The following is a 57,671-nucleotide window of genomic DNA, read 5'->3' as shown; positions in this document are numbered from 1 at the left end:
AAAACCTCTGTACTCGCAAGTTCACTCGTTCGCATTCCATATGCGCAACAAAGTACTTGATTTGAGTACAGAGGTTCTTCCTCTTCCGTATTCAACATTTTCAATTATTCGCGAACCTCATCCATAACTGATTCAGCTGGCGGATGATAATGCTGCAGCTGGCGGAACACAATTCCTTTGTGCTCCATCATCGCCGCCACCTTATCACTGTCCTTCTTATAAGGGCGATGATATACGATCTCCACAACGCCGCTGTTCGCAAGCATATTTGCACATGTCCAGCATGGCTGATCCGTCACATATACCGTAGAACCTTCCCGATCATTCCGATCTGTGAACAGGAGCAAATTTTGTTCGGCGTGGATCGTACGTATGCAGCGCTGCTTCTTGACCATCTGCTCCGAACCGTCTACGATAACCTTCTCATACTGTTCTGCGATCATGCAGCCAGCCTCACTGCAGTCAGGAACCCCCATCGGAGCGCCGTTATAAGCAGTACCCAACAGCTTCTTACCCTGTACAAGCAACGCGCCAACATGCCTTCTAGGGCATCGTGAGCGTGTAGACACCATATAGGCAATATCCATAAAATATGTATCCCAGTCTTTGCGCATAGTCGTTGTCATAACTCCAGTCCCCATTCTTCTGCCTTTGTCTATGATGTGTATATTATCCTTATTGTAAGCAGGGTTGTGCATTCGTGCAACAAAAGACGTCACATTCTACACATTTCCTTCTTTACTCAATACGGACTTTATCCCGGATTTTAGCCATTAGCTTTTTTCCGATTCCCTTCACCTTCATCAAATCGTCAATTCGACGGAAGGCGCCCATCTTGTCACGATATTCAACAATTGCCTTCGCTTTACTTGGACCAATACCTGGAAGCGTCATTAACGCTGAGGCATCAGCCGTATTAATGTTAATTAGCTGAGATGGAGTTTCTTTTTCTCCTGAAACATTTGCTTGCTCCTTAATATCTTTTTTGATCTGTTGTTCATCAGCTGCCACTAAAGGAGGGGAAGTTGCAGATGTTGCAGAAGTTTCTGAGCTTCCAGAGTTGTCCGGCTGCCCAGTATCAATACCGCTGTTCTTCTTCACGTCAGCTTGTATAGCAGGTTGCTGCTTATATCCCCAATCTTCCCCTTTACCCCCTTTCAATGGCATAGTATTGTCATTCAGCAGAGCTGGCTTTCCATCAGCGGCAATCAAAGACTCAATTTCTTCATTCAGATCTGTCCATGTGCCTGCATCCAATACTGCTTGCGGCTTCACCCATACCCACATGCAAATCGCAACACCAATCACGGCCAAGCCCATAGCTAGCAGCCAGCGCATTGGTAGTGCTTTAGCTTCCCTATTTCCTTGCTTCATGTCCCCACACCCTTCGTCAGCGAATGACGGCATAATGGTCAACCATGTCATCATATGGATCAATAAGCTTGATAATCTTGCGTTCGTAGAAATTGAATACGAAGAGAACATAATCACGACGTGTGCAGAATAGGCAGAGGCAAAGGGAGGGAACGTACTTGAAAGTCGGATTTATTGGTACGGGAAGCATGGGGTCTACGATAATTGAGGCACTACTTCAATCTGGAGCATTAGAATCATCTCAACTTATCGCAAGCAATCGTTCAAAACATAAAATTCAGCAACTTGCTGCACAATATCCCGGGTTTCAACTGGCCAGCAGCAATGTAGAAACTGTACAGGAAAGCGATATTGTCTTTATATGCGTAAAGCCTTTGGAGTTTAAAACGGTTCTGGATGAAATAGCGCCATTTGTCAGACCTGAACTTATCGCTGTATCGATAACAAGCCCTGTGTTGATCAGCCATTTAGAACAGCAGCTGACTTGTAAAATAGCGAAAATTATCCCGAGTATCACGAATTATGTATGGAGCGGAGCATCCTTATGTATGTATGGCAGCAGAATCCTTACAGAAGACAGGCTGCTATTGGAACAACTGATGATGTCAATTAGCCGACCTGTTCAGGTTCCCGAGCAGTTCACCCGCATCACTTCGGATATATCAAGCTGCGGCCCTGCATTCATTGCCTTCTTTGTCCAAAAATGGGTAGACGCTGCTGTTGAAGTAACAGGAATCGAAAGAAAAGACGCCGAACGTCTAGCTAGCGAAATGCTGCTTGGAACTGGCAAGCTGCTTACCGAGGGCGGTTTCACCCTTGAGCATCTGAAACAGCGGGTAGCCGTCCCCGGCGGCATAACCGCCGAGGCGCTCCGACTGTTGGATGATGAGCTCGAAGGAGTATTCCAGCAGCTCATTCAAGTCACCCATGCCAAATACGAGGAGGACCTGCATAAGGTCGAATTCCAGTTATTCGGCGAAGAACTTAACCGACCACAATGTTGACGAGTCGACCTTTGACCGCGATGACTTTGCGAACCGTCTTGCCAGCAATGGCTTCCTGAACGTTCGCAAGGGACATCGCTTTTTGCTGCATCGCCTCTTCGTCAGCATCAGCCGCTACATTTGAACGGCATACAATCTTACCATTCACTTGGATTACAATCTCAACTTCTGCGTCAACGGTAAGAGCTTCCTCATAAGTCGGCCATGCAACATACGTAATCGACTCTTGATGGCCAAGACGCTGCCACAATTCCTCTGCAATATGAGGCGCAAGCGGCGACAGCAATTGAACGAAGTTCTCCATCGCTTGGCGCGGAAGAACATCTGTCTTGTAAGCTTCATTGATGAAAATCATCAATTGGCTGATTGCCGTATTGAAGCGGAAGCCTTCAATGTCTTCCTTTACCTTCTTAATCGTCTTGTGCCATGTACGGATGAAGGCTTGGTCTGCGCCATCCGTTCCGTCAACGATTTTGCTGTTCAGTGCTCCTGTTTCCTCGTTAATGAACAGGCGCCAGATGCGGTTCAAGAAGCGGAAGCTGCCTTCTACCCCGTTCGTATTCCAAGGCTTTGTTGCCTCCAATGGACCCATGAACATTTCATAGATGCGAAGTGTATCGCCGCCGAACTCGTTCACAATATCATCTGGATTGATTACATTGCCGCGAGACTTGGACATCTTCTCACCATTCGTACCAAGGATCATCCCTTGGTTAACGAGCTTCTGGAATGGCTCCTTCGTATCTACAACGCCAAGGTCGAACAATACCTTATGCCAGAAGCGTGCATACAGCAAGTGAAGAACCGCGTGCTCTACGCCTCCAATGTACAGGTCGACCGGAAGCCATTTCTTTTGCTTCTCTTTAGAGCAGATTTCATCGTTATTGTGCGGATCGATGTAGCGCAGGTAGTACCAGCTGCTTCCCGCCCATTGCGGCATTGTGTTCGTTTCACGGCGAGCCTTCATGCCTGTCTCTGGATCAACTGTGTTCACCCATTCGTCTACATTCGCAAGCGGAGATTCTCCAGTACCCGATGGACGAATCTGGTCTACATCCGGCAGGGTAAGTGGAAGCTCGGATTCTGGCACAGGCTTCATCGTACCGTCTTCAAGATGCAAAATCGGAATCGGCTCTCCCCAATAACGTTGACGGCTGAACAGCCAGTCACGCAGGCGGTACGTCACTTTGCCCTCGCCTTTGCCTTCTGCTTCAAGCCACTCAATCATGCGCGCCATTGCAGTTGCATTATCCATTCCATTCAGGAATTCCGAATTTACATGCTCTCCGTCTCCGGAATATGCTTCTTCCTGTACATTGCCGCCATTAATCACTTCAATAATTGGCAGGTCGAACTGCTTGGCAAATTCCCAGTCGCGCTGATCATGACCTGGGACAGCCATAATTGCCCCTGTACCGTATCCAGCAAGTACATAATCCGCAATCCAGATTGGAAGCTTCGTCCCATTCGCCGGGTTCACTGCATAGCTGCCTGTGAATACACCCGTTTTGTCCTTCGCCAAATCTGTACGCTCCAGATCACTCTTACGTGCTGCTTGCTCTTGGTATGCCTTCACGGCAGCCTGCTGTTCAGCAGTTGTAATGCGATCAACAAGCTCATGCTCCGGCGCGACAACACAGTAAGTTGCACCGAACAGCGTATCTGGACGAGTCGTGAATACAACCAATTCCTCATCGTGACCATCGATTGCAAAGCGAACTTCAGCACCCTTGGACTTGCCAATCCAGTTGCGCTGCATGTCTTTCAAGCTTTCCGGCCAATCAAGATCATCCAAATCTTGCAGCAGGCGCTCTGCGTACTCGGTAATCTTCAATACCCACTGGCGCATTGGCTTTCGTATAACTGGATGGTTACCGCGCTCCGAGCGGCCATCGATAACTTCCTCGTTGGCAAGAACCGTGCCAAGTGCTGGACACCAGTTAACCGGTACCTCAGCTACATATGCCAGGCCTCTCTTGTACAACTGGATGAAAATCCACTGTGTCCACTTGTAATATTCCGGATCAGTCGTGCTGAACTCACGATCCCAGTCATATGAAAAGCCGAGAGACTTAATCTGACGACGGAAGTTGTCAATATTCTTCACCGTAAATTCACGCGGATGCTGTCCTGTATCAATGGCATACTGCTCAGCTGGAAGGCCGAATGCATCCCATGCCATTGGATGAAGGACGTTATATCCCTGCATACGCTTGTAACGGGACATGATGTCGGTTGCCGTATAACCTTCCGGATGCCCTACATGAAGACCCGCTCCAGATGGATAAGGGAACATATCCAACGCATAGAAATTAGGCTTGCTTTCGTCTTCTGTCGTTGCGAATGTCTTATGTTCATCCCAATAGGATTGCCATTTCGGCTCAATCTGCTGTGGCGCGTAGCCATGCGGCTGCTTCACTTCTTGACTCATAATTAATCCTCCTACGATGCCTTAACGGCTGCTCGCGCATGTCCGTCCTGCTTGCGGCAATGAATAAATGTGATTAAAAAAGCCTCTCATCCTTAGCGAATATCGCTAGGGACGAGAGGCATTATTCCCGTGGTACCACCCTAGTTAGCGGACAGCATGCTTTGCTATCCACTCCCTTTACACCATTAACGCTGGTGAAACGTCGCAGCTTAACGTTCCCGATTCTGCTGCGCGACTCTGAGGTGAGTTCGCTTCTACTCCATTACCGGCTTGCACCAACCGCCAGCTCTCTGAAGATGGATCGTAAGGTACTATTCCTCTTCGAAGTCTTTCCATTCTACCTATTCAGCTTCAATGTGATTATTGTGCACCAAATAGGTGCAAGTAGCTATATCATAATGAAAAATTTACTTATTGTCAATGATCGCCAAGCAACTCCAAAACTTTCTTGTTTGTTCGCCTTATAATGAAAACGTATCACCAGATTTCACATGCTACGACAGACATAAACAGACATAATGATGTAACATCGCATCAGGATTATGTACAACCATTATTTATTTAAGGCTTCACAGCGATCATAAATATTCGCCGTGACTCGTCGTCTGGAGACTGCCATGCAAAATCCGCAAATTGCTCGACACGGTCAAAGCCGACTTCCTTCAGCATAACTTCCAGCCAACTCGGATCGTAAGCTCGCTCTACATGTATCTCGTCAATCCGTTCATACAGTTCTCCGCCCTGCTGGCGAACGAATAAAGTTAATTGATGTTCAATCTCTTGGCGTTCTTCGTCATAATCCGAGAACCAGAGGTATGAAACATCTTCATCATCATATGCAAACGGCTGCGTCTCGGCATACTCCTCAAACTGACGAGCATGCAGTACATCGAACAAGAACAAGCCGCCAGATTTCAAATTATTGAACGTAGCTTGAAATGCACGCTTCACGTCTTCCTCTTCAGTCACATAGTTCAAACTATCGCAAAAAGAAACGACCGCATCTGCCTCATCAGGCATTGTCCACGCGCACATATCCTGATGAGCCCAGCGAACACTTCCTAAAATCGGCCCCGTCTCCAACAACTTGTTATTTGCAATAGACAGCATAGATTCAGAAATGTCGATGCCGATAACATCATAACCTAACTTGGCTAACGGTATAGCCGTACTCCCTGTTCCGCAGCCAAGGTCAACGATTGAACGCACCTCTCCGCTCCCGAAGCGCTCCCAAGCTTGGTTGGCAAAGGAGACCCATTGCTCGTACGGCATATCTCCCATTAATCGATCATAGACCTCAGCTATACGTCCATAAGAAATCATCCATCTTCACTTCCCCTGCTGGAGCTGCTCTAATCTCCCATCATCCACATTGGCTGATGGCGAACAACCTATCGTGCATTGTCGCTGCCGCGAGAGCGCATCTTATGCGCCTCCCGTGCCTCGGCTTGTGCAGCCTCGAGAGCCTTGTGAAGCTGCTCCTTATCCATCGCAGAAGCGGCTTCCGTCAGTTCCGTCCAGTTCCCCTTCTGACGAATGATTCCTGCCTTCATCAAACGTCCAATGGCACGCTTGAATGCAGATTTGCTAATCCCGAAGCGCTGCTTCACAATATCAGCCGGCGTTTCATCAGAATAAGGCATTGTACCATTCGGACGCTCCTTCAAGAAGGTGAACAAGCGTTCCGCATCTTGATCCATGCCCACTTCCTTGCGCTCCGCCATCGTAACATTGACTCGACCATCCTCACGAACATGCGTAATACGAACACGGACTGCTTCTCCTAAACGAAGCAGACGCGGACGCAGGGATTCATGCAGAAATCCGATCACGCCTTCTCCAACTGGCGCACCGTCCACAACAACGAAGGTTCCCATCTTGAGCGGACGGTATACTACCGCGTCGCGCCATGTATTGTTCCATGACTCCGGCGCCTTGAACATAGAAGGAACCAAATCATCTTCACGGGCTGGAAGTGCAATAAGACGGCCGTACCGATCCTGTTCCATGCGCACGTACACCTCGTCCCCAACCTGGGGATGAAGCGGTTCGAACTCAGGAAGCTCGCCCTTCGGGAGCAGCAACTGACGCCCAATGCCCATCTCTAGGAAGCAGCCATACTTTTTATGAATATCAGCAACCTTAAGCTTCGCAACTTCCCCTAATGTCAAAAGAGGACGCTTCATTGTCGCAGCGATACGATCTTCCGTGTCATAGTACAAGAACACTTCCACGTGATCGCCTGGCTTTACTTTGTCCGTAAGCTCTGTATAATGCAGAAGCACATCCTGCTCTCCGTTCGTCAGAAAATATCCGTACGGAGAAACTTCACGTGCAACTTCTAAACGTTGAATTGTACCTGCTTCCCAAATCATGCAAACTCCACTACTTTCGCGTCAGACCACAGTTTTTCAATGTTGTAGTATTCACGTTCTTCGCGGTGGAACACATGAACGATGACGTCGCCCAGATCGATGAGCACCCAACGTGCAGAATCAAAACCTTCCGTACCGCGTACTTGTCCGCCCGCTTCATGCACACGCTTGCGAATTTCGTTCGTAATCGCTTGAACCTGAGTGTCCGAGTTCCCGTGGCAGATTACAAAATAATCTGCAATAAGAGAAATACCTTGCAAATCTAGCGCAATAAGATCCATCGCTTTTTTATCTTCTGCCGCGTTTACGGCGATATCGAGCAATTGTTTTGTGTTGATTGCCATTCAATTACCTCCACATTAGGTTTGAACCTTGTATTCATAAGTGCTACAAAATCCTTAATCCGCTTGCTGTTCCAATTCTGCTTCCAGCTCTGCAAGTAGACCGTTGCGGGCACTGATCGTAAGCGGGAAAATTCGCCGCCGGCGCTCAATGAGGAACGATATCGTGGAATCAAAGCCAGCGATAAGCGCCGCATTCAGATTCTGCTCAGCCAGTACACGGATATGCTCTACTCCCGGGAAATCCCGGCCTGGCTCGATATAGTCGGCCAGACATACAACCTTATCCAGAAGTGTCATCTTCTCGCGACCAGAAGTATGGTATCTGATTGCATCCAGTATTTCTACATCCTCAATCCCGTATTCATGCTCCGCCACATACGCGCCTACGGGCGCATGCCATAATTGCTTGTCATGCTCCAGCAATTCAGACGGCATATGATGTTCACGGATCATGCGCTCCATCCGATCAGTCTGCCAATATTTTGCAACATCATGCAGAATCGCTGCAAGATCAGCCTTGTCCGGGTCTGCACCGTACTTTTTCGCCAATTGAACAGCTGTCGTCATTACCCCTTGCGTGTGCTGCCAACGTGCAGCGGGCATTTGCATTTGAACTGCCTCAATCAGTTGTTCGCGTGTCCGATTCATATAGACCCCACCTCGCTATATACTGTTGAACCTGATCCGGTACAATGTACGCAATCGATCTTCCTTCGGCGATACGCTGACGAATATCAGTCGATGAGATATCCATCTGCGGCATCTGGCTTTCGATGAGGCGGGAAGCCCACGAAGCAGGAATCTTAGAAGTATCCCAATTCGACCCCGGTCGGTGCAGTCCAATGAACCGAATTTGTTCCATCAACTCGTCAATGTGATGCCATTGAGGCAAATAGGCAACCATATCACCACCGATAATCCATGCCCACTCGGTATCCGGATACTCCTCGCGCAGCCCTTTGACGGTGTCCAGCGTGTAGGATACGCCTCCATGTCTAATTTCCCAATCACAGACTCGAAAGTGCGGATTCCCTTGTACCGCCAGCTTCGCCATTTCCAGCCGCTGCTCCGCAGAAGCTGACGGACGATGCGATTTATGCGGAGGGACATGTGCCGGCATAAACCATACCTCGTCCAAAGAAGCCGTTTCTCGGGCACATTCCGCCGCCACTAGATGTCCGAGATGAATCGGGTCGAAAGTGCCGCCCATGATCCCTACGAACTTCATGTCGGTAACCTCCAGTGATCGTTATGGCAGTTCAATCTGTTTGTGATCAGTCGATTCCTTGTACAATACGATTGTTTTGCCAATGACTTGAACAAGCTCAGAGCCAGAACGTGATGCGAGCTCTTCTCCGATTTCACGCGGATCCTCCAAGCAGTTGTTCAATACAGAAACCTTCATTAATTCACGCTTCTCAATTGCATCTTCCACGTGACGAACAAGCTGATCATTCATACCGCCCTTGCCTACTTGGAAAATAGGCTGTAAATGATGTGCAAGAGAGCGGAGATAGCGTTTTTGTTTACCCGTTAGCATATAAGTTTAACCTGCCTTATCTATTCATAAATTATGTGATTGCGTATCGTCTGCCCACTGATGGCAAGACTCACACCATTGATCTGAAATTACTACTATATCACGATTTCCACTTCACTGCTTACAATTCAGCGTCTCCAGAACCTTCTGCCGCATCAATTCTGTCGGAGCCTTCATCCCTGTCCACAGCTCAAATGCAATGGCCCCTTGATGCACGAACATACCAAGGCCATTGTGAATACGGCATCCTTGTGCCTTGGCAGCTTGCAGCAGCGCTGTTTCCAGTGGATTATAGATGATGTCACTGACAAGCATATGAGATTGAAGCCATTCCTTGGCTACAGGCATCTCATCGATATGCGGGTGCATGCCGACCGAGGTCGTTTGAATCACAATATCGACGTCTTGCGGTGGAATAGCTGGTGTATCGTTTAGCATAACCGACCTTACCTTGCCGAATCCAGACAAGTCCTCCGCAAGCGCATGCGCGCGTTCTACTGTACGATTGGCGATGGTAAGCTCTTTACAGCCTTCTGCGAGAAGCGCATACGCGATACCACGAGCTGCGCCACCCGCCCCTATGATTACAATCCGGGAGGATGGAATATCTGCTTGCATCTCTTCCTGCAAGGAACGCACATATCCTAAACCATCCGTATTATACCCATATAGCTTGCCTTCACAGTGAACTATCGTATTGACTGCCCCAATGACTCGGGCGCTTTCATCAATCTCGTCCAAATATGCCATTACCTGCTCCTTATGCGGAATCGTAACGTTGACACCTCCGAATCCAAGCGCACGGATGCCAGCTACTGCATGCTCTAACTGCTCCGGCTTTACATGAAAAGCAGTATATACCCCGTTCACTTCCATCTCCTGCAAGGCTGCATTATGCATAAGCGGAGATTTGGAATGCGCAATCGGATCACCGATTACCGCATAAACCTTGGAGCTTGTATCCAAGTTCCGTACGATATTGTTCGAGTATGCTGCACCCTTAGCTGCCATCAAGCCCATCCCCCTACCTGTTGACGTTCTCTTCTCCCAAATTGCTAAATTAAGGAGTGGCGAGCAAGCACCTTGACTCCCTTAGGCGCATGAACTTCCACCAATGCGCCGGTTGTACCATTGCACTTAATCCAGCCTAAGCCGGAAATGAATACATCTGTCGCTCCTCCGCGTCCAATGCGGAACTGGTGCTTCGTCCATGCTGGAAGCTCGTCAATTCGTTCACGCGTCGGTGGAGCGAGCAATTCACCACGATGATCGCGGTAGAGCTCGTCCGCACGTTCAAGCTTCGTCCGATGGATCGGAAGATCATTGGACAAATAGCATGTGAAGGATTGACGTTCCCCTTCTACAAAGTCAAAACGAGCAAAAGCGCCAAAGAACAGCGTTTGCCCTTCATTCAATTGATATACGGCCGGCTTCAAAGATTTGTCCGGCAGCAGAGCAGACAAGTCCTCACGGCTAGCCAGCTCTGTTAAACGGCTCTTATAAACAATCCCCGGCGTATCAATAATATGCTTGCCGTCATCGAGTGGAATATGAATCATATCCAGGGTTGTACCCGGATAGCGCGAAGTGGTAAGCTCCCCGTCCAAATCACTATAGTCCCGAATCAAGCGATTAATTAACGTTGACTTCCCTACATTTGTAGCCCCAACGACATAAACATCGCGATCGCCGCGCCAATCAGCAACCTGTTCGATCAGACGATCGAAGCCAAGATTGCGCTTTGCGCTCACAAGTGCAATGTCCACGATCCGAATGCCGTGCTCCTTCGCTTGGCGCTGCACCCAATTGATCATGCGGTTCCAATTCGTTACCTTCGGCAGCAAATCGATCTTATTCACGACGAGCAATACTGGGTTATTCCCGACAAATCGCTGCAAACCGGAAATAATACTGCCGTCAAAGTCGAATAAATCGACGATATGAATAACGAGTGCGTCTTCTTCACCGATACGGCCTAACAAGCGAAGAAATTCATCTTGATCGAATGCGACGGATATTGCTTCATTGTAATTTTTTATTCGAAAGCAGCGCTGGCAAATTACAGGCGTCCGTTCCAACGCTTTTGCCGGCACGTAGCCGGATGCTTCCGGATTCTCAATTTGCAGTTCCGCACCGCAGCCGCTGCACTTCCGTGCCATTTGTTCTTCTGTCAATGTCGTTCCTCCTCGTGCCACAGTCCTTTTTTTCGTAATCGTTTCGTTACGATGCGTTCGACTCGCCGATTAATGCGCGTCATCCAACCTTCATCTTGAATCGCGATCGGATCAACTAATATCGTAAACATACCGATGCGGTTGCCTCCGAGCACATCGGTCAACATTTGATCTCCTACCACCACCGCTTGCTCAGGTGTCAGCCCCATCAGCTTCAATGCTTGATGAAAGGCCCGTTGCGAAGGCTTCCGTGCTGAATTCACAAACGGAATATTGAGCGGTGTTGCAAAACGGGAAACTCGCGGATGATCGTTATTTGACACGATCACCACTTGAAAACCCATTTGCTGGGCCTGTTCGAGCCAAGCCGATAATTCAGGCGTTGCCAAAGGTTCCTTCGCGCCGACAAGCGTATTATCCAAGTCTGTAATAATCCCCTTGTAACCTTGATTCTGTAGCTCTACAAGGTTAATGTCGTACACAGTACGAACCCGAAGACGGGGAATAAGCCTTTCCAACAAAGCGGTCACCTCGTTTTCATACGAAAAACTATACCATATTCTTTGTTTTTCGTGCAAAAAAAAGCCGTTCCTATGCGGAACGACTTTCATTTGTCACATATACTGGCATAATCTGAACATTTGAACGAACTTCCTAGTTAGCCGGAACGTTTATATGCGCGGATTGCGTCTTTCAGTTGTTGGACATCTGACTCGCTTACAGGTTGTCCGCCATACTTCGCCTGTTCGAACTTATTGACGATTATAGCAGCTGAGGGTCCTCTCTCCTCTTGCTGTTCCGACCATCTTCGTGCAGCTTCGCGCACCGTCTCGTGCGGCGCCTTGCGCATTCCCTTCCATCTGCAATAACTGAGCCACAGATCCGTATGCAAAATGATCTGTTCCTTATACGAAAGATTGCGCTTAAGCAGCCCGAAGAATCGAAGGGAGAAGCCTATCGTTCTCCATTTCCACAATAATAGTAGTAAAACTACCGCCGCCATGACGATAACGACCCACTTTGCCCCCTGAACAAGCCATACCGGAAGTGGAGCATCATGCTCCTCCTTCTTCATATCTGGCTTCTTCTCCTTTGGCGTCTCTTCCGGCTTCTCTTCTTCCTTCTTCTCTGGCTCAGGCATCTTCTCTTCCTGCTGTTGATAGCGCGGATAACTGAAGCCCGGTGTCGGCTCGAATGAAATCCAGCCGTATTCACCCATGTACACTTCCACCCAAGAATGAGCCTCTGCATTCGTCACCTTGTAAGTGCCGGCTCCGTTGTCATCCGATTGTTCCATCAGCTCATGGTTGGACACATTCTCGATCTGCCGAGTTCCTGGTGCATATCCCTTTACCCAGCGTGTAGGTATACCAACCGATCGAAGGAGAACCGCCATCGAGGTGGAAAAGTGATCGCAATATCCTTCCCTGATTTCGAACAGGAAGGCGTCAACAAAGTCCTCACTCTTGCGCAGCGATAAATTCGGTGCATTCGTATACAAGTACTGCTTGCGCAAATAGTCCTCTATCTTTTTCACCTTGTCAAAGTAATTCGTCTGACCCTCCGTTAAAGTCCGCGCCAAATCCTTTACACGCTGTGGAAGCGTGTCAGGGATCTGTAAATACTTTTGAAATCTTTCTTCTTGTACAGTGCCAAACAATTGCCGCGATGCCCTGCGCAAATCGTCGTCAGAAAACATCGGTACTCGTGACGTCAGTGCATAGCTTGTCGGATAGTGTCCCTTATTCGCATCCTCATACCCAACAACACCGTCTTCCTCATTCCAGCGCAATACGGCGTCATCAGCAGAGTTCATTTCTGCTACGGATTCGATTGCCCCTATGCCGAACAACACCGGATACGAATCCTTATTTTGCATCGTAATGGTTTGCTTCACCTTACGGGTTGGTACATGAGCAGCAGGCTTGTCCTCTATTGAGAGATGCTCTCCGGGTTGAAAAATGAAATTCCGATTCGGCACCTTCAGCCAGCCCTGTCCGGTATACTCTTCCTTTGTTTCTCCCCGCCAGTAGCCGCGCATTTCCGTATTTACGCTCATAACCGGCAAATAATCCATGTCAAAGCCATTGCCCAGCTCTAAATCGGAATGGCTGTAACCTGATGTGCTGGGACGAGAGCCCGTACCGCTTTCACTCCCCGTTACTCTTGACATGAGATCCGACATCGGATTATTTCCATCGCCATAACGGTTGTTCCAAGCAGTGTAGGGATCGGTCAACATTGGCTCTACTTCCGGTACACTGACTCCAACGGAAATAATCAATGAAATCACAAACACCGCTAGCAAGCCCATCTGAAGTGGATATCGTATTGACCCGCGCCATATGTTCGGATACTGTACTTTCATATTTTTATAATGAATGCAAATCAGCCATATGAGAGACGAGCCTACGATCCATGCTACCTGCATCCATAAATATTCGTCAGTAAACGAGTCAAGAAGGCCAAATAAAATGATTTGAACGAGCAGCCAAATAATAACGCGCGCCTTGCCTTGCAGAAGCATAATAAGGGTCTCACAGCACAGCCACAGCCCCAGCAGAAACCAAATATAAGGATGGAACTGAGTCAAACGATCCCACTTGCCGCCCCCATCTGTCCACAGATCGAACTGAATGAGGTACCGATATACGATATAGCACAAAGCAGGAAAAGCGATTATCAGTCTGCCCAGGAAACGAGCTGGAAACAACATGACCGCTCCCCATAAAACAATCATGAACACGCGTGACATTGCTAACGTTTCGTCATACCAATATGGCTCAAGCATAACAAGCCACTGCCAGCCCATTACAATCATGCAGGTCCATATTACTCGTTCCGTCCAATAAGAGAACAGCCACAATTGTATTCGATCTTCGGCCTTCTGCACCGTGGAGGTACGAGAGGTAGAAGAAAGTTCTGTCTTCATACTGCCCCACCTCCTAGAAGCTTCGGCAGTTCCTCCGCATGGATCAAGGGAATGTAGTGTAAACGCTGGGTTGCGAGCAAATGTACCAGCGATTGGCGGCTTTCGTTGTGTTCAATGCTTTTTTCGACAGGTACATGACCCTTTACATGAATAAAGCTTCCCGAACATCCGAACTTCGACAATGTCCTTGTATACAGCAGCACATCCGAGGTTGTATGACCACTGATAAAGGCGAGGGTCGATCCATGAAGCAGTGAAGCTTGTTCGGTAAGTGCTACGAGCAGCTTTTCGTTGTCTTCTGTTGATGCTGATTCCAATTGAACAGTCGACATCCATTTTTGGAATGAAGCAACGCCCGGCTGTGCCTGCTCGGCCGACCACCAGACGAGACGTACTCCGATTGCGGCCACATAAGTTGGACGTTGACACTGCGCCCCATATTGTACAAGGGAGGCCATCGCTGACACGGCAACCTCAAAGCGTTGTTCTGCCCCACTCTTATTGCCTTCATAAGAAGAAGCGCGGCAATCCAACACAAGCACAATTGGCGATGGCGACTCCGGATCGAATTGCCTCGTCTTCAGTGTTCCTGTCTTCGCTGTTGCATTCCAATGAATGCGAGATAGTTTGTCCCCGTATACATATTCACGCACACCATTCTGCTGCGAGGACTCTCTATGCCGCCGAACTGAGGAGGTCGCATGAGACCCTTGACCCGCCTGACGTTCAGCCAGTGTCCATCTCGGGATAGCAACGACAGATGGCGTAACATAGAAGGTTGAAGGAGCGTTCAACACCCCATTTTGCTCAAATAAGCCGAACAAATCTCGGGAGACGCATGATGTCGGAACAAATTCATAATAGCCTCTTGCCAAGGCTGGGGTTCGGTAGGTGATCGCTGCCGAACGTCCTGCTCCTAATGCGACCGCAGATTCTATTGTACTGTAGCTGATGCCGAAGCGATGAAGATCATCGTGGACAACGATGTAGGGGATCGGCATGAAGCCAGGCACGGTTACCTGTAGTGTAATGAACAACTGCGATTGGGCGGGAAAGTAAACCCCCGAGCCATCTCCTATCGCTCTTTGCCCCTGTACCTTGCGAATCCCGCCGAATAACACAACAATCCAATAGAACAGTAAAACAGTTGCCATAGCGAACAGCATGACAGATGTTTTGCCACCCTGAAATAAAAAGTAGAATAAGCACGATATGTACATAAGTGCTACAGCAGCTATAGTTCGCAGCCGAGATCCTTTAGACTTCCAGATGCGTTGCGATTTGTTCAACATAATTACGTCCCCAATCGAACGGGTACTCTAACGCGTTCTGTAACGCCATGTATAATTTGCTCTGCCGTAATGCCATCCATCTTGGCTTCCATTCGCAATACGATCCGGTGTGTTAATACGAAAGGCAGCAGTTCCTTTACATCATCAGGAGTTACGAAATTCCGTTCGTGAATCCAAGCTCTCGCCTTAGCCGCCTGCATTAATGCAACAGATGCGCGCGGACTCGCTCCGAGCAGGACATGCGCTTGTTCACGAGTCGCACGAATAATATCAATCATATAGGCCGCAACTGCATCATCGATATATATGCTGCGCACCTCCTCCTGCATCAATTTGATGGAGTCAATGTCCGTAACCTGCTCCGCTCTTTCCGAAGGCAGGCCTTCTGCGTGGCGAATCAGCATCGTACGTTCCGTCTGCTCATCCGGATAACCGAGCTTGAGCTTGAACATAAAGCGATCGAGCTGAGCTTCCGGGAGTACATATGTCCCCTCGAATTCGATCGGGTTCTGTGTTGCGAACATGACAAAAGGAGATGGCAGTGGAAAGGTTTCCCCATCTACCGTAATATGATGCTCCTCCATTGCTTCAAGCAGAGCTGATTGTGTCTTCGTGGTGGCGCGGTTTATTTCATCTACGAGCAATACGTTGGCCATAATCGGGCCTGGACGGTATACGAATTGTTGATCCTTGGGATGGAATACGAATACGCCTGTAATATCGGTAGGGAGCAAATCCGGATTACACTGAACACGGCGAAAAATTCCATTCATCGTACGAGCTAGCGATTTTACAAGCTGTGTCTTTCCCGTACCAGGAACATCTTCTATAAGTACATGCCCCCCAGCCAACATCGCCGTTAGCAGCAGTTCAATCTCGCGAGACTTTCCTAAAATACATCGTTCCAATGTCGCTTGCATCTTCCGCATAATGGAATGCAACGATTGGTAGGATGACATGGCAACGACCTCCTATTGGGTACCATTCTGTTGTCGTAAAATAGAAAAACTCCACATGATAACGTTTTATAACGTTACGTACATTTTTTCATTTTACACCATCCTAGGAAGAACGTACATGTCATCGCATTGTGGATCTTGCCAGATATTACGCCATTCGCGAACGAATGATTAGACAAAATGCACACAAAAAAGCCCTGTGACCATCCGAGATGGAATCAGAGCTTTCATGTTTTTTGCTTATAGAGTGTTGCGTTATCGTGCAGACGCTACCCCTTAGGTCGAATGACCAGCGCAGCTAAAAAGGAGAACACAATAGCAGCAGATATTCCTGCACTCGTTGTCTTGAACATGCCGCTGACAGGAGCTACCCATCCAGAAGACTTAATTTCCGTTAGAGCTCCGTGAACCAGTGAGTTGCCAAAGCTCGTAATCGGAACTGTCACGCCCGCTCCTGCGAAATTGATGAGCGGCTCATACCAGCCGAGCCCATCAATAATGGCCCCCGCCACAACAAGGATGGTCATCGTGTGCGCCGGGGTCAGCTTAGCGACATCGAACATCAGCTGACCAATGACACAGATTAACCCACCTATGATAAAAGCCCACACATAAATCATTTTGCTTCATCCCTTCATTTCAAGCGTAACCGCATGCGCTATACAAGGAATCGTCTCTCCTTGCTGATAGGAAAGCGGAGAGAGCAGCGCTCCAGTAGCTGCAACAAGCACTCTCTTCAGCTTCCGTGCGCGCAATTGCTTCATAATATGGCCATATGTAACGACTGCCGAACATCCGCATCCACTTCCTCCTGCTTGTACGGCCTGCTTGTTCAAGTCATATACCATAAGCCCGCAATCGCTGAAGTTAGTTCGCTCCATATGCAGCCCATTCTTTTGGAACAGGTCGTTTGCAATCGAGAGACCTATAGAAGCTAGGTCGCCTGTTAAAATAAGGTCATAGTCCTGTGGCTTACGATCCAAATCAATTAAATGTGTCTGTATCGTATCCACAGCGGCTGGTGCCATAGCTGCTCCCATATTGAACGGATCCTTTATTCCAAGATCTACAATCTTGCCAATTGTGGCCGCCGTTACTCTTGGCATGGAGGAATACCCCTTTTCGGGCTTGGCCACTACAGCCGCACCAGCACCCGTCACCGTATACTGCGCTGTTGGAGGCTTCTGGGATCCATACTCTGTCGGATATCGAAATTGCTTCTCTGCTGTACAGTTATGACTGCAGGTAGCCGCCATTACTTTATTCGCATTGCCCGAATCTACGAGTAAGGAAGCGACTGCAAGTGATTCCATCGAAGTTGAGCACGCACCGAACACACCAATGTAAGGGACACCTAACGAACGTGCAGCAAATGAGTTGCTTATAATTTGATTCAACAAATCTCCGCCGACAAAAAAATTCAACTCTTCCTGCGTAATATTGGAATTCACAATAGCAAGCTGTGTCGCCTGCTCCAATAGCTTGCGCTCGGCTTTCTCCCAGCTTTTTTCCTCCATATCAAGCGTATCATGTATATAATCAAAATCTGCCGCCAGCGGCCCTTGTCCCTCATCAGGCCCTACAACCGTCGCCGTGCCGATAATCGCTGGCTCACTCTGAAATCGCCATGTATGACGTCCAACTTGCATCCGAATCCTCCTTCCTAGTGCAAAGATGAAACATCAGGTCAATGCGAGAGCCCAAAGATCAAGTAGATCAATGCCACGAAAAAGGCGGCAACCGTACCAAACACAACTACAGAGCCTGCCAGTTTAAATATGTTCGCACCTACACCAAGCACGAGCCCTTCGCTGCGATGCTCCAGCGCTGCAGAGCACATGGAGTTGGCGAAGCCTGTTACAGGAACTGCCGTCCCTGCACCGGCCCACTGTGCGATTTTATCGTATACCCCGAGACATGTTAGAATGACGGATATGAGGATTAATGTGACGACTGTGGGATTCCCAGCTTCTTTCTCATTCATGCCCAAATACGTCATATATAGCTGTTGAATGCCTTGTCCAATTAAACAGATCGTACCGCCGACTAGGAACGCGCGAAGGCAATTTTTCCCTACCGTTCTTGATGGTTCCCGGCGGCTGGCGATTTGTTTATACTCTTGCTCAGAAAGCGTCCAATTGCCCGATTTCCATTTCGGCGTGCCGGATTTCGTAGATGACGCCATAAATCCACCTCCTCATCATACTTGTGTAGCATCATTTCATTTGCATCATCATTCCTACACAGTATTTGTATTTTGGACATGGAATATGTCATGCGTCACCTAACTTCGCTCAACAAGGCTACATCATCCGACGAACATGCAGCAGCAGCAAGCAAATGGCAAGCAGGATGAACAGAACAAGCACGATACAATGAAAAAATGGTGCCAACCCCTGAGATCCTATCGTCATCTCCTCCTTAACATGACCCGCTAATCCCCCATACAATACAATAGTGTATGCACCTTCTTATGATCTGTCACAGAAAAAGCAGCTAGCCAACACAAAAACGCCCTTCATCCCCCACAACACTGTAAGCTGCGGCATATGGGCTCAAAAGGCGCTTGTAGATACTTATATCTCTATTTATTTCGTAAAACGAAGAAGTCCGAACCGCTCAGGCATGTGGAAATTAACAGCCCCTGTTGGCGACCAAGCATCATAGCTTCGAGCGCCAAGCGTATCTTGATCGATACGGAACCAATTCACTCGATAGCAGCTCCCCAATTCTGGTGTCTTGGCCTTCAAGTCCTCAAAGGGAATTGCTAATTCATAAATTACCTGACGTTCTGGTACATTGACATACAAGACCGAGGTTCGAAGATGCTCTGCGTTCCACTCCGGATGGAAACCCTTCGGTTCCCCGGACAGGTTCGTAATATATGCATCAAACACAACATTATGAGGACTTACATTAAACTCATAGTAAGCACGCCCATCCCCGATCGTATCAAGGAAGCACTCCACAACATCTGCCTCATATAAAGGATCGTCCCGATCTGTATACGGACTGACAATGTTATCATCCTCACATTCAAATCGCATATATAATACCGCATCTGTCCAGCAAGCCCTTACCCTGGTTTTCTGACGCGGGGATGCTCCCGTTACCACATCGACAAGCTCCACCGAATCCGCCAAGCTCCAATCCGGCATACCGCTTTCCATATATGTACATTGATATTCTGGAAGCTGCGCCAAGCGTGGTGCTGCAGAGCTATTCCCTTGATGAACACCCGATACCATTAATAATCTCTCCTTATGTTCCATCTATAGTTGTCTTTGTAAAAATATAGTCTATAATCCCCATACTCTATTTAGTATAGCAAAATAAAGATAACTTACGTGATACATGAGGATAAATTTGCTTCCCAGTTATTTTATTTATTCATGTCAAAAGAGCCGCTAGGGTAGCCTGGCAGCTCTGCACTAATAACTATATGTTTAATTCCGTCCCTTAAATATGTCCTTTATTCTTATAAAACTCATGATACAGCTTCATCAGCGCCCGCTTTTCAATCCGTGACACATAAGAACGTGAAATGCCCAATTCCTTGGCAATCTCCCGCTGGGTGCGCTCATCGCCGCCCCCATCTAATCCGAAGCGGCCGCGGATCACTTCTTGCTCCCGCTCATCCAATATATCCAGGTTGCGATAAATTTTGCTTTTCTCGATCTTTAGTTGTACCTTATCGACCACCTCATCGCTTTCCGTGCCAAGGATATCGATCAGGGTGATTTCATTGCCTTCTTTGTCCGTTCCAATCGGATCATGCAGCGATACATCCTTGCGCGTCTTTTTCAAGGATCTTAAATGCATAAGGATCTCATTTTCAATACATCGAGCGGCGAAGGTAGCCAGCTTCGTCCCTTTGTTCGGCTGAAAGCTTTCAATTGCCTTAATCAATCCAATCGTACCGATCGAAATTAAATCCTCCAGATCCTCGCCCGTGTTATCAAATTTCTTCACAATATGGGCTACCAGCCTTAAATTATGTTCAACCAGCATATTTCTTGAATGGGCATTCCCTTCGGCCATTAAGCGCAAATGCTTCATTTCTTCTTCTTCCGCTAATGGTTGGGGGAACGCGTTATTTTTTACATAGGATACCAATAAAGAAATCTGCTTAATGAACATGGCGATCGACGACAAAAACCCAAGCATTACTCCACCTCCTAAGACGTAAACACCCTCATGGTTATCCGAATGAGAACGTTACATTCTATGTGGGCGGCTGCCTATGCGTGCCTGTACGGGGAAAAGAATATGGCGCAATGCAATTTAATTATTTCCCTTGGCTTACTCATTCATCTCCGGCACATAATTCCCTGACGACCATCAGGACTGATTCAAAAGGATCACAACGTGGAAATAACGCTCCGTCCATGGCTTTATTTTTGCGAAACATTAGTTCTTTTTGCTGTAGTCGAATGTAAACTTCACTGGCGTCGACATTCCCTCTATCCATAGATAGGCGTCGTCCGCTCCCTTTAGATTACCGGTAAGTTTGATCGTGAATTGGAAACTTCCCGTTTCCGAGCTTGTTATCTGGCCTTCGTACCGGTCTTTCCCTTTCGAATCGAGCACTTTCAAATTCACTTTGGACTTACTTCCGTTCATTACCTGGCCATCAATCGTTAATCTCCCTGCACCGACGTCTATCGTAGCTCTTGCGCCATCGATCAGAGTTACCGCATCGCCGCGCCGCATAAGATTATATACGCCAAATTCATAGAAGGAATATCCGTATTCCGTATTTTTTGAACGCCTTGGAATTTGACGTACCTGGCTTTGACTGGATCAAAATGAACGGTTTCTTTTCCGGCATGCGCAGTAATGATTTCGTCATTCCCCTTGATCACACTGATCCAATGCTGATTACCGTCGGAAACAAGGAGTTTGTAAGTTTTAGCCCGGGCATTCTCCCAGTCTATACTAGATTAATTTTCATACCGGTATTGTATAGATTAAGTATATTATCGATTGAATAATGGATTCATTCGACACTGAGTGGGGTGGGAATCATTTGTCCTCCCTCTTTCAGTAATACTAAAAGGGAAAGAAGAAACCCCAAGCGAGCGTTGATAACTCGTTTGGGGTAAATTCAGAAAAACTGATCATTAAGAAAAAATTTATTTATAGATCTTGATTAATTGCATCAGCTTTCTTTGTTTGAATGTTTATTAATCATTTCTAAGAATCCGTCTTCATTCAGATGTGTAGAATTAGTATACTCCCAAAGAAAATAAGGACTGAGAGATTCAACAACCTCTTTCCAAGTTTCACCTTGGTGCTTCGATAGGATTTGATTAATTGTTTCAGTAATCAATTCAAAATCTAACTTATTTAAAATGAAATGCCTCATACCCAAAATTATTTTAGTTTCGTTTCTTAATTCTCTTTCTAACGCTTTCGGAGTTATGATTGTAAAATCAAAAAAATCCTCACCATTAGAATCTTCTGTTCCGATACAAGCTGTACCAGATAAATAAAAATCATCCCCAATATCTTCTGTTTCTGTAAATTGTAATTTACCGTAAATATTAGGGTTTCCAGTAATGATAAGATCTTTCAGTATCGGCTTAATCAAGTTTTACACTCCTTAGAATCTGGTATCGTCTGTTACTCTACTTCAACGTGATAATTGGTTAGTCTATTTCCTTCCTTCTCCCATTTCCAAGGTTCATTAAAGGTCTCAAAATTCGCTTCAGGTATTACCCTTCCCTTGTTTATTCATAACTCTTACTCGTTTTTTCCCATCTGCACTGTAAAACCATTTATATCCTTTTTTATTCAAAGTAGTATAATTGGGACCGACAAAGTATTTCGCACCGTCATAAACCGTATCTAAAGATACTTTTCCACCTGGGAGACCATCATTTGGATTAGACTTTTTAACCCAGATAATTGAGACCCATCTATATTACAACTATTATGCGTCCAAATACTAAGATTGGAAACAAAGTACGTATGGAAGTCCTTTACCTTAAAGTTGTAGACGGTTTTATGCTCCTTCTTAACCTCAATCTTTTCAATAGCTAATTTTTTATCATCTGAGGTCGTTAGGATATCGCCCAGCACAAGGTTTTTAGATTCTACCCAGCCTTTGCCGACAATCCAGAACGGATGCTCGTCAGTAGTTGTTATAACTTCACTACCAACAGTAATGTTATAAGTTTCCTCAACATCACGTTGGAAGAGCCATTCCACTTCTTTGTAAGCTATTTCACCCGTTTTATCATCTTTAGCTAAGACTATGTCCCCTATCTCGATTTCCTCGATAGGTTTCTCCCCATCGTCTGTTAATACTTTCGTTCCTGCAGTAAAACAATTACATTCAGTCGAAAATGGAGTTCTCGCTCTTGCTGCTTTCGCCCCTTTTGCCAGGCCTACTGCTCCCTCAATCTCTACAAATGATTCCAACAAATCAGCTAGTTCAAATCCACTAACTATATCCGACTTGTTTACTTCCACCAAGCGATTAATTGCCCATTGAGATTTCCCCATAGAGTTCTTATATGGGCTTGTCATAGTAGCCAATCCATATAAGTAATTAAAATAATTATTGTTCTTGTCCTGAAAAATTCTTTGATAGTATGTTGATAAATCATTTTTAACTGCCTGATATTTAATTCTCCATCACGAGCCATTTCAAGCTTGAGTTGAAGTTCTCTCGGGTCATGTCCACTCGGATCAATGTAGGCTAACGGATTATTCTTAACATACGTATATAAATTCAAACTCAGGGGATCATTTACATCCCCCTCATACGTATCCTCTGTAGTAAACCGTCCTATGTTCGGGTTGTACCAACGGGCGTTGTAGTCCATCAATCCTGTCTTCGGATCGAGAATCTGGCCAGTATAGCCGATCGTGTTGTACTCGAGCGTAATCGGAGTCATCAGGCTTCCGAAAGCATCGTATCGATATTGCTCCAGTGTTTCGCCCGTGCAATCCGTGATATGGGTCACCGAGCCCAGTTGATCGTTCAAGTAGTACGTCATATCGCCGCGCAGCATGCCGCGCACCTGCGGTCGGCTCCGCTTGTTCAACGGCACGTCAATGTTGTCCCGGCCTGTATATTGGAACGCTCTTCTGGATATGATCTGACCATTCGCTTCATAATACTGTGCGATAGGCTCCAGATTCTCCCCGTATTCCTTCATCACGTTCAGTCCATCGTTCAGGTAGTACATGCGCTGCTTGGTCAGAGCTTCTTCTTGCCCTGCCTGCTGGCGTGGGTCGATTAAGGATTCGGTACGGGCAAATTTTATCCAAGAAAGCATCATATTCGTATTCGACTTTGGATCGGTCGTCATACTGCACGCTTTTCAGCTTATCGTAGCCTGTATAGCTGTACGTGACATGACCTTGCTTGCCTCCGATTTGCTCGATCAGGTTGCCGTTAGCATCGTACTTGAATTGTTCTTTACCCGCTTGGATCATGCGACCTGCAGGGTCGTACTTATAGGCTGTCGTCTTCCCGTCTTCTCTCATCGTCAGGCGGTTGCCGTCTTTGTCGTAGGTGTACTCAACCGTTTTCGACGGGGTCACCATGGCGTTGCGATACGAGTAGGGCGACCAGTTGCGATACGCTTTCTTGAACGGCAGATCGTAGATTTTCAAAATTTCCGCGTTCTTCGCTTGCGGATATTCAACTTTCGACACTCGGTCCAGCGGATCGTAGGCGTAGGTCGCTCGAGCTCCGTCTTCTTCAACTTGAGATTTTTTGTTGCCGACCTTGTCATATTCGTATTTGAAAGAATTATGTGTAAAGTCCCCGCGATTTTCAAGCCCCGTCATCCAATGGTTGTCATTGTAGGTATACGTAGTGTTGATGCCATTCGGACGCTCGATGCTCGTTAGTGCACCTAGCTTGTCATACGCAAACTTCGTAGTAAAATCATCCGGGTCCGTCATCGACGTGAGGCGGTTCAGTACATCGTACGTATACGTTATGGTTCGTTTTTCTGGATCGGTTACTGCTGTCCGATTGCCGGCGGCATCATAGGAAAATTGAACTGCTTTGTTCCACGTTTCGTTATGGATGCTTGTGACGCGGCCTAATGCGTCGTAGGAAAGCGACTTCTTATCATGCAAAGTGTCAGCCCCCACGAGTTGCCCTCGACCGTCATAGCGGTAACTCAGTATTTCGCCGTCCGGCAGCCTTATTCCTATAACCTAGGTTATCCAGGTGCATAGACAATGGCCCAATGGAATCATTCTGGAGAGATGAAATTCAAATGTATCACCTCAAGAAATTCAATACGTACGAAGAACTCGAAGCAGCAATTATGGAATACATTGAGTACTACAATAATCATCGAAACCAAAAAAGACTAAACTGTATGACGCCATTGGCGATACAGGTAATACCTTCTTAGTTCAGCAGCATAAAAAATGGCACCAACCAAAGTGTCGGGTCGGTGCCAGAGCTATTTTATTTTTTATACTGTCTACTTGACAGGCAATGTCATTAAGTTAACTACTTTAGAATCCCGATTGCCACAAGATTTATGGTAATTGGGATTTTTCATTGATTAGGTAGACATAATAACACTTCACAAAAAGAAAAAACACTTGACAAAGCTGGGGAATCGGCGTCCAATCCTTAAAGACACTTTTCAAGGAGGAACGCTGAATGAAAACGACGCTTAGACCTTCAAAAATCAAGGGAATTTTATCAAAAAATATCAAATCAATGGCAGCTACACTAGCTGTTCCTTTAAACTCCAATTTTGTGGTTTCTTTCTACTATTGCTAAACCATTTCGCACCCTCGCTAATCCATAAATTCCTATATTCTTCAATAGTCATTGGTTCATCCATAGCATCGTCATGAAAACCTGATTGAAAGCCACAACAAGGACAAATACATTGTGTTGCGTATCCCAGTTCATTTTCATAAGCCATTTTTTTAATTAATGGTAACTGTCGCACTTCATATTACAATCCGTCGTATACAATTGAATCCCACCCCGTCTACTCTCTTGTTTCCAATATGCTGGTCAAGGCATTTGAACGATTGGATGACGAAGATACTTTGCTTGTTCACTCCGATCGGGGCTGGCATTACCAAATGCATCATTTTCAGAAGACTATTGAAGGAACTTAGAATAACGAAAAGTATTTCACGCAAAGGAAACTGTTACGACAATGCAGTCATGGAAAACCTCTTTGGCAAAATAAAGTCTGAGTTCATCTACACACAGGAGTTTGAACGTATTAAGCAGTTCAAACAAGAGCTGGATGAATACATGAGATACTATAATCACAGACGGATCAAGGAGAAACTAAAAGGCATGAGCCCCGTACAATACCGGACTCATGCCGTAGAAGTCGCTTAACTATATCGTCTAACTTTTGGGCTCACTTCAGTTTTCCACTCACATGTGGTTTGAATTGTTTATTCTCTACTTAATCTCCTTTATTGATAATTAACAATTTAACATTTGAAACTAACTTATTCGCGTAAGAATGCGCAGGATCGATATTCAACACTTTCTGTCCCCAATTAATAGAGTTTTCGAAGTCATTTAGTTTATAATAGCAATGAGCGATATCATACTGAACATCTATATCATCAGTCATATCATCGTATGCCTTGAGATAATTATCTAACGCTTCCTTGTAATTACCCATTAAATAATATGTTATTCCCTGATTATAAATTGCATTTATGCACTCAGTGTCTAATAAGTAGGCCTGTTTAAATTCATATAGAGCTTTATCGAACACATGTAATTTAAGATGACACAATCCTAAATTTAAGTGAGCTTCAGCTTGCTCACTATCAATAGACAAGGATTTTTCATAACATTTTATGGCTTGTATATAATTTCTTTCCTGAAAATAATACACTCCAAGATAAAAGTATGCATCCTCACTATCAGGTTCAACTTTAACAGCAGTTTCAAAAGACTTTAATGCTTCCTCAGTATTCCCTAGTTTTAAATTCACCCTCCCAAGATTAATAAACGGTCTTTCCCAAAGTGGATTCTTCGTATTTAAGTCCTGTAATATACTTTTGGCCTTAACTAATTCACCTAAATTCAAATAACAGCACGCGATATAATTTAAACAATCACCAGAATAACTAACAGTAAGTGCTTCCTTAAAAAGAATAAGAGCAGACTGATAATTACCTTCTTCATAGTTAATTTCAGCTTTCTCAAATAATTCATCAAAATCTTTCATAGATTGTATCACCTTCTAAATTTCAAATTTTGTTGAAGTGGAGTGGATTACCCTCTTTTTCACGGAATTGGAATAAGATTTCTTGGCGGAAATAGTCTAGTACCTTCCGAGATAATCCAGTAAATTGCAACCCCTGTACTAACTCCCTTTGCTACTTTTTCGGCAGTATCTGTTGATTGAAAATAGTTCTGTGGTTTCGGTGGCCCGTATACTGTTGGTTTCGGTGGCCCGTATACTGTTGGTTTCGGTGGCCCGTATACTGTTGCATAATCTCCTTTTTTTAACTCGCCCCAACTTTTGTTACTATCGTTTCTTCCACCTTCTTTAGCATCATGTAAATCTTTTGATCTTCGTTCTCTCTCCTTAGATCCTCGTTTACCAAATGCCTGATCAATCTGCTTCTTTTCTCTCTTTTTAGCTTCAGTTCCTCTACCTCTTTGAGTTATATTTCTATCATACAAGTCATCCCATTGATCATCGTACTTGTCTCCAAAATTAGATTTTAATACACTCAACAATTTAGCGTTTTGTGTAGCTGTACCCGTATACTGCGAAAGCCTATCCACAAGTCCATATTGAAGAGCTAATTCGGCTCTTGTATCAAAGGAAGAGCCCCTCCCTATACCTTCTAAATAATCAACTACAGATCCTTTCACATGACCACTTGGGTCAATCCACTTCAACGGATTATTCTGTACATACGTATAAAGATTTAAACTTAGCGGATCATCAATCTGCCCCATATACGTATCCTCTGTAGTAAACCTCCCTATGTTCGGGTTGTACCAACGTGCGTTATAGTCCATCAACCCTGTCTTCGGATCGAGAATCTGGCCAGTATAGCCGATCGTGTTGTACTCGGGCGTAATCGGGGTCATCAGGCTTCCGAAAGCATCGTAGCGATATTGCTCCAGTGTCTCGCCCGTGCGATCCGTGATATGGGTCACCGAGCCCAGTTGATCGTTCAAGTAGTACGTCATATCGCCGCGCAGCATGCCGCGCACCTGCGGTCGGCTCCGCTTGTTCAACGGCACGTCAATGTTGTCCCGGCCCGTATATTGGAACGCTCTTCTGGATATGATCTGACCATTCGCTTCATAATACTGTGCGATAGGCTCCAGATTCTCCCCGTATTCCTTCATCACGTTCAATCCATCGTTCAGGTAGTACATGCGCTGCTTGGTCAGAGCTTCTTCTTGCCCTGCCTGCTGGCGTGGGTCGATTAAGGATTCGGTACGGGCGATCTTATCCAAGAAAGCGTCATATTCGTATTCGACTTTGGATCGGTCGTCATACTGCACGCTTTTCAGCTTATCGTAGCCTGTATAGCTGTACTTGACATGGCCTTGCCCGCCTCCGATTTGCTCGATCAAGTTGCCGTTAGCATCGTACTTGAATTGTTCTTTACCCGCTTGGATCATGCGACCTGCAAGGTCGTACTTATAGGCTGTCGTCTTCCCGTCTTCTCTCATCGTCAGGCGGTTGCCGTCTTTGTCGTAGGTGTACTCAACCGTTTGAGACGGGGTAACCATCGCGTTGCGATACGAGTAGGGCGACCAGTTGCGGTACGCTTTCTTGAATGGCAGATCGTAGATGTCCAGAATTTCCTTGTTCTTCGCTTGAGGATATTCTACTTTCGACACACGATCCAACGGATCGTAGGCGTAGGTCGTTCGAGCTCCGTCTTCTTCAACTTGAGATTTTTTATTGCCGACCTTGTCATATTCGTATTTGAAAGAATTATGTGTAAAGTCCCCGCGATTCTCAAGGCCCGTCATCCAATGGTTGGCATTGTAGGTATACGTAGTGTTGATGCCATTCGGACGCTCGATGCTCGTTAGCGCACCTAACTTGTCATACGCAAACTTCGTAGTAAAATCATCCGGGTCCGTCATCGACGTGAGTCGGTTCAGTATATCATACGTATACGTTATGGTTCGTTTTTCTGGATCGGTTACTGCTATCCGATTGCCGGCAGCATCATAGGCGAATTGAACTGCTTTGTTCCACGTTTCGTTATGGATGCTTGTGACGCGGCCTAATGCATCGTAGGAAAGCGACTTCTTATCATGCAAAGTGTCGGCCCCCACGAGTTGCCCTCGACCGTCATAGCGGTAACTCAGTATTTCGCCGTCCGGCAGCCTTATTCCTGTAACCGCACCTCGTTTATTGAACGAATAGGTTGTTATGCGCCCAAGCCCGTCTTTCTTCTCTGCTAGCTCTGCAGTCGTTGTGCTATAGCGGTACTGCTCTGTTTCGCCGTTCGGATTCGTTTCTTGCGTAAGACGTCCCAGCAGATCATACGTCCATTGCGTTTTCGCCCCGGAGCCTGTTATTTTTTTCGATAGATTTCCTAATGCATCGTAGCTATAGCTCGTTTCCTCGCCCAACGCATTGATTACTTTCTTGAGTTGCCCCAAGGCGTCGTAGCTGTATAAAGTCTCGTGATTTTTCGCATCTATTTTCTTGAGCAGCCGTCCGACTGCATCGTATTCATGCTTCATTGTATTACCTAACGGATCAGTGATCGAAATGATCCTTCCGAGCGCGTCGTAGCTATATCTCGTCTCTGCGCCCATGGCGTCTTTAGACGCAACAGCGCGGCCAAGCTCATCCAACTGAATTGTCGTCACGCTGCCCATCGGATCGATGATTTCAGTCAAAAGCCCACGAGCATCATATCCCATTCTCCAGATCGCTCCGCCAGGCTTAACCGTCTGTTTCAAGCGGCCGACTTTATCATACTCAAACTTGGTTTCTTGCCCAAGCGCATCGGTAACCGTAGTCAACCGGTTGAGTTTGTCGTATGTATACGCCGTCGTTGCCCCAAGCGGATCGGTTTCTTGTGTCAGGCGTCCGAGCGCATCATGCGCATAGACGGTCACCGCGCCTTCAGGGTCTGTTACCTGCGTTGGCAGGTTGCGCTCATCATACTGAATTTGGGTAATGCCGCCGTTCGGATTTTTCTGCCATTCCAAGTTGCCATTCGCATCGAATCGATACTCCGTTACGTAAGCGTGCTTCACGCCATGTTCGTCTGTATAATGCTCCGTCATTGTCTCGGTCCGGGTTTTATCGTTATAGCTATACGTTGTCACGGCCCCGTTTGGCGCAATTGTCCTCTTTACCCGGCCAAGCTGGTCATATTCATACGTCGTTTGATTACCCAGATGATCGGTTACCGTATGCACTTTATTGAAGGCGTACGTCATGGTTGTCTTGGAACCGGATGCATCCGTGTACGAAATCAAGTTGCTGTCCTTGTCGTAGCCAAATTGCTCGCGATTCCCAAGTGCATCGATCCGCGTTTTGATGCGATCCCGTTGGTCGTATTCCAATTTGGTGATTTGGCCTAACGGATCGATCTGTTCTTTCACACGGTGGAGACCATCGCGAAGCAAGCGCTGCTTAAACCCTGCCGGATCGGTCACGTATTCCGCGAAGCCCGCAGGATCATTTCGCAGCTCGACCTTCTCCCCTTGCTCATTCACAATACCGTTCGGCACGCCGTCCGCATCCCGAGTAATGACCGACTGCTGTCCGAGCGCATCTGTCATGCCGATCATATTCCCATGTTGGTCGTAGGAAATTGTTGTGACGTTGCCAAGCGTATCTGTAATCGTCTCTGGTATGTTGAATCTGTTGTAGGTGGTGACAGTCGTATGTTGTAAAGGATCGATTGTCTTCGTCAAATTTCCTTTTTCGTCATACTCGTATTGCCAGTTGTTCCCTTTCCTGTCTACATGAAGGGTCATGTTGTCGTTTCTGTCGTAGGCAAATCGTTCAACCGTACCGTCCGGATAATGAATAGCGGTCTGACGATACCGATCATCGTATTCGAACGTTTTCTCTTGACCAAGCGGATCGGTCGTGATGGTCTTCCGTTCATTCAAGAGATATCGAACTGTTCCAGTATTTCCGTTAAAATCTTTTTGTCGGATAACCCGCCCATTATCGTCGTATGTATTAACGAGTGTGGCATTCCCCTCTGGGTTCGTCATCTCGGTCATCCGGTGCTTATCATCATATTTGAAGCGAATCACAGCGCCGTCAGGCAACTCGATCGAGATTAGGTCATGCGTGTCTTCATCGTACCCATACTTGACTTGACGCCCCGTTTGGTCGGTTACGGTTGCGATTTTTCCTCCCGGACCGTAATTGAACGTCATCGAAGCTCCAACTGTCTCTACTTTCTGCAATACGGTATTTTGGTAAGTCAGTTGGGTCTGGTTGCCGTTATGGTCTATGATCGAATAGAGCAGTCCGTCTTGACGGAAAATATATTTCCAATTCCGAGGCGTCTCCATGAGATACGTGCCATCGGCCTGCTTGATGAGCGTATTGTAAGTCCCATCAGGCGTACGGTAATGGCCGTCGCTTGTCGGCTTATAGGTGTATTTGGCCCCCTCTGGCGTAACAACATTCACGATCGTCTGATCTTCACGTTCTACACGCCATTCCCAGGAATGGTGCCACCCGTATCCGATAGATCCGTTATCGTCGTCCCGGCTATGGTACGTTACCGCGAAATCGAGCGGCATGACTGCTTGCAACGACATGTTCGTATGCCTGAAATCGAAGTTGCCCGTTGCCAAGTTGATTGGATCCCACCAGGACGGGTTAGGAAAATTACCGCGTTTCGCAATAGCTTCAGGTGTTAAATCACCTAAAAATTGCTCTAAAATATTCCCTGACAATTGCAAGTCGTGTTGTTGATTAACCGGATGATCCTGAAGAATAAGGTTCCAGCCTTTCTCCATTCTCTGTGGGCAAACAACATTTTCCTTACAGATCCCTAGAGGAATAAGATTGTCATTCGCCATCTCTACAATTTTCTTATCCATCATGGCGATGCTCGTTGCTTTATAATAATACCCTGCCAGTGCACCCCAGCTAACGTCCCAGGCGGGTGCCACAAAACGCTCGACACGTAAATCCGAATAACCTCGCACATCAAAAATGCCGGAACTGTCCGTCAAGGCAGATTGATTCGAAGCAGGGTTGTTCGTATTATAGAACGGATTACTTGGCAATCTTTCGGTAGTAGCTGTAATGTCTGCTAGTTCATATTCTTTCAGCTCAATCGGAAGCTGCCACTCCCGCACGTATTTAGCCGGCTTGTTATCATCTCTTTCCGGAAAGTCCGTGAAGTATGTGCTGTAATCAAAATCCTTCGACCATGTCAAGTGCGAGCCGTCGTTCTTCCCATTGTCGTCGAACGGCACATTGACTTCGTAGGTTACTGTATCACCGCGTACCTGATCATACTTGTTGCCATTTTTCTCTCGTTTTGTGTACTGAATCGACAAACGCACCTTTGTCCCGCGCTCAGCAACCCCTCGAATGATGTGGGATGTCGAGTTCAAGTTAGGCAAAACTTGCAGGTGAGCAGGTTTAGGAGGAGCAGGGTTATCAATCGTCACATTCGCGAAAGAAAAATATTTCTCCGCTCCGCTCGGAACGACGCAAATCGTATAAGGTTCCTTCGTGGCTGGAAGCGGCTTATTGTTCACGTATCCATTCCAGCTCTCCTTATAACTTTTCTGTCCGGTATCTGGAACCGTTCGAATAGTCTCCAACGTTGTACGAGAATATGCAGTTGGCGGTTCTGCTCCCTTGGGAGGGGGAGGCAGCTTAATTGGCTTCACCTTGCATATTTCCAATGTTGTGGTGTGAGCTGAATCCTGATATTTCCATGATATTTCCGTTTTCCCGCTATAGACCAAGTTAAACTTCGATGGGTTAATCGATGCGTTAATCGTCGCGGCATGAGCCTGTCCCATTTGGTCTCCAGGGTATAGCGGGATTCCAGAAATGACCACAATAATTGCAATTATACCGCTAAAGAGCGGCTTTACAGCTTTCTTCGCCCATTTAAGAAAATACGAATCTCGAACATTCTTTCGGCCGAATGCCGCTTTGATAGCATTCACGTAATAAGAGCCTCCTTGCAGCGTGAGTAAAATAGGAAGGAAATGGATCCGAACGCAAGGCGCCGATCCATTTCCTCGTGAAGCTTCTTTAGAACTTATTTAGTTTTGTACGTAAATCCGTCTAGCAAAATACCTTCTTGACCATCCGGATTCACGATCCGGATATCTACAGGACCCGCTACTGCTGCTTTCGGTACTTTTGCTCTAACTCTTGTGTCAGAAACGAAAGTTGCTTCCCCTTCTGTATTGCCAAAGTACGCCTTCGCCCCTGGCATAAAGTTTGAACCATCGATATTTAATAGACTTCCGCCAGCAATGGTATCGCTAGTACGGGATATTGTTGTAATTGTCGGAGCAGCCGCTTGCTGCAGTAAGTTATAGGTAAAACCGGCTACTACAATGCCTTCTTGACCATCCGGATTCACGATTCGGATATCTACAGGACCCGCTACTGCTGCTTTCGGTACTCTTGCTCTAACTCTTGTGTCAGAAACGAAAGTTGCTTCCCCTTCTATATTGCCAAAGTACGCCTTCGCCCCTGGCATAAAGTTTGAACCATCGATATTTAATAGACTTCCGCCAGCAATGGTATCGCTAGTACGGGATATTGTTGTAATTGTCGGGGCAGTCGATAATACGGAATACGTATACGCCATTGGTTTTACGACTTGCTGGCCGTCCGGATTCACGATTTTTACGTCCACAGTTCCACCCTTCATTGCTTTAGGCACCACAACATTTACTTGGGAACTGGATACGCTGTTGACCATAGCTTCTTCCCCACCAAAGTACACTTTCAGACCTTTAATGAAGTTAGTCCCACGAATCGTAACGACGGTACCTCCAGCAATGTCTCCGCTAGTCAACGAAAGATCCGTGATGCCGATCTTCGCTTGTTGACTTGAGCTAGTTGTGGCAAAGCTGATCACATTGGATAGTGCTGAAGTATTCCCTGAATCATCCACTGTCTTAAGCGCAAAGAAATACGTTGTATTTTCATTCAATCCCGTAACATCGAACAACTCGCTCTGTCCTGGAGCGTTCGCAAGCGCCAGGTAAACAGATTGTGTCACAGTTGCCCAGTTCAACTCATCGATCGGAGATGTACTGTAACGAAGATTATACTGTTTTGGTGTCTTCACTTGTCTGTCATCCACTGGCGATGTCCAACTCAATTTTATCGATGAATCGGTTGAAGAAATCGGTGACAAGTTCGTAACCTTACCTAACGGGCTAATAAGCTCATACATCTCAATGTACCCTACGCCCGTTGCCGAAGGATTCCCATTGTTCGTTGTGATGCTTAGGGCATATTTGGTATAGCTTCCCGGATTGGCAATCGTGAACTCCTTCTTCGAACCAAGTACCCAGCCTTTCTGGTCAGTGTAACTTTGAATCGTTATCCATTTGAACCCATCCCAGCCTAGCAGCTCAAAGTCCTTCGGATTCATATCGAGCACTTCAGTTGGATAAATCGCAAACTTAGCGACTTGCTTTGGTTCCCCGAATTCATACCACACGCGTTGCGGTTCCGCTTGCGTTGGAAGGAAACCAGACACCCAACTGTTTCCTATTTGCACGTTCGGCTCAAAAGCCTTCCATGCTGCATAGAAATCTTTAACACTTGTTGCTCCAGCTCTGCCGCTTGGTGTCGTACTGCCTGTTTGCGTCGGGATGATCGTTGCAGAATATTTCTTTCCATCCGCTGAGGACCCCTTCGGCAATGTTGTAGCCGTTGCGATATTGGATAGCGATGAAATATTGCCCGACTCATCATGCGTCCTCATTGCTACATAGTACATCGTATCTGGTTCAAGACCTGTCAAAGTATAAGATTCGTCTAAGCCAGCCGCGCGAGGAAACGGTTCGCCATAAACTGTGTTCGTAACGGACCAGTTGTCCTCTGTAATCGGATCTTTGCTATAACGAATGTCATAGTACTTCGATGTTTTGATTGTTCCGTCATCGCCAGGCGCCGTCCATGTTAAATCAATTGTCGTCTCTGTTGGAGAATGAGGCGTTACATTATTGATCGCATCAATCGCCTTCTTGTATTCGTACATTTCGATAAATCCGATACCTGTGAAATCATTGTTTCCATTGGTTGCCGTAATACGAATTGCATATTTGGTATAACTTTGCGGTGCATTGGTCACAATGAATTCTTTCTTGGAACCGAATACCCAGCCGACAACATTCGTATAGCTTTGAATGGTTACCCACTGGACACCGTCCCAGCCTTCCAGATCGAAGTCTTTCGGGTTGGCATCTAAAATTTCAGTTGGATAAATGGCTAGTTTCGTAATTTGTCTAGGCATTCCGAAATCATACCAAATCCGTTGTGGTTCCAGTTCCGTTGGTGCAAAATTGGAAAGCCAGCTATTACCCGGTTCGCCAAATATTCCGAAGGCCTTCCATGCCGCATGATAAGCCTTGACACTAGTTGCGTCTGCTCTGCCAGACGGCTTATCCGGTCCTGTCATAAGCGGAATGACGTTGGTCGTATAGCGCTTAACACCCGGATCTGTAGGCAGCGGCAATGTCTTTCCATATACAACGTTGGAGAGTTCCGAGATGTTGCCTGCCTCATCATAGGTCTTCATTGCGAAGTAATACAATCTGTTCGCATGCAGCCCTTTAACAACCATAGATTCTTCTGTTCCAGGAGCACCAAGGAATGGTTCTCCAATCACTTGAGCAGCTTTCATCCAGTTCGATTCGGTAATCGGGATGGTGCTATATCGAATGTCATAGAACTTCTGCGTCTTGACTGTTCCGTCGTCTTTCGGTGTTGTCCACTTCAATTTCATCGAAGATTCTGTAGGTGCTTGAGGTGTCAAATCAGCCACAGCCTCAATCGCTTTCTTGAGTTCAAACATTTCGATAAATCCGATGCCTGTATAGGCTGTATTGCCGTTTGTTGACGTAATACTAATTCCGTATTTAGAGTAGCTGCCGAGCGTGCCTTGCAGCGTAAATTCTTTTTTGGAACCATGTACCCAACCTGTCACGTTTGTAAACCTTTGAATCGTTATCCATTGCGTACCGTCCCAGCCTTGAAGCTCGAAGTCCTTCGGACTTGAATTCAACGCTTCCGTCGGATAAATTGCAAATTTCGCAACTTGCTTTTGCGTATTAAATTCGTACCATACCCGTTGCGGCTCTGCCAATGTCGGCGCAAAGGCTGACAACCAACTTTTCCCCGCTTGAGTCCCTGGTTCAAACGCTTTCCATGCCGCATAGTAATCTTTCACACTTGTTGCTGCGGCTTTACCTGAAGGCAGATTTGAACTTGTCATGACGGGAATAATCGAGTTTGTATAGCGCTCAAGGACAGGACCCTTATCAATCGTTACGCCTTTAACCACATTAGAAAGAGCGGAACCGTTATTCGCCTTATCATAAGTTTTTAGGGCAAAATAATAGATCATATTAGGATCCAGACCTTGCACAGTAAACTTCTCCAGCTCACCAGCCAAGCTAGGGACCGGCTCACCGGTTGCCTGAGTCGCATCATTCCAGTTCGCCTCCGTGATCGGCGATGTGCTGTAACGAATATCATAAAAGGCTGCTTTTCCTTTCATCTCATCATCGCCAGGCGCTGTCCATTTCAGGCTAACTGCTGTTGGCGACGTCGAACCTATTAGCAGATTATTTACGCTAGCAGGAGGTATAACATCAGAAGGCGTGATGAGATTGCCGCTCAACTGGCCGCCTGCCTGGCTCCCACCGAAATGAATTGGATGAAGACCGTTGATTGTGTCCACCCATCCATTAGCCGAAATTGTACCCGATGTAACCACAAGCTTTCCTGAATATACACGATCTGAACAATTATTCAGATGTCCGCCGTAAGAAATGTGGTAGGTTTCAGTGGAACCTCTTTGAATAGAAAAAGGGATTCCTGGCTCAATCGTAGATTCCAGCCCATCTATGCTCGTTCCTTTTTCCGTATACAAGCTACCATCTTTCTTAAATAAAAGTAGAGTTACGACTGCTTCAGTATCCTGCGTATTCGTAAATTCTAGGGATAAATCTATAAAGCTTGCTTTACTGCAATAGGTGTTGGCAGGTATTTGAAAATATCCCTGCAGCGTACGATCCTGTTCAACGGTAAATGCATGTACTAGATCTGGTTGCATCATAAGTGCTAATACGCATATGTAGAACATCAACTTACGGATTACTTTTTTCAAATTTTACAATCCTTTCCCCTAATCATGATAAATAAAATGAAGACTACTATGTTGATTCATTCAATTTTCAATGACATTCCAACACTCCTTTTTTACATTGATTTACAAAAAAATAGTTTTACATGAATCGATTGGGTTTTATAGGAAATTATCATCGTATTTATTTCCGACTTTTTCACTGAAATTTCCCCAAACATTACTAATCTATAGGATAATAGGTCGAATATCAATCTTTTTTTCGAGGCGATGTGTAGGTCGAAATATTCAGCAACAAAGACTTCGTGCAGTAAAAAAGTCTTATATATCCCAGTGAATGGAATATATTTGATTTATTAACTTTTAATTTAAAGTCTAAATTGTAGGTAGGTGTATTTGATATCTTTAGTAAACGGAGCTTTGCTTTCAAGTAGAATCCTGTCCAACGACTTTCTTCTTATGATAGGCGGGCTCGAACCTTTCAAAAAGAATACTCTAGTTGGTTTTAAGTAGTACCCGCTCATAAAGTCGTCCGTAACGGAATAAGTCACTTTTTTTGAGTATAAACGCAAATAGACCGCCCCCGGCAAAGGTAACGGTCTATTTCTTGAACTGGCCTATTTATTCGCAGGGTACGATTTTCGAATCTGACCTATCTCCTCTATTTTGTTCAACTCGCCAATCTCGACTGCATCTGCTCAACCAGTAACTTCGTAAAATGCGCGGCATGGTCAGCAGCGACATCCAGATTATCATCGAAGCTGTTCGCCGTAACATCGCCATGTCCGGCAATGTCCGATACGGCCTTAACGGATAATACCGGAATTCCGTATTGCGCTGCTGACTGAACAATTGCCAATCCTTCCATATCGGATACCTTGACGAGAGGAAAGGTAGATTTAACCCCCTTCACCCGTTCGGACTCGCCCATAAATGAATCCAAAGTCAGTACCAAACCAAAATCAAGCGAGTATGGGAGATCTACTGCTGCCGCAGCTCGCCGCGCCACATTCAACCACGCTGCATCCAAATCGTACTTGGCCGGCATTTGCGGAACCTGACCGGGTTCATAGCCAAAGCAGGTGGCATCGACATCACCATATACATATTGGGTAGCGACAATGACATCACCAATGTCCAACCCTGCTGCAAATGCACCTGACGATCCGGAATTAATGATGACATCCGGTTTATACCGTTCAATAACAAGCGTCGCCGCCATAGCTGCATTGACCTTGCCAATTCCGCTTTCCACTAGAATCAGGGATTGGCCTTGGTAAATCGCCTCTTCCAAAATAACCTTGCCTACCTGTGTCCTTGCTGTAATTTGGGACTGGCTTCGAAAAGGAGCCATCTCTTCTTCCATTGCTGTTATAATTGCAATTCGCATGAAGCCAGCCTCACTATTCTTTCAGATAGGAGATCGGTTTTTCTACAGGCACTTTTGTGCCTCCGAACTCTTTCTCTATATATTTTTGCGTATCTTTGTTGTGATACAGTTCACCTAACTTCAAAATGCTAGGATCGTTCTGCTTGTCGGAGGTGGTCACGAGCACATTGATATTATGCTTGGTATCCACAGAAATCTCTTCATGGAACAACGAATCCTTTAATACATTCAATCCGCCTTCCATCGCAACTGTATTCCCGATCAATACCAAATCCACATCTTGAATGACCCGTGGGCCTGTCGTATCGTCAATTAGCTTGAATTTCAGATGCTTGGGATTATCAACAACATCACTTTCTGAACCCGTTCCCAGGTCGAACCCATCCTTCAACTTGATGAGTCCCGCTGCCTGCAACAAGCAAAGTCCTCTAGCCGTGTTGGCTGGGTTATCCGCCAAGGCAACGACAGCTCCGTCCGGTACTTTCTTAATATCCTTGACCTTCTCAGAATAGATCCCCATTGGCTCCAAATACGTTGTCGCTACTGCTGCAAGATCAGCTTTACTGTCTTTATTGTAGCTAACCAAGTACGCCCAAGATTGAAATGCGTTGACGTCCACTTCTCCTTCTTTGGTCGCGTTATTCAGCTCTACTCCGCCATTGATCTCCTTGACTTCGATATTGAGCTTGGCGTCCTTCGCCGCCTGAGATTGCGCGATATGCTTCCAAATCTGAGCGTCCGATCCCTGGGAACCGATCACGATTTTATCAGCATCGCCTGATGATTTGCCTCCGCAGCCTGCTAACACCAGTGTCAAAGCCAATCCAACCGCTAATCCGCCCCATAATCTCTTTTTGTTCATACGATTTACTCCCCCCTATATGTAAAATAAAGATAAGAGCTTTTCTTGCTTAATGCATCGTCATCCCGCCTGTTACATTAATCGCCTGACCAGTCATATACGAAGACAACGGACTTGCTAGGAACAACACGACATTGGCTACATCCCGAACTTCAGCGGTTCTTCCGAGCGGAACCTGCGAACAATCCTCCGCATAGATTTCCTCTGCGGTCATACCACGGATGACTCCGCCTTCAATCCGCTCCCGATGCTTCATCGGTGTTTCCACAATTCCCGGACATACTGCATTCACAAGAATGTTATGCCGCGCCAGCTCGATCGCCATCACCTTCGTCAAGCCAAGAACAGCATGCTTGGATGCGCAATACCCGCCCATAGCCCGGTAACCGTTCTTTCCTGCTTGGGAAGCAATTTGAATGATTCTGCCCGGCTTCTCGGTATCAACCATTGCTTTGGCAAATATTTTGGAAACCAGGTACACCCCCGTAGCGTTAATGGAGAAAACCTTCTCCCAGTCCTCCAGCTTGCTGTCAATCACATAATCCATTGTGGATGTACCCGCACAGTTCACGACGATATCGGGAACCCCTGCATTCTCTATAACCAATCTGGACCAGCGATCAATATCCTCGGATTTGGACAAGTCCAATTTCGTCTCGATGAGTTGACCGTCAACCTCTCGATAATCAGCTTCGTACGCTAGATCAGCAGATATGACCGTAGCTCCGCTTTGCAGCAAAATTTGTACAATACCGTGCCCTATGCCTGATTTCCCGCCAGTTACAATCGCTGTCTGATGCGATAGATTGAGCGTAATCATCGCGATTATAGTACTCTTTCAAAAGGATCTCTGCTGATTCCCGCTTCCAGTACAATCTTCGCATATTCTTGTGCAGCGAAGAGCGAATGATCCTTGTAGTTGCCGCATTCCAGTGCGGATACAGCGGGAATCTCTGTTGTCTCTAATACACGCTTCAGCGTGCTTTCCAAGGCGGAAGCAATCTCTTCCAGACTATGCTCATTCCACAGGATCAGATAATAACCTGTTCTGCACCCCATCGGAGAAATATCAATGATTCCTTGAATCTCGTCTCTCATATATGTAGCAAGCAGATGCTCAAGCGTGTGAAGCGCTGCCGTTGGAATTGCATCTTTATTGGGCTGCAAAAAGCGCAGATCGTATTTTTGCACGGTGCTGCCTTTTTCATCATGTTCAAGTCCTGCCGCTCTTACATAAGGAGCCTTTACAATCGTGTGATCCAGTTGAAAGCTTTCTACTTTTGCCATTGTTCTTCAGTCCTTTGCCTGTAGTATGTATTTAATCCAGTACGCGCCTGAGAGGGCATACTGCATAAATCAAGTTCGCTAATCTGCTTCTAATGCATCGTCTTTTTCGTGAAATAGTCACCGATGAATTGGCATACAAATACCAGAATTAAGATCAAAATGGTGGCTACAATGGTGATATCATTTTGAAACCGGTTATACCCTTTGCTAATTGCCAGACTGCCCAAGCCGCCCGAGCCAATCGCACCCGCCATCGTCGTCAGCCCAATCAGGTTTATGACCGTCACAGAGGAAGCACGGACAATAGCGTTCAATCCTTCCTTCAAATAGACACGGAACACAATCTCAATTGGGCCTGATCCCATTGACTGAGCTGCTTCCACAATTCCCGGGTCTACCTCTACCAGCGCATTTTGGATTTGTCTCGCATAAAAAGGAACGATCCCAATGACTAACGGCACAATCGCTGCATGCATGCCGATCGATGTCCCCGCAATGAGGCGAGTAAGCGGAAAGACAACGGCGATAAGAATAATGAACGGAATGGAGCGAAATAGATTAATGATTTTGTCCAAGATACTGTAAACGTGCCTGTTCTCCAAAATCCCGCCCTTATCGACCAAAATCAGGGTCACGCCCAGCAAAAGTCCGAATAATACCGAAAATAGTGAGGTCACGACCACCATGTAAATCGTTTCATAGATGCTGATCAGAATCTCTTCTCTTAAATTCCAGATGTTCGGAAAGTTGTTCATTAAAAACTCACTCACACCGTTTCACCTACTTTCCCTGTTTGCAGAAGATGGTCATCGAGCAATTCAACGGTGACTTGAATCGATTGCAAATATCGGAGCGCCTCTTCTAAATTGCTTGCGGAGCCTGACATGACCACAATTAGATTGCCGATAGGCGTCTGCTGTAGAATTTCTACATTCGCATATAAGATGTTAGTCGTTACCCTGTAGCGAGCGGTTAGTGCCGAAATGATCGGCTCGCTCGTACTGTCGCCAATGTAGGATATCTTGCACAAAATATCATTGTCCTTCCGCTGCATTAATGACGGATGCTGGATAAGCTTCTCTAGTGTTTGTTCCATATGAGTTGCCGTATGGATAAAATCACGAGTTAACGCATTTTTCGGACGGCTGAAGATAGCGACAATATCGCCCTGTTCGATAATTTGTCCGTCTTCCATCACGGCAACCTTGTTGCAAATTTCTTTGACCACCTGCATTTCATGCGTAATGAGCACGATCGTTAACCCTAAGGTTTGGTTCAATTTTTTCAATAATTCCAATATGGATAGTGTGGTTTTAGGGTCTAAAGCACTCGTCGCTTCATCGCATAATAGGATTTCCGGATCATTTGCCAGCGCCCTAGCAATCGCTACCCGCTGCTTCTGCCCGCCTGACAATTGTGAGGGATATGCGTCCACTTTATCCGATAAGCCAACTAATTCAAGCAAATCCTTGACCTTCTGTGAACGTTCGTGCTTAGAAAGCTTAGAGCTTTTCAAGGGATAATCCACATTATCATAGATCGTTCTGGAGTTCATCAGGTTAAAGTGCTGGAAGATCATCCCGATCTTCTTCCTGGCTGTTCGCAGCTCCTTGGGGCTTAACGCCAGCAAGTCCTGACCGTTCACCTCTACACTCCCACTAGCAGGCCGCTGCAACAGGTTAATGACACGAACCAAAGTGCTTTTCCCTGCCCCACTGTATCCAACGATGCCGTAGACATCACCAGCATCCACGTGCAGGCTGACATCCTGAACAGCAGCTACGGATTGAGTTCCCGTGTCAAACGTTACATGAATATTCGATAAAAAGATCATGATGTCCAACCCTTCCTGATCGTTCTATGTACTGTCGAATCAACGAAAAATTAAATTTCAGTAATTATACATCAGTTTACTCGGAATTACTACTATAAGTCTTTCTCCCACCCTGATCATTTTGCTACATAATATCGTTGGAAAGAAAAAAGGCTACAATTTGAGAACCGAGTAGTAAAGGAAGTCAAGAGCTGTGTATACAGCACAAATATCGCTATGGATACCGAACCGCTGACAGACCGAGCTTTTCTTTTATTGGGTGAAGTAGTTCCCGCACATACTATTCAAAAGTAGATAATATGTTTGTTTATTGAAGCCTATTCATAATGACCCCCTATTTTATACATTATTCAATCTTCAATTTATTTAAATTATGATGTAAGGAATGATATTATGGCAAATGCATGGCAAGCGCGTCATGCGAACTGATCTTGACAACCTGATGCGGACAATTGTCGGCCGCACTTTTATGCGTTGGTTACACAGGGAGCGTGTTGGTCTTCCCAAGCTCGCCACAGCAATTTTGTCATATCCAAAATGAAAGCGATATAAATATACATCAATACGATTTGCACTTATTCGAAAATAAAGGGGATGTATTGATGTCCAACGTTTCGTATGCGCTTTCAAAGAAATGGATTCGGTGCACGCTACTGCTGACACTCAGCTCAACGCTGTTTCTCACCCCACTTGTTTTCACAACGACCTCTGCCTCGGCTGCTGACGTTACTTCCATTTCAGGAAAAGCAGATATTGTGTACTTGCAGGACACCAGCTTGTCCGTTGGCGACAGCCGCATTCTGACCAGACAGCAAATTGAATTGCAATGGGATGGAATCGATCCCGACTATACTTCAGACAAGGCAGTTGACGCTGTTCGTTCTACACTCCCCGAGAAGGAATACGAAGCGTTATTCCCAATGCGCCTTGGTTCGAAGGAATGGCATGCCTTCAACAAAGATAAGAAAGACTATAATCCCAATCAGACCGACTACTACTCCTATCAAAATCTCATCAATGCCGTCAGCCATGTCGCCAATGTAAAATATAAAGTCTCTTATCGGGAAGGCAACTATTCTGCTCAAGAAATTTATCGTTTAGAGAAAAAGGGAAAAACCGAAACGCTCCTTGTACGCTCCGATGATTTCAATACACCAGAGAACAAGACCAAGCGCATCATCACGCAAATCGTTGATTACGGCGCCTTCCTGAATGAAGGGTTGGAAAAGGATCGCAAGCGTGATCTTGCGGCGCTGCTTGCCAATCTGTCTCATGAGACGGGCGGAGGCTGGGATACGGCACCGGGAGGCATGCTGCGCTGGGGTCTCTATTGGAATGAGAACATTGCAGGCAGAACGGGACAGAATAAATCGAATTTCGTAGACCCTGCCAGCAGCACGGAATATCCGGGTGTTCCAGGCAAGCGCTATTACGGACGGGGCCCGATCATGCTGAGCTGGAATTTCAATTACGGGTTAATGAGTGCCATTATATATGGAGATAAAAATGTGCTGCTTCGAAATCCAGAGTGGATTGCGGCTGACGGCAAGCTTGGTTTTGCAACCGCCATCTTATTCTGGATGACGCCTCAAGCGCCGAAGCCTTCCGCGCATGATGTCATGATCGGAAGATGGAAACCGACCGCGGAAGACAAAGCGAATGGGTTAGCACCTGCCGGATTCGGCGTCAGCATCATGGTACTCAATGGACTCGAAGCCAATCTGGATGAATCAAATGGCGCCATCAAGCGCCGAATCGGCCACTACTTGGACATCACGAGCAAAATGGGCGTGGATGTTACAGGCGAGAAGCTCAACACACTTGGCATGCAGCCTTTTTGATCGTGCAGTTGCAAGCCAATAGTCAAGAACACGATTGAGAGGCATTGAGGTATTTCAAGTAAACAGGCATTTAGGAATCGATATATTCAGGAAAGCCTGCGTTTCCGCAGTAAGTCAGTCCAGTCATTCCCGTATATAGTGAAAGACGCCTCCAACACCACTTTAATCGTGGAAATGGAAGCGTCTTTTATGCATGTTCATACGATACAGGGGTCCACGATTCAACATTGACTTTTCGGACTGTCCTGTTCGCATTTCGTTTAGCTATTATGACAATTATTTTTTTCCCAGTGAGCTACTTCTTCTCTTACCCGGGGCGCCACTTCTGTGCCGAACAGCCGTATCGCCTCCATAACCTCTTCGTGAGGCATGGTGCCGTGCGGCATATGCAGCATGAATCGTGTAACACCTACGTGCTTGCGGAGATCGATAATTTTTTGCGCTACCGTTTCCGGATCGCCAACATAGAGGGCACCTTCAGGGCTGCAGGCCGCGTCATAATCCGCTCTCGTGTACGGAGGTGCTCCTTTTTCCTTCGCTCTCACATTCGTTCTCGCAAACGTAGACGGGAAGAATGTTTCGATCGCTTGCTTCTGATCCTTCGCAACAAACCCATGAGAATGCGATGCAATTGTCAGGCGGCTTACATCATGGCCCGCTTGAGCTGCCGCGTTCTTGTACAGTTCAGCCTGAGATGCATAATCAAGCGGCTTCACTCCCCCAATGATAGCCAGAACGAATGGAAGTCCCATTTTCCCTGCTCTGATCGCGGATTCTGGACTTCCTGCACTTCCAATCCACACCGGCAATGGATCCTGCACAGGACGCGGAAATATGCCCAGATCATGAATGGCGGCACGGTGCTTCCCGCTCCAGTTCACCTTCTCCGACTTCTGAATGTGCAGCAGCAGATCCAGCTTCTCATCGAACAGCTCCTCATAATCGTTCAAATTACAGCCGAACAAAGGGAACGATTCCAGAAAGGAACCTCGACCGACCATAATTTCCGCACGCCCGTTAGAGAGGCCATCTAGTGTTGCGAAATCTTGAAAGACACGTACAGGATCGGCAGATGACAGGATCGTTACTGCGCTGGTCAGCCGAATTTTGGTCGTCATTGCAGCAGCCGCTGCTAATACAACTGCGGGGGAAGATGCTGCGAAATCAGGACGATGATGCTCACCTATCCCATACACATCCAGCCCTACCTGATCCGCGAGTACAATTTCCTCTACCACTTCGCGCAGCCGCTGTGCATGACTCATCGTGATACCTGTGTTGACATCAGGCGTTGTCTCGACAAACGTGCTTATACCTAGTTCCACTATCCATTTCCTCTTTTCCATAGATGTTCATGTTCATAATTACGCACATAGTAGACGGTATATTAATTTATCACTTATTTTCATGAAGTCAAAGGTTGTAATTGGAAACCAATACCGCAGCACCGACTTATTGTGGCTAACACGCATTAAAAAAGATTTCAGTTGCCCGTTAACAATGTCCTTGTCCAGTTCTCTCTTTCACGCTACAATCAATGGAATATTTATCAGCCTATTATAAAAATAGAGAGGAGGCACATTTATGAATGACAAAAGCAAGGAACTGTTGCAGCAAGCGTACAGACGTGCAGGCGAACTGTCTAAGCATCCGATCCTCTCCCAGTATTGGAATCAGCTATCACTCGTTGTAAAGGGCAGTGTCTCTCGCGGCAATTGCGATCAGTATTCGGATATTGATTTTGTATTCTTCTGTGATGATAACGTTCGTAAGGCGATTATAAACGGATATCGATCAGCACAGTTGAGCACAAGGGAAGACGGGGTATTCCTGCCAATCGGAGACTGGGAGGGTCATTATCACTTTGAGACATTTGGCATGTTAAATGGCTATTTCGAAGAAAATAATTATCCCCAAGTCTGGGAGTTCCAACTGGCAATCCCGATTCATGACCCTGAATCACGCTTCAAGCATACTATTGCTCAGCAATCGGAGCACTTCTTAGCTCATCCGATTGAGGTTATCAAGCGTCTATACATCAGCTTGCAGCTTACGCTCGATTGGATGCGGCATCCTCTGAAGCGCGGCGATGCAATCGCCACTAACCTGCACTGCTCCCAGATTGTTAAGGAGCTCTGTCAATTGTCCTATATTCTGGACGGCAAAAGCTATCCGCATGACAAGTGGTTGTCGACCTTTTTATCTACGACCCGATTAGGAAAGTTGCTAGAAGAGCGGATCATATCCTATTTAAGCGTGATACCGGTTGGAGGAGCGATTACTCCTCATTTGGAGTTGAATGAATATCCATGTTATCAGCAAGCTTGGGAGTTCATTAACGAGTCAGTACATTTTATTCGTGAGCATTATGGGGATTATCTATGGATTGATGAATGGTATTTGTATGGTTAGCTTGTCCGTGATTGATGCACACAGTGAGTCGATACCTTGCTCGTTGGTACAATGGGTGTTTTCAGGAATCGACTCCAGCATGTTTTCCTTGACCTCTATCGCCAGAAGATAAAGTGCACAACTGCTTCTTCTGATATGCTAGTAAATAAACATCTAATTCTTGACTAACCCTAATCACCTCATCGTCCGTAAAATCATTTCTTTCATTTACAATGGAAATAAGCCGTTGCTTAAGCAATTCGATTTTCTCCATCATATATACTTCATGGGGACAGTGGAGAAGACACAACTTCGATCACCTCTCATATGCGGCGTATTGTTATCGATCACTCACTAGCAGCTACATCTGCCGAAGCTCCATTTTCCCCAGCGTAATCGCGATCATATTCACCCTCTATTTCCCATTTTCCGATAGAGCCGCCTCGATTGCAACACACTGCAAACAACGCCCTACTGTTCATGGATAAGGATTAAATAACCAGAAAATCAGTGTTTGAAAATAGAAAGGTAAAATTTTCTGAAAGAAGTGTCTAAACCAGAACTGAAAAAGAGCACCGACAGCATAAGAAAGAAGTCCATGCTCTGCCAGTACTCTTATTATAACTTTCATCGGGACAATTTACTTTCTGTCCACCTGTAACAGTACCTTAGGCTGGAGCGTGTACGTATCTTTAATGCGCTCCTCCGAAACCACACCAAGCTGAACCAAGCTCTTAATCTTCGTTGTATCCGGCTTGGACAATAAGCGCCAAACCTCCGGATCAGGCAAGGCCGCATACAGCTTGGTATCATCATAATGCCGATGCTGCTGTTGGATAAGCTTCACCTGATACTGACCCGCAATAAGCTCAGCTTCGCCTCGCTCTTCGCAAAACTGAATAATACTGCTGCGCAGTTCCGCCAGTTCGTCCTCGATTTCTTTCTGCTGCTGCTTCAGCTTATAATATCTTTTAACCTTCTCGTCCATAAGATCACGCTCCCTCCTTGCACTGTATGCGAGGAAGAGAGGTTCTAAGACAGCGGTGAAGCGTCATTCTTTTCATTTTACAGATGCTTGAATTAAATCTAAACCGATTGCCTGCATTCTGTTGACCCCATAAACGATCTCTTCTTCGGACAATCGAGGAAAATAAAAATAAGCGCCATACCTAATTCCGTTTCCATCAGCTTGTTCTTCGATGCAGGTCTCCGACCACATAATCCCCGCCGCCAAGCAATTCGAGCGAAACTGTACGTATTGATCAGCAGTACCTTTCCACCATCCGAATATACTTAGCCCGGCATCCCCTTCAACCCATTGAAACCATGACGACAGCTTAGCAGTCAGCAGCTCCCGCAGCAGTTTGAACTTTCTTCCGTAAATTCGTTTCATGCGCCGCAAATGGCGTTCATATTGACCGTTATTCATCCAGGATGCCAATGTACGCTGCTCCAGCAAGTTGCTTGGACTCGGCTCAAATGCAGCTTTAGCACTGGCAAACACTTCGACTAACGATGACGGCAGCACTGCATATCCGATTCGGATATGAGGGAGCAATGTATTGCTGAAGCTTCCGATATAAATCACTCTTCCTTCACTGTCCAGCACCTTGAGCGGTTCGAGTGATTTGCCGCGGTGGCGAAATACACTGTCATAATCGTCTTCCAAAATAAGTGCATTGTTCTCCGAAGCCCATGCCAGAAGCTGCTGGCGGCGCTCCATGTTCAGCACGGCGCCTGTAGGGAACTGGCGATTAGGCGTGACAAAAAGCAGCTTCGCCTTCCATTTGTCTGGAATAATCCCTTGTCCGTCAATCGGAGCATGAATGCATCTTCCACCCTGTGCCCGGAAAACGTCAATGACTCCCCTATACCCCGGACTCTCCACCACTACATGATCTCCGGGATTGATGAACAAGTGGGCTGCTAAGGCAAGCGCCTGCTTGGATCCATTGAAAATCACAATCTGGCTCGCCTTGGCAGCAATGCCTCGGGCGCGTCTCAAATACTGTGCAATGCTGTCTCTAAGCGCTTCGTCACCCAAGGTCGAACCCATCCGGCTTCGTCGTTCGCCATTGGTCAAAAGTCGAGCCTGCGCATACAAGCACCGATTCCACTCTTTGTCCGGGAACGCCTGTATGCCTGGTCCAAATTCCTGAAAATTTACCGCCCTCTGTCCGCTCCCTATTTGAACCTTTATCTTCTCACTTGGCTCAGTTTGCTGTTCCTCCAGTTCCTTCAAACGGACACCCCAGTCGGACAACAAATGCAGCTCTTGACGCGGAAATTCATTGCCTTTCTGCTTAGGCGACTGAAACGATACGAACGTGCCGCGCCCTACCCCGCTTGTAATATATCCTTCGGAGGCCAGCATGGCGTACACTTCGCTGACTGTTCCTCGTGAAAGCCCGTATAAAGCAGCCAACTCCCGACTCGATGGCAATTTCGTTTCCATAACAAGCACTTGCGACGTGATACAGTCACGTATAGCCTGATAAAGTGCCAAGCGCTTGGATGAGCATTGGGCAAGATAAGAATAGTAAGGAATATGGAACTGCATACGGTTGTCCTCCGTCACCAATGGTCTAGTAAAATTAATCTAAATTGGATCTTTTTAATTGTCAATCTGTGCGGTAAGCTGAATGCAATAAAAAGAGATTGCAACCGGATATTTGGAAAGGAGTTTCGCAGATGCGAAGAAAAGAATTCGAAATGATGGATCATGCAGAAACCGAGGCGTTTTTGCAGGAGATGAGCTTTGGCGTTTTAGGAACCATAAATGGAGACGGCTGGCCAGAACTGACTCCTCTTAACTTCGTTTATCACAATGGTCATATTTATTTCCACGGCAGCGTAGCCGGACGAAAAATGAAAAACCTGAAGGCCGATCAACGGGTTACCTTTTCCGTAGCTAAGGAGTATGCCATTATTCCATCCTATTTCACGGAAGAAAAGCTGGCTTGCCCTGCAACTGCCTTTTTCAAGTCTGTGATTATAAAAGGTTTCGCAGAAATCGTTCCGGATCTAACAGAAAAGGCAGAGGCGCTGACTGCATTTATGCAAAAGCTTCAACCGGAAGGAGGCTATGCCCCAATTGATCCGGAGGATCCGGACTATACGGGTCAAATCAAAAGCACCTCCGTTGTCCGCATCAACGTTCAGGAGATGTCAGCTAAGTATAAGTTCGGGCAAAATGCGAAACAGCCTGCCTATGAAAAAATCTCTGATGGTCTGATTGAACGGAATCAAGGCTTGGACAAGGAAACCGTAGCCATGATGGAGGCCCTGTGCCCGCATCACCGAAAGAATGGCGACGATCTTGCTTAAGTTAGGACAAATAGCGGAAATTATATGATGTAGTCAGACACAAAAAAATAAAGCCTATGTTGGTTTTTAAGTAAAATGGAAGTTGCCTCGACACCATTTGTACAGAATAAACCAACATGGGCTATTTACAGCTTTTCATTATTGAGAGTGCGGTAGCTGAATACCTTTATCTGCATCTACAAGTACAGGTAATTATAATAACGTCAATGTTGAGGAATGTTTCCAAGAACTCTTTCTTTAAGCGTAGTAAGCAAACGCATTAGAATAATACTCTTGACGCTTCCTTTGTAAAAGGAATTAACTCATCCACTCTTCCCTCGCGTATTTTTACAGCCCATTCAGGATCGACGAGCAAAGCCCGGCCTACCGCTACTAAATCAAACTCATCCAGTTCAAGTCTCTCAATCAACCCGTCAATGTTTACATTTTGGGCCCCTTTACCCTCCGCAAAGAAACTTAAAAATTCACTGTCTAGTCCCACAGAGCCTACAGTTATTACGGGTTTCCCTGTAATCTTCTTCGTCCATCCAGCCAAATTAAGAGAAGAGCCTTCGAATTCAGGTTCCCAAAAACGACGAGTCGAGCAATGAAATACATCTACCCCGGCATCTACCAGCGGTGATAAAAATTGAGCCAACTCATCGGGCGTATAGGCCAACTTAGCCGTATAAGGTCTGCTTTTCCATTGAGAGAAACGGAATATGATCGGGAAGTCTGAGCCAACAGCATCTCTGCAAGCTTTCACAATCTCAACTGCAAAACGCGTCCGTTCCGCAATCCCGCCTCCATACTCATCTTGTCGACGGTTCGTTTGTTCCCAGAAAAATTGGTCGATAAGATAGCCATGGGCCCCATGGAGCTCAATACCGTCAAAACCAAGTCTTTGCGCATCTGCGGCACCCTGAGCAAATGCATCTACCACCATGTCGATTTCTTTCTTCGTCATCGGTTCGTTCACCTTCAAGCCATCAGCTGTTATGCCCGATGGCCCAATAGGCAATGCCTCTGGATTCGGAGCTTGCCCGACTGCACGCTGGGTTCCGACATGCCATAGCTGTGGGATAATTTTTCCCCCTGCCTTATGTACCGACTGAACGATCCTAGACCATCCATCCAGCGCCTCTTCTCCATAAAATCTCGGTATGTTCGGGTGAGACGCTGCAGCGGGATGATTAATGACTGTCCCTTCCGTTATAATAAGCCCAACACCATTCTCTGCACGACGTCTGTAGTATGCTTCCACATTCTCCCCCGGAACACCCTCTGGAGAGAACATGCGCGTCATAGGCGCCATTACAATGCGATTGCTCAGCGTTAGTGAGCCAATCGAGAAAGGCTTAAACAATGCTTCAACCGACGGGGCTTGTTCCATGTTATTCCTCCTGATTTCAATTTGAAGTATACTGCCTCTTTAACATTATACAATAATTTACATTCAAGTGTAGCCATGACGAAGACATTGTGTCCGCATCATCGGATACAAGATACGTCCGTATAAGCGTAAATCCTTCACGCCTCAATCCTTATGAAAACTTTCTTAATCGTCCTAACAAACGAAAGCACCTCCGACCCAATTAGAATCAGAGGTGCTTCCTATTTTATATGTTATACTTGCTCGACGACGACAGCGACGCCATGGCCGCCGCCGACACACAAGGCGGCGAGCCCGGTAGCTGCCTGCCTGCGCTTCATGGCATGCAGCAGCGTAACGAGGATGCGCGCTCCGCTAGCGCCAATTGGATGCCCAAGCGCAATGGCGCCGCCATTTACATTGACGATCGCTGGATCGATCCCGAGCTCACCGATGACGGCAATTGCTTGGGCGGCAAAAGCCTCATTTATTTCCGCCAGGTCAATATCCGCAAGCGACATCCCGGCCTTCTTAACCGCCACTTGTGAAGCCGATACGGGGCCCATGCCCATAATGGCTGGATCCACGCCGGTGCAGGCATAGCCGCGGATACGGGCCAGCACGGGCAGACCAAGCTGCTTCGCCATACGCCCGGAGCAGACAACTAACGCTGCCGCCCCATCGTTAATGCCAGAGGCATTTCCAGCTGTAACCGTGCCGTCCGGCTGGAAGGCAGGCTTAAGCCTGCCTAGGGCAGCAGCCGTCACATCAGGACGGAAATGCTCATCGGTTTCAATCGTCGCCAGCCCCTTCTTGGTCCGAATCTCCACCGACACGATTTCAGCAGAGAACTCACTGCGCTCCCATGCCTCTCGAGCTCGCTGTTGACTTGTCAGGGCAAAGGCGTCCTGCTCTTCTCGCGCAATTCCGTATTTCGCCGCAATATTTTCCGCAGTTTTTCCCATATGAATGTCGCATATCGAGCAGGTAAGTCCGTCTTTGAGGATGCTGTCTTCAACCACGCCATTTCCAAGCCGGTATCCCGTTCTTCCTTGCGACAACACATACGGCGCTAGCGACATATTTTCCATGCCGCCCGCAACAATGAGATCTGCATCGTCAGACTTGATGGCCTGCGCAGCCATTATGACCGCCTTCAAACCTGAACCGCATATTTTATTAATCGTAACGGCCGGCACCTCGCAGGGAAGCCCTGCCTTCATTGCGGCCAGACGTGCTGGCCCTTGGCCGCTGCCCGCCTGCAGCACATTGCCCATTATCACTTCGTGCACCGCTCCCGGCTGCACCCCGGCTCGCCCCAGTGCTTCTGCGATAACCCGTGCTCCCAGATCAACAGCCGGCACTTCGCTCAATCCGCCCATGAACGCGCCGATCGGCGTTCGCACAGCGCTTGCAATTACAACGTCCGACAGACCGTCACCCCCTTATCGCTATGCAAAGAATAATCGTGAATCGTCATTGATTTTTTTGTATAACACTGCTCATCAAACTCCCCGTACGACCGGCATAGATAAGCATGCGATGCCACCCGATTCACTCATACCGGCTTGCAGGGGCCAAGTATATGCCGCAGCGCTTCGATGAACACTTGATTTTCCTGCTCTGTTCCTATGGATACACGAATCGTATCCGGATAGCCGAGCAAGCTGCCCGCGCGTACCACCACGCCACGCTCGAGCAAAGAGCGGAATACGTCGTCGCCGGAGCAATTCAGCTTCACCATCAGAAAATTGGCATGCGATGGATAGCAGGACAGCCCCAACTGCTTCAATCCCGCAACCAGCTTTGTTCTCTCCGCCTCATTCCGCCGGGCGCAGTCTGCGGCGAACGCCGTATCGTCCAGCGAGGCGAGAGCCGCAGCTTGCGCCATCCGATTCGAGTTGAACGGCTCCTTTACCTTGAGCAGCTCCTGCACGATGCTCGGATGCATCATACCGTAGCCTGCACGCAGCGCAGCCAAGCCGTAAATCTTGGAGAACGTGCGCAGAATGACCAAATTCGGATAGCTGGCAAGCATAGGCACGGTCTGCAAGTAGTCGGGGTCTGACACGTATTCATAATAGGCCTCGTCGATGACCAGCAAAATATGGCGCGGTACCTGCTCGATGAAAGCAAGCAGGTCGCTGCGTCCTACAATCGTCCCGGTCGGATTGTTCGGGTTGCATACAAAGATCATCTTCGTCCTGCTGCTGATCGCCTTCAGCATCCCGTCCAGATCATGAACGCCCTCAATGAGCGGCACCATAACAGGTACGCCGCCCTCGATACGAACGTTCGTCTCGTAACGTGAGAACGTCACATCGGCCATAATCGCCTCGTCCCCAGCGGCGATATAACTCCGCGTCAATAATCGGATGATTTCATCCGAACCATTGCCGACAATAAAATATTCTGGCTCCACGCCAAGATGGGCTGACAGCTTCACAGCCAATTCGGGAGCGGTGCCTTCCGGATACAGGGCACACTTCTCCATTTCACGTACGACAGCTTGGGCGGCCAGTTCCGAACAGCCGTACGGATTCTCGTTAGACGCAAGCTTGATGATATCCGTAAGGCCGAACTCCCTTTTTACCTCTTCAATTGGTTTTCCCGGTACGTACACGCCCAACGGTTCGATTTCTTTTCTCGTTGGGATCTTGACAGACACTTGCATACACGACCCTCCTAAGCCCTTTACTCCGATGCCCGAGGCGCTGCGTTCTCCGCGTTCAACACAGGACTTACCCGGAATGGCGCCTCGGTTTTGTGCCGAATCTCTTCTACGTCAACTCCCTGCTGTGTCTCGATCAAGACCATGCCTTCTTCGGTAAAATCAAACACGGCCAAATCGGTAATTAACCGGTTGACGACTCGTTTGCCCGTCAGCGGCAAGCTGCACTCGCGTTTGATTTTAGATTCGCCATGCTTATTCACATGCTCCATAATGACAACGATGCGCCGGGCGCCGTTCACCAAATCCATGGCGCCTCCCATGCCTTTAATCATTTTGCCGGGAATCATCCAATTCGCTAAATCGCCCTGCTCCGAAACTTCCATTCCACCCAGAATGGCGAGGTCGATATGACCGCCGCGGATCATGGCGAACGATTCGGCACTGTCGAAGTAGGATGCCCCCTCCACTGCGCTTACCGTCTCCTTGCCTGCGTTAATCAGATCCGGATCCTCGCTCCCTTCAAATGGGTACGGCCCGATGCCGAGCAGGCCGTTCTCCGAATGGAGCATCACATCGAACTCTAGCGGAATGATGCCTGCAATGAGGGTCGGCATGCCGATGCCGAGATTGACTGTCATCCCGTCCGCAATCTCTAACACGGCTCGCCGGACGATGGTCTTACGCGCGTCACTCATGCGTATCCCTCCGTTCTTTGCTGCGCCGCCGACTGGACAACGCGCCGTTCCACCCGCTTTTCGTATCCAGTTCCGTGGAGTATTCGCTGTACATAAATACCGGGCGTATGAATATGATTCGGATCCAATTGTCCCGGCTCTACCAGTTCCTCTACCTCGGCAATCGTAATTTTGCCCGCTGCCGCTGCCAGCGGATTGAAATTTCTTGCTGTCTTCCTGTATACAAGGTTGCCGAGCGTATCACCCTTCCACGCCTTCACGAACGCAACATCGCCGACAATCGCTTCTTCCATCATGTATGTGCGGCCATGGAACTGTTTATGTTCCTTGCCTTCCGCTATCGGCGTACCGACGCCGGTCGCCGTATAGAAGGCTGGGATGCCAGCTCCGCCTGCACGAATACGCTCAGCTAGCGTGCCCTGCGGAACGAGCTCCACCTCCAGCTCACCATTCAAAAGCTGACGTTCGAATATTTTGTTCTCCCCGACATATGAGGCTATCATCTTCTTGATTTGGCGGTTCGCAAGCAGGAGACCGAGTCCCCAGTCGTCCACGCCGCAATTATTGCTGACGACGGTCAAATTTTTCACACCGCTGTCTCTCAGCGCCGCAATAGCCAGCTCGGGGATCCCACATAGGCCGAATCCACCCACGATCAAGGTAGCACCGTCCTGAATTCCCTCTATCGCCTCAGCGGCGGAATGCACGACTTTCCTATCCTTCATGCCATGCGCTCCTTTCATCAGCGTTTCTTGCACCACATACACGCGCTTACACGGTTCGCGACGCTTCCGGCGAACCCGCGCACCAGCTATACATGTATTGAGTATCCTCGCAGGACAGTGCTTGCTTGACAACGCGCAGCGGACGGAACGTGTCGATCATGACCGCAAGCTCTGTCGTTTCCTTTTTGCCGATGCTGTCTTCGATCTTGCCGGGATGCGGGCCATGCGGGATGCCTGACGGATGCAAGGTAATCGAACCTTCCTTCACTCCCTTGCGGCTCATGAAGTTGCCTCTGACATAATAGAGCACCTCGTCGCTGTCTACATTGCTGTGGAAATATGGGGCAGGAATCCCCTCGGGATGATAATCGTATAATCGGGGCACGAAGGAGCAGATGACAAAGTTATTCCCCTCAAAGGTCTGGTGAATCGGCGGCGGCATATGAATACGGCCCGTAATCGGCTCGAAATCGGCAATATTGAAAATCCACGGATACAAATAACCATCCCATCCTACAACATCAAAAGGATGATGGTTGAATATATGCAGATGGATATATCCCCTAGACTTCGTTCTTACTTCAAATTCACCAAGCTCATCATAAGTCTCCAGCTTATCTGGACCACGGAAATCCCGTTCACAGAACGGACTATGCTCCAAAAGCTGGCCATGCGGGTTGCGGTAACGCTTCGGCGTCGTTATCCAATTGTTCGTCTCCACGACCAGGAGCTTCGTACGCCCACGCTCCGGCTCCGGCATGACGCGGTAGATCGTGCCGATCGGTATGTTAATATAATCCCCTGGCCGGTAATGGAGAGTGCCATACATCGTCTCTACAGAGCCCTCCCCTTCATGCACGAACAACAGCTCGTCCCCATCTCCGTTCCGGTAGAAATAATCCATCGGCCGATCAACGTTCGCAGTCGCGATAAGCAGATCCTCATTGCCTAGCATATAGCGTCTGCCAGCGACGGCGTCGTCCGTTTCCATGCAATCGCCGGTCAATAGATGACGGTGGCGAAGCGCTCCCGGCTCTTCGAACTCAATATCGAAGGCGGCATATACTTCCGCCTTGCTGACAGCCGTCGGCGGATAATGGTGATACAAGATAGACTGAATGCCGGAGAACCCTTTAGTACCCATCACTTGCTCACGGTACAGGGTGCCGTCCGGCTTGCGGAACATCGTATGCCTTTTGTCAGGAATGTCTCCCATGCGGCGATAATAGGCCATGACACGAATCCTCCTCTTCCCAATTCAATACCTGCAAAGCGGCTCCTTCGGCCATTTCAACCGATGGTGTTGCGCAGTAGGCCAAGCCCTGTAACCTCCAATTCAACGATATCGCCGGGCTCCAGCCAGCGATGCACCTCCGGCCCCAGTTCGAGAAGGCAGCCGGTTCCGACCGTGCCCGATCCGATAATATCGCCAGGATACAGTGTGGCGTCCGCTGAAGCCCGCGCGATCATATCCCCGAACGTATAGTGGAGGTCACGCATATTGCCGCGCGACAACTCGGCGCCATTGACGCGAGCCGTCATTGCCAAGTCATGGCGCGCGCCTACGCGATACCGCTCCAGTTCGTCCTTAGTAATCAGACATGGGCCGAGCGAGGTGGCAAAATCCTTGCCCTTTGCCGGGCCAAGGCCGACCTTCACTTCTTCCCGCTGAATATCACGCGCGCTCCAATCGTTCATAATGCAATAGCCGAATATATAGGAATCAGCTTCTTCGGCAGTAATATCGCGTCCTTCCTTGCCGATGACGCAGGCCACCTCCAACTCGTAATCCAGAGCGGAGGTGGCGGAAGGTATGCGGATAAGCACGTCCGGGCCGACTATGGCCTGATGGTTGCTGAAATAGAACACCGGGAACTGGTACCATTCCGGAATAATATCGAGCCCCCTTCTCCGCCTAGCCCCGATCACATGCGCTTCGAAGGCATAGAAATCACGGAGGCTCGGCGGCTTCGGAAGCGGAGCGAGCAGAGCGACAGCGGATGCCGGATAGACTCCCTTATGCGCGAGCATCGTTTCCGCATTAGAGCCAAGGCATCTGTCGATTCTCCCTGCCTCCTCCATATAGTCCTCATGTCGGCGTACCAATTCCAGCAATTCGCTCGGCAGGTGCCCGTCACTGACCTCATGCATGTCGACGATGCAGCCTTCCCGCAGCCAACCGGAACGCGGCGCGCCCGTTCCGGTGTCAAATGTCACGAACTTCATAGAACCTCCCGCTTTCCGTACGCCGTTATTTTTTTCGCTCCAGCATGAAGGTGTCAGCAGCGGCACGGGTGTAAACTTGGCCGGCCATGCGTCCGATCGGGAGCAGCTTCTCCATGTTGATTTTGCCGTCTGCATACAACTCGTCGTTTATATGCATCAGCACAACCTTGCCGATAACAAGGCTGCCAGCGCCCGGCTGATCGCCGAAATGGAGAATATCATGAACCACGCACTCCAAATGAATGCCGCTTTCCTTCACCCGGTAAGGGCGAATGACTTCGCTCGGGATTGGAGTCAAGCCCGCAGCCTGGAACTCATCCACCTCGGGATCGAATTCGA

Annotated in this window: 53 protein-coding genes, 1 pseudogene and 1 other annotated feature (1 of these 55 cut by a window edge); of the genes and pseudogenes, 7 read left to right on the top strand and 47 right to left on the bottom strand. The window is 47.3% G+C overall.

Going from position 1 to position 57,671, the window contains the following annotated elements:
• Positions 1–104: 104 nt before the first annotated feature.
• Both NO352_RS03870 and NO352_RS03865 read right to left on the bottom strand, forming a co-directional pair.
• Positions 105–626, bottom strand: coding sequence for a deoxycytidylate deaminase (locus NO352_RS03870; RefSeq protein WP_040735997.1), 522 nt, complete (start codon positions 624–626; stop codon positions 105–107).
• Positions 627–738: 112 nt separating this feature from the next.
• Positions 739–1,374 (bottom strand): ComEA family DNA-binding protein, encoded by a 636-nt coding sequence (locus NO352_RS03865; protein WP_289354943.1) that lies wholly within the window; start codon positions 1,372–1,374, stop codon positions 739–741.
• A 158-nt stretch (positions 1,375–1,532) separates the two neighbouring features.
• Between NO352_RS03865 and comER the strand changes: the two genes are divergently transcribed.
• Positions 1,533–2,378, top strand: coding sequence for a late competence protein ComER (gene comER / locus NO352_RS03860; protein WP_005547839.1), 846 nt, complete (start codon positions 1,533–1,535; stop codon positions 2,376–2,378).
• Here the strand turns inward: comER and leuS are convergent.
• From leuS to NO352_RS03745, 24 genes are all read right to left on the bottom strand, one after another.
• On the bottom strand, positions 2,359–4,809 hold the full coding sequence (gene leuS / locus NO352_RS03855; RefSeq protein WP_005547838.1) for a leucine--tRNA ligase: 2,451 nt from the start codon (positions 4,807–4,809) through the stop codon (positions 2,359–2,361). The two genes, comER and leuS, sit on opposite strands and share 20 nt — an antisense overlap.
• Positions 4,810–4,913: 104 nt before the next feature.
• Positions 4,914–5,143 (bottom strand) — a binding site (T-box leader).
• A gap of 227 nt (positions 5,144–5,370) precedes the next feature.
• Complete coding sequence (locus tag NO352_RS03850; protein WP_289354942.1) at positions 5,371–6,132, bottom strand: class I SAM-dependent DNA methyltransferase; 762 nt, start codon at positions 6,130–6,132, stop codon at positions 5,371–5,373.
• Positions 6,133–6,200: 68 nt separating this feature from the next.
• Complete coding sequence (locus NO352_RS03845) at positions 6,201–7,184, bottom strand: CvfB family protein (protein ID WP_289354941.1); 984 nt, start codon at positions 7,182–7,184, stop codon at positions 6,201–6,203.
• Positions 7,181–7,528, bottom strand: a complete 348-nt coding sequence (rsfS, locus tag NO352_RS03840; RefSeq protein ID WP_005547833.1) for a ribosome silencing factor — start codon at positions 7,526–7,528, stop codon at positions 7,181–7,183. Before rsfS ends, NO352_RS03845 begins: the two co-directional genes overlap by 4 nt.
• Before the next feature lie 54 nt (positions 7,529–7,582).
• Entirely contained in the window at positions 7,583–8,176 is a 594-nt protein-coding gene (gene yqeK, locus NO352_RS03835) for a bis(5'-nucleosyl)-tetraphosphatase (symmetrical) YqeK (RefSeq protein ID WP_005547830.1), read from the bottom strand.
• Positions 8,148–8,756, bottom strand: coding sequence for a nicotinate-nucleotide adenylyltransferase (locus NO352_RS03830; protein WP_005547828.1), 609 nt, complete (start codon positions 8,754–8,756; stop codon positions 8,148–8,150). The genes yqeK and NO352_RS03830 overlap by 29 nt, the downstream gene beginning before the upstream one ends.
• 21 nt (positions 8,757–8,777) lie before the next feature.
• The gene (yhbY, locus tag NO352_RS03825) at positions 8,778–9,068 is read right to left on the bottom strand and encodes a ribosome assembly RNA-binding protein YhbY (RefSeq protein ID WP_005547826.1); all 291 of its coding nucleotides are present in this window, start codon (positions 9,066–9,068) and stop codon (positions 8,778–8,780) included.
• A 114-nt stretch (positions 9,069–9,182) separates the two neighbouring features.
• Complete coding sequence (gene aroE / locus NO352_RS03820) at positions 9,183–10,079, bottom strand: shikimate dehydrogenase (protein WP_289355172.1); 897 nt, start codon at positions 10,077–10,079, stop codon at positions 9,183–9,185.
• Positions 10,080–10,123: 44 nt separating this feature from the next.
• Positions 10,124–11,227, bottom strand: a complete 1,104-nt coding sequence (gene yqeH / locus NO352_RS03815; RefSeq protein WP_040736072.1) for a ribosome biogenesis GTPase YqeH — start codon at positions 11,225–11,227, stop codon at positions 10,124–10,126.
• An 11-nt stretch (positions 11,228–11,238) separates the two neighbouring features.
• Positions 11,239–11,763, bottom strand: a complete 525-nt coding sequence (locus NO352_RS03810; RefSeq protein ID WP_289354940.1) for a YqeG family HAD IIIA-type phosphatase — start codon at positions 11,761–11,763, stop codon at positions 11,239–11,241.
• Between the two features lie 137 nt (positions 11,764–11,900).
• Entirely contained in the window at positions 11,901–14,174 is a 2,274-nt protein-coding gene (locus tag NO352_RS03805; RefSeq protein ID WP_289354939.1) for a transglutaminase TgpA family protein, read from the bottom strand.
• On the bottom strand, positions 14,171–15,466 hold the full coding sequence (locus NO352_RS03800) for a DUF58 domain-containing protein (protein WP_289354938.1): 1,296 nt from the start codon (positions 15,464–15,466) through the stop codon (positions 14,171–14,173). Before NO352_RS03800 ends, NO352_RS03805 begins: the two co-directional genes overlap by 4 nt.
• 2 nt (positions 15,467–15,468) lie before the next feature.
• A complete protein-coding gene (locus NO352_RS03795; RefSeq protein WP_289354937.1) occupies positions 15,469–16,425 on the bottom strand; it encodes an AAA family ATPase in 957 nt (318 codons plus the stop codon).
• Positions 16,426–16,694: 269 nt separating this feature from the next.
• A complete protein-coding gene (gene spoVAE / locus NO352_RS03790; RefSeq protein ID WP_005547813.1) occupies positions 16,695–17,045 on the bottom strand; it encodes a stage V sporulation protein AE in 351 nt (116 codons plus the stop codon).
• Positions 17,046–17,051: 6 nt separating this feature from the next.
• Positions 17,052–18,074, bottom strand: a complete 1,023-nt coding sequence (gene spoVAD / locus NO352_RS03785; protein ID WP_163975964.1) for a stage V sporulation protein AD — start codon at positions 18,072–18,074, stop codon at positions 17,052–17,054.
• 38 nt (positions 18,075–18,112) lie between these two features.
• The gene (spoVAC, locus tag NO352_RS03780; protein ID WP_005547809.1) at positions 18,113–18,610 is read right to left on the bottom strand and encodes a stage V sporulation protein AC; all 498 of its coding nucleotides are present in this window, start codon (positions 18,608–18,610) and stop codon (positions 18,113–18,115) included.
• A 403-nt stretch (positions 18,611–19,013) separates the two neighbouring features.
• Positions 19,014–19,673, bottom strand: coding sequence for a carbohydrate-binding family 9-like protein (locus NO352_RS03775; protein ID WP_289354936.1), 660 nt, complete (start codon positions 19,671–19,673; stop codon positions 19,014–19,016).
• 211 nt (positions 19,674–19,884) lie between these two features.
• Complete coding sequence (gene sigK / locus NO352_RS03770) at positions 19,885–20,592, bottom strand: RNA polymerase sporulation sigma factor SigK (RefSeq protein WP_005547803.1); 708 nt, start codon at positions 20,590–20,592, stop codon at positions 19,885–19,887.
• 243 nt (positions 20,593–20,835) lie between these two features.
• Positions 20,836–21,138 carry a hypothetical protein gene (locus NO352_RS03765; RefSeq protein ID WP_289354935.1) on the bottom strand — a complete coding sequence of 101 codons (303 nt, stop codon included), beginning with the start codon at positions 21,136–21,138 and terminating at the stop codon, positions 20,836–20,838.
• Entirely contained in the window at positions 21,117–21,362 is a 246-nt protein-coding gene (locus NO352_RS25015) for a discoidin domain-containing protein (RefSeq protein ID WP_353961226.1), read from the bottom strand. Before NO352_RS25015 ends, NO352_RS03765 begins: the two co-directional genes overlap by 22 nt.
• Before the next feature lie 224 nt (positions 21,363–21,586).
• Positions 21,587–22,018 (bottom strand): Imm8 family immunity protein, encoded by a 432-nt coding sequence (locus NO352_RS03760; protein ID WP_289354934.1) that lies wholly within the window; start codon positions 22,016–22,018, stop codon positions 21,587–21,589.
• Between the two features lie 257 nt (positions 22,019–22,275).
• The gene (locus NO352_RS03755; RefSeq protein ID WP_289354933.1) at positions 22,276–22,959 is read right to left on the bottom strand and encodes a polymorphic toxin-type HINT domain-containing protein; all 684 of its coding nucleotides are present in this window, start codon (positions 22,957–22,959) and stop codon (positions 22,276–22,278) included.
• Positions 22,956–23,594 (bottom strand): RHS repeat-associated core domain-containing protein, encoded by a 639-nt coding sequence (locus NO352_RS03750; RefSeq protein WP_289355171.1) that lies wholly within the window; start codon positions 23,592–23,594, stop codon positions 22,956–22,958. Before NO352_RS03750 ends, NO352_RS03755 begins: the two co-directional genes overlap by 4 nt.
• Positions 23,548–24,576, bottom strand: a complete 1,029-nt coding sequence (locus NO352_RS03745; RefSeq protein WP_483311814.1) for a hypothetical protein — start codon at positions 24,574–24,576, stop codon at positions 23,548–23,550. Before NO352_RS03745 ends, NO352_RS03750 begins: the two co-directional genes overlap by 47 nt.
• A 50-nt stretch (positions 24,577–24,626) precedes the next feature.
• Here NO352_RS03745 and NO352_RS25010 point away from each other — a divergent pair, with 50 nt between their 5' ends.
• The 3 genes and pseudogenes from NO352_RS25010 to NO352_RS03735 all read left to right on the top strand — a co-directional run.
• On the top strand, positions 24,627–24,812 hold the full coding sequence (locus tag NO352_RS25010; RefSeq protein WP_353961225.1) for an IS3 family transposase: 186 nt from the start codon (positions 24,627–24,629) through the stop codon (positions 24,810–24,812).
• Positions 24,813–25,069: 257 nt separating this feature from the next.
• The gene (locus NO352_RS03740) at positions 25,070–25,192 is read left to right on the top strand and encodes a hypothetical protein (RefSeq protein WP_280531019.1); all 123 of its coding nucleotides are present in this window, start codon (positions 25,070–25,072) and stop codon (positions 25,190–25,192) included.
• A gap of 191 nt (positions 25,193–25,383) precedes the next feature.
• A pseudogene (locus NO352_RS03735) lies at positions 25,384–25,774 on the top strand (IS3 family transposase); the annotation flags it as partial.
• 70 nt (positions 25,775–25,844) lie between these two features.
• Here the strand turns inward: NO352_RS03735 and NO352_RS03730 are convergent.
• The 9 genes from NO352_RS03730 to NO352_RS03690 form a co-directional block, all read right to left on the bottom strand.
• Positions 25,845–26,624 carry a tetratricopeptide repeat protein gene (locus NO352_RS03730; RefSeq protein WP_289354932.1) on the bottom strand — a complete coding sequence of 260 codons (780 nt, stop codon included), beginning with the start codon at positions 26,622–26,624 and terminating at the stop codon, positions 25,845–25,847.
• A 59-nt stretch (positions 26,625–26,683) separates the two neighbouring features.
• Positions 26,684–32,557, bottom strand: a complete 5,874-nt coding sequence (locus NO352_RS03725; RefSeq protein ID WP_289354931.1) for an RHS repeat-associated core domain-containing protein — start codon at positions 32,555–32,557, stop codon at positions 26,684–26,686.
• 95 nt (positions 32,558–32,652) lie between these two features.
• Complete coding sequence (locus NO352_RS03720; protein ID WP_289354930.1) at positions 32,653–36,753, bottom strand: IPT/TIG domain-containing protein; 4,101 nt, start codon at positions 36,751–36,753, stop codon at positions 32,653–32,655.
• Between the two features lie 646 nt (positions 36,754–37,399).
• Positions 37,400–38,119 (bottom strand): 5'-methylthioadenosine/adenosylhomocysteine nucleosidase, encoded by a 720-nt coding sequence (locus tag NO352_RS03715; RefSeq protein WP_289354929.1) that lies wholly within the window; start codon positions 38,117–38,119, stop codon positions 37,400–37,402.
• A gap of 13 nt (positions 38,120–38,132) precedes the next feature.
• A complete protein-coding gene (locus NO352_RS03710) occupies positions 38,133–38,981 on the bottom strand; it encodes a MetQ/NlpA family ABC transporter substrate-binding protein (protein ID WP_289354928.1) in 849 nt (282 codons plus the stop codon).
• A 49-nt stretch (positions 38,982–39,030) separates the two neighbouring features.
• The gene (locus tag NO352_RS03705; RefSeq protein WP_289354927.1) at positions 39,031–39,801 is read right to left on the bottom strand and encodes an SDR family NAD(P)-dependent oxidoreductase; all 771 of its coding nucleotides are present in this window, start codon (positions 39,799–39,801) and stop codon (positions 39,031–39,033) included.
• A 5-nt stretch (positions 39,802–39,806) separates the two neighbouring features.
• Complete coding sequence (locus NO352_RS03700) at positions 39,807–40,268, bottom strand: S-ribosylhomocysteine lyase (RefSeq protein ID WP_289354926.1); 462 nt, start codon at positions 40,266–40,268, stop codon at positions 39,807–39,809.
• 89 nt (positions 40,269–40,357) lie between these two features.
• The gene (locus tag NO352_RS03695; RefSeq protein WP_289354925.1) at positions 40,358–41,038 is read right to left on the bottom strand and encodes a methionine ABC transporter permease; all 681 of its coding nucleotides are present in this window, start codon (positions 41,036–41,038) and stop codon (positions 40,358–40,360) included.
• Entirely contained in the window at positions 41,035–42,102 is a 1,068-nt protein-coding gene (locus tag NO352_RS03690; RefSeq protein WP_289354924.1) for a methionine ABC transporter ATP-binding protein, read from the bottom strand. Before NO352_RS03690 ends, NO352_RS03695 begins: the two co-directional genes overlap by 4 nt.
• Positions 42,103–42,704: 602 nt before the next feature.
• On the opposite strand from NO352_RS03690, the gene NO352_RS03685 reads away from it, so the two are divergent.
• On the top strand, positions 42,705–43,943 hold the full coding sequence (locus NO352_RS03685; RefSeq protein ID WP_289354923.1) for a chitinase: 1,239 nt from the start codon (positions 42,705–42,707) through the stop codon (positions 43,941–43,943).
• Positions 43,944–44,203: 260 nt separating this feature from the next.
• Here NO352_RS03685 and NO352_RS03680 read toward each other — a convergent pair whose 3' ends face one another.
• Complete coding sequence (locus NO352_RS03680; protein WP_005547750.1) at positions 44,204–45,268, bottom strand: LLM class flavin-dependent oxidoreductase; 1,065 nt, start codon at positions 45,266–45,268, stop codon at positions 44,204–44,206.
• A 259-nt stretch (positions 45,269–45,527) separates the two neighbouring features.
• On the opposite strand from NO352_RS03680, the gene NO352_RS03675 reads away from it, so the two are divergent.
• Positions 45,528–46,355, top strand: a complete 828-nt coding sequence (locus NO352_RS03675) for a nucleotidyltransferase domain-containing protein (protein WP_005547748.1) — start codon at positions 45,528–45,530, stop codon at positions 46,353–46,355.
• A 61-nt stretch (positions 46,356–46,416) separates the two neighbouring features.
• Here the strand turns inward: NO352_RS03675 and NO352_RS25005 are convergent, their stop codons facing one another.
• From NO352_RS25005 to pdxR, 3 genes are all read right to left on the bottom strand, one after another.
• Positions 46,417–46,608, bottom strand: coding sequence for an aspartyl-phosphate phosphatase Spo0E family protein (locus NO352_RS25005; protein WP_051135133.1), 192 nt, complete (start codon positions 46,606–46,608; stop codon positions 46,417–46,419).
• A gap of 366 nt (positions 46,609–46,974) precedes the next feature.
• A complete protein-coding gene (locus NO352_RS03670; RefSeq protein WP_268622828.1) occupies positions 46,975–47,322 on the bottom strand; it encodes a hypothetical protein in 348 nt (115 codons plus the stop codon).
• 72 nt (positions 47,323–47,394) lie between these two features.
• Positions 47,395–48,894 (bottom strand): MocR-like pyridoxine biosynthesis transcription factor PdxR, encoded by a 1,500-nt coding sequence (gene pdxR / locus NO352_RS03665; protein WP_289354922.1) that lies wholly within the window; start codon positions 48,892–48,894, stop codon positions 47,395–47,397.
• A 131-nt stretch (positions 48,895–49,025) separates the two neighbouring features.
• On the opposite strand from pdxR, the gene NO352_RS03660 reads away from it, so the two are divergent.
• A complete protein-coding gene (locus NO352_RS03660; RefSeq protein ID WP_005547738.1) occupies positions 49,026–49,661 on the top strand; it encodes a pyridoxamine 5'-phosphate oxidase family protein in 636 nt (211 codons plus the stop codon).
• Positions 49,662–49,920: 259 nt separating this feature from the next.
• On the opposite strand, the gene NO352_RS03655 is transcribed toward NO352_RS03660, so the two are convergent.
• From NO352_RS03655 to NO352_RS03620, 8 genes are all read right to left on the bottom strand, one after another.
• A complete protein-coding gene (locus tag NO352_RS03655; protein ID WP_289354921.1) occupies positions 49,921–51,033 on the bottom strand; it encodes an NADH:flavin oxidoreductase in 1,113 nt (370 codons plus the stop codon).
• A gap of 233 nt (positions 51,034–51,266) precedes the next feature.
• On the bottom strand, positions 51,267–52,445 hold the full coding sequence (locus NO352_RS03650; RefSeq protein ID WP_289355169.1) for an acetyl-CoA C-acetyltransferase: 1,179 nt from the start codon (positions 52,443–52,445) through the stop codon (positions 51,267–51,269).
• A 125-nt stretch (positions 52,446–52,570) separates the two neighbouring features.
• On the bottom strand, positions 52,571–53,686 hold the full coding sequence (gene hisC / locus NO352_RS03645) for a histidinol-phosphate transaminase (protein ID WP_289354920.1): 1,116 nt from the start codon (positions 53,684–53,686) through the stop codon (positions 52,571–52,573).
• Positions 53,687–53,706: 20 nt separating this feature from the next.
• Positions 53,707–54,381, bottom strand: a complete 675-nt coding sequence (locus NO352_RS03640) for a 3-oxoacid CoA-transferase subunit B (RefSeq protein WP_289354919.1) — start codon at positions 54,379–54,381, stop codon at positions 53,707–53,709.
• Positions 54,378–55,106, bottom strand: coding sequence for a CoA transferase subunit A (locus NO352_RS03635; protein ID WP_005547729.1), 729 nt, complete (start codon positions 55,104–55,106; stop codon positions 54,378–54,380). The genes NO352_RS03640 and NO352_RS03635 overlap by 4 nt, the downstream gene beginning before the upstream one ends.
• Before the next feature lie 46 nt (positions 55,107–55,152).
• Positions 55,153–56,340 (bottom strand): homogentisate 1,2-dioxygenase, encoded by a 1,188-nt coding sequence (locus NO352_RS03630; RefSeq protein WP_289354918.1) that lies wholly within the window; start codon positions 56,338–56,340, stop codon positions 55,153–55,155.
• A gap of 56 nt (positions 56,341–56,396) precedes the next feature.
• Entirely contained in the window at positions 56,397–57,332 is a 936-nt protein-coding gene (locus NO352_RS03625) for a fumarylacetoacetate hydrolase family protein (RefSeq protein WP_289354917.1), read from the bottom strand.
• A gap of 25 nt (positions 57,333–57,357) precedes the next feature.
• Positions 57,358–57,671, bottom strand: the 3' portion of a protein-coding gene (locus NO352_RS03620) for a flavin reductase family protein (protein ID WP_005547723.1). It continues 298 nt past the right edge of the window; the window shows 314 of its 612 coding nt (coding positions 299–612); its start codon lies beyond the right edge, outside the window — the gene reads right to left on this strand; its stop codon occupies positions 57,358–57,360.

Source organism: Paenibacillus sp. S-12 (assembly GCF_030363895.1).
GTDB classification, from domain to species: Bacteria; Bacillota; Bacilli; order Paenibacillales; family Paenibacillaceae; genus Paenibacillus_B; species Paenibacillus_B alvei.
This window is presented reverse-complemented; position numbering and strand designations above follow the sequence as displayed.

Coding starts and splice junctions, on each gene's coding strand:
- NO352_RS03755 (WP_289354933.1), bottom strand. CDS start 22,959: ATGACAAGCCCATATAAGAACTCTATGGGGAAATCTCAATGGGCAATT.
- NO352_RS25005 (WP_051135133.1), bottom strand. CDS start 46,608: ATGGAGAAAATCGAATTGCTTAAGCAACGGCTTATTTCCATTGTAAAT.
- spoVAD (WP_163975964.1), bottom strand. CDS start 18,074: ATGCAAGTTGGACGTCATACATGGCGATTTCAGAGTGAGCCAGCGATT.
- NO352_RS03775 (WP_289354936.1), bottom strand. CDS start 19,673: ATGGTATCGGGTGTTCATCAAGGGAATAGCTCTGCAGCACCACGCTTG.
- NO352_RS03685 (WP_289354923.1), top strand. CDS start 42,705: ATGTCCAACGTTTCGTATGCGCTTTCAAAGAAATGGATTCGGTGCACG.
- NO352_RS03635 (WP_005547729.1), bottom strand. CDS start 55,106: ATGAAGGATAGGAAAGTCGTGCATTCCGCCGCTGAGGCGATAGAGGGA.
- yqeK (WP_005547830.1), bottom strand. CDS start 8,176: ATGAATCGGACACGCGAACAACTGATTGAGGCAGTTCAAATGCAAATG.
- NO352_RS03865 (WP_289354943.1), bottom strand. CDS start 1,374: ATGAAGCAAGGAAATAGGGAAGCTAAAGCACTACCAATGCGCTGGCTG.
- rsfS (WP_005547833.1), bottom strand. CDS start 7,528: ATGGCAATCAACACAAAACAATTGCTCGATATCGCCGTAAACGCGGCA.
- NO352_RS03750 (WP_289355171.1), bottom strand. CDS start 23,594: ATGAAGGAATACGGGGAGAATCTGGAGCCTATCGCACAGTATTATGAA.
- NO352_RS03800 (WP_289354938.1), bottom strand. CDS start 15,466: ATGTTGAACAAATCGCAACGCATCTGGAAGTCTAAAGGATCTCGGCTG.
- NO352_RS03795 (WP_289354937.1), bottom strand. CDS start 16,425: ATGTCATCCTACCAATCGTTGCATTCCATTATGCGGAAGATGCAAGCG.
- NO352_RS03660 (WP_005547738.1), top strand. CDS start 49,026: ATGCGAAGAAAAGAATTCGAAATGATGGATCATGCAGAAACCGAGGCG.
- hisC (WP_289354920.1), bottom strand. CDS start 53,686: ATGCAAGTGTCTGTCAAGATCCCAACGAGAAAAGAAATCGAACCGTTG.
- NO352_RS03675 (WP_005547748.1), top strand. CDS start 45,528: ATGAATGACAAAAGCAAGGAACTGTTGCAGCAAGCGTACAGACGTGCA.
- NO352_RS03740 (WP_280531019.1), top strand. CDS start 25,070: ATGAAAACGACGCTTAGACCTTCAAAAATCAAGGGAATTTTATCAAAA.
- NO352_RS03730 (WP_289354932.1), bottom strand. CDS start 26,624: ATGAAAGATTTTGATGAATTATTTGAGAAAGCTGAAATTAACTATGAA.
- NO352_RS03850 (WP_289354942.1), bottom strand. CDS start 6,132: ATGATTTCTTATGGACGTATAGCTGAGGTCTATGATCGATTAATGGGA.
- NO352_RS03655 (WP_289354921.1), bottom strand. CDS start 51,033: ATGGAACAAGCCCCGTCGGTTGAAGCATTGTTTAAGCCTTTCTCGATT.
- NO352_RS03845 (WP_289354941.1), bottom strand. CDS start 7,184: ATGATTTGGGAAGCAGGTACAATTCAACGTTTAGAAGTTGCACGTGAA.
- NO352_RS03715 (WP_289354929.1), bottom strand. CDS start 38,119: ATGCGAATTGCAATTATAACAGCAATGGAAGAAGAGATGGCTCCTTTT.
- yhbY (WP_005547826.1), bottom strand. CDS start 9,068: ATGCTAACGGGTAAACAAAAACGCTATCTCCGCTCTCTTGCACATCAT.
- NO352_RS03710 (WP_289354928.1), bottom strand. CDS start 38,981: ATGAACAAAAAGAGATTATGGGGCGGATTAGCGGTTGGATTGGCTTTG.
- NO352_RS03805 (WP_289354939.1), bottom strand. CDS start 14,174: ATGAAGACAGAACTTTCTTCTACCTCTCGTACCTCCACGGTGCAGAAG.
- leuS (WP_005547838.1), bottom strand. CDS start 4,809: ATGAGTCAAGAAGTGAAGCAGCCGCATGGCTACGCGCCACAGCAGATT.
- NO352_RS03670 (WP_268622828.1), bottom strand. CDS start 47,322: ATGGACGAGAAGGTTAAAAGATATTATAAGCTGAAGCAGCAGCAGAAA.
- NO352_RS03870 (WP_040735997.1), bottom strand. CDS start 626: ATGACAACGACTATGCGCAAAGACTGGGATACATATTTTATGGATATT.
- aroE (WP_289355172.1), bottom strand. CDS start 10,079: ATGGCAGCTAAGGGTGCAGCATACTCGAACAATATCGTACGGAACTTG.
- spoVAE (WP_005547813.1), bottom strand. CDS start 17,045: ATGATTTATGTGTGGGCTTTTATCATAGGTGGGTTAATCTGTGTCATT.
- NO352_RS03625 (WP_289354917.1), bottom strand. CDS start 57,332: ATGAAGTTCGTGACATTTGACACCGGAACGGGCGCGCCGCGTTCCGGT.
- NO352_RS03700 (WP_289354926.1), bottom strand. CDS start 40,268: ATGGCAAAAGTAGAAAGCTTTCAACTGGATCACACGATTGTAAAGGCT.
- NO352_RS03640 (WP_289354919.1), bottom strand. CDS start 54,381: ATGAGTGACGCGCGTAAGACCATCGTCCGGCGAGCCGTGTTAGAGATT.
- NO352_RS03830 (WP_005547828.1), bottom strand. CDS start 8,756: ATGAAGTTCGTAGGGATCATGGGCGGCACTTTCGACCCGATTCATCTC.
- NO352_RS03765 (WP_289354935.1), bottom strand. CDS start 21,138: ATGCGGCGCGGCGATGCGGTAACTCTGATCGATGGCGCAAGAGCTACG.
- pdxR (WP_289354922.1), bottom strand. CDS start 48,894: ATGCAGTTCCATATTCCTTACTATTCTTATCTTGCCCAATGCTCATCC.
- sigK (WP_005547803.1), bottom strand. CDS start 20,592: ATGCTTGGGTTTTTGTCGTCGATCGCCATGTTCATTAAGCAGATTTCT.
- spoVAC (WP_005547809.1), bottom strand. CDS start 18,610: ATGGCGTCATCTACGAAATCCGGCACGCCGAAATGGAAATCGGGCAAT.
- yqeH (WP_040736072.1), bottom strand. CDS start 11,227: ATGGCACGGAAGTGCAGCGGCTGCGGTGCGGAACTGCAAATTGAGAAT.
- NO352_RS03690 (WP_289354924.1), bottom strand. CDS start 42,102: ATGATCTTTTTATCGAATATTCATGTAACGTTTGACACGGGAACTCAA.
- NO352_RS03705 (WP_289354927.1), bottom strand. CDS start 39,801: ATGATTACGCTCAATCTATCGCATCAGACAGCGATTGTAACTGGCGGG.
- NO352_RS03630 (WP_289354918.1), bottom strand. CDS start 56,340: ATGGCCTATTATCGCCGCATGGGAGACATTCCTGACAAAAGGCATACG.